This window comes from Streptomyces sp. NPDC052052, assembly GCF_040680455.1.
Classification (GTDB): Bacteria; Actinomycetota; Actinomycetes; order Streptomycetales; family Streptomycetaceae; genus Streptomyces.
The window spans coordinates 1-55,770 of record NZ_JBFAWU010000033.1 but is presented as its reverse complement, the minus strand read 5'-3'; the positions used below and the strand labels follow the sequence as shown (position 1 = coordinate 55,770).

Annotated in this window: 49 protein-coding genes, 1 other RNA gene and 1 pseudogene (1 of these 51 only partly in view); 23 read left to right on the top strand and 28 right to left on the bottom strand. The window is 70.3% G+C overall.

Going from position 1 to position 55,770, the window contains the following annotated elements; translation table 11 throughout:
* The 5 genes from AB0L71_RS30260 to AB0L71_RS30240 all read left to right on the top strand — a co-directional run.
* Window positions 1-477 carry the 3' portion of a heme ABC transporter ATP-binding protein gene (locus AB0L71_RS30260; protein WP_365249033.1) on the top strand. 363 nt of this gene lie to the left of the window's left edge, so 477 of the gene's 840 nt are visible here — the last part of the coding sequence; its start codon lies beyond the left edge, outside the window; the stop codon is at window positions 475-477.
* A gap of 178 nt (window positions 478-655) precedes the next feature.
* Window positions 656-1,792, top strand: a complete 1,137-nt coding sequence (gene efeO, locus AB0L71_RS30255; RefSeq protein ID WP_365249030.1) for an iron uptake system protein EfeO — start codon at window positions 656-658, stop codon at window positions 1,790-1,792.
* Between the two features lie 20 nt (window positions 1,793-1,812).
* On the top strand, window positions 1,813-3,099 hold the full coding sequence (gene efeB, locus AB0L71_RS30250) for an iron uptake transporter deferrochelatase/peroxidase subunit (RefSeq protein WP_365249027.1): 1,287 nt from the start codon (window positions 1,813-1,815) through the stop codon (window positions 3,097-3,099).
* Window positions 3,100-3,131: 32 nt separating this feature from the next.
* A complete protein-coding gene (efeU, locus tag AB0L71_RS30245) occupies window positions 3,132-4,115 on the top strand; it encodes an iron uptake transporter permease EfeU (RefSeq protein WP_365249024.1) in 984 nt (327 codons plus the stop codon).
* Complete coding sequence (locus tag AB0L71_RS30240) at window positions 4,048-4,980, top strand: hypothetical protein (RefSeq protein WP_365249021.1); 933 nt, start codon at window positions 4,048-4,050, stop codon at window positions 4,978-4,980. The genes efeU and AB0L71_RS30240 overlap by 68 nt, the downstream gene beginning before the upstream one ends.
* An 89-nt stretch (window positions 4,981-5,069) precedes the next feature.
* Here AB0L71_RS30240 and AB0L71_RS30235 read toward each other — a convergent pair whose 3' ends face one another.
* Window positions 5,070-5,816, bottom strand: coding sequence for a bifunctional DNA primase/polymerase (locus tag AB0L71_RS30235; protein WP_365249018.1), 747 nt, complete (start codon window positions 5,814-5,816; stop codon window positions 5,070-5,072).
* Between the two features lie 340 nt (window positions 5,817-6,156).
* Between AB0L71_RS30235 and ddaH the strand changes: the two genes are divergently transcribed.
* On the top strand, window positions 6,157-6,972 hold the full coding sequence (gene ddaH, locus AB0L71_RS30230; protein WP_365249015.1) for a dimethylargininase: 816 nt from the start codon (window positions 6,157-6,159) through the stop codon (window positions 6,970-6,972).
* 39 nt (window positions 6,973-7,011) lie between these two features.
* On the opposite strand, the gene AB0L71_RS30225 is transcribed toward ddaH, so the two are convergent.
* Window positions 7,012-8,019 (bottom strand): small ribosomal subunit Rsm22 family protein, encoded by a 1,008-nt coding sequence (locus AB0L71_RS30225; RefSeq protein WP_365249012.1) that lies wholly within the window; start codon window positions 8,017-8,019, stop codon window positions 7,012-7,014.
* Window positions 8,020-8,159: 140 nt separating this feature from the next.
* On the opposite strand from AB0L71_RS30225, the gene AB0L71_RS30220 reads away from it, so the two are divergent.
* A complete protein-coding gene (locus AB0L71_RS30220) occupies window positions 8,160-9,467 on the top strand; it encodes a hypothetical protein (protein ID WP_365249009.1) in 1,308 nt (435 codons plus the stop codon).
* Between the two features lie 22 nt (window positions 9,468-9,489).
* Here the strand turns inward: AB0L71_RS30220 and AB0L71_RS30215 are convergent, their stop codons facing one another.
* Window positions 9,490-10,812: a multidrug effflux MFS transporter gene (locus tag AB0L71_RS30215; protein WP_365249006.1), complete on the bottom strand. Its 1,323-nt coding sequence runs from the start codon at window positions 10,810-10,812 to the stop codon at window positions 9,490-9,492.
* An 87-nt stretch (window positions 10,813-10,899) separates the two neighbouring features.
* Here AB0L71_RS30215 and AB0L71_RS30210 point away from each other — a divergent pair, with 87 nt between their 5' ends.
* Window positions 10,900-11,925 (top strand): Gfo/Idh/MocA family oxidoreductase, encoded by a 1,026-nt coding sequence (locus AB0L71_RS30210; RefSeq protein WP_365249057.1) that lies wholly within the window; start codon window positions 10,900-10,902, stop codon window positions 11,923-11,925.
* On the opposite strand, the gene AB0L71_RS30205 is transcribed toward AB0L71_RS30210, so the two are convergent.
* Complete coding sequence (locus AB0L71_RS30205; protein WP_365249003.1) at window positions 11,912-13,540, bottom strand: alkaline phosphatase D family protein; 1,629 nt, start codon at window positions 13,538-13,540, stop codon at window positions 11,912-11,914. The genes AB0L71_RS30210 and AB0L71_RS30205 overlap by 14 nt on opposite strands.
* Window positions 13,541-13,869: 329 nt before the next feature.
* Here AB0L71_RS30205 and AB0L71_RS30200 point away from each other — a divergent pair, with 329 nt between their 5' ends.
* Window positions 13,870-14,751 (top strand): PhzF family phenazine biosynthesis isomerase, encoded by an 882-nt coding sequence (locus AB0L71_RS30200; RefSeq protein WP_365249000.1) that lies wholly within the window; start codon window positions 13,870-13,872, stop codon window positions 14,749-14,751.
* 16 nt (window positions 14,752-14,767) lie between these two features.
* On the opposite strand, the gene AB0L71_RS30195 is transcribed toward AB0L71_RS30200, so the two are convergent.
* Together AB0L71_RS30195 and AB0L71_RS30190 are read right to left on the bottom strand one after the other, a co-directional pair.
* Window positions 14,768-15,709, bottom strand: a complete 942-nt coding sequence (locus AB0L71_RS30195) for an NAD-dependent epimerase/dehydratase family protein (RefSeq protein ID WP_365248997.1) — start codon at window positions 15,707-15,709, stop codon at window positions 14,768-14,770.
* The gene (locus AB0L71_RS30190) at window positions 15,706-16,758 is read right to left on the bottom strand and encodes a ScbA/BarX family gamma-butyrolactone biosynthesis protein (protein ID WP_365248994.1); all 1,053 of its coding nucleotides are present in this window, start codon (window positions 16,756-16,758) and stop codon (window positions 15,706-15,708) included. Before AB0L71_RS30190 ends, AB0L71_RS30195 begins: the two co-directional genes overlap by 4 nt.
* A 134-nt stretch (window positions 16,759-16,892) precedes the next feature.
* Between AB0L71_RS30190 and AB0L71_RS30185 the strand changes: the two genes are divergently transcribed.
* Entirely contained in the window at window positions 16,893-17,555 is a 663-nt protein-coding gene (locus AB0L71_RS30185) for a ScbR family autoregulator-binding transcription factor (protein WP_365248991.1), read from the top strand.
* Between the two features lie 119 nt (window positions 17,556-17,674).
* Here the strand turns inward: AB0L71_RS30185 and AB0L71_RS30180 are convergent, their stop codons facing one another.
* Together AB0L71_RS30180 and AB0L71_RS30175 are read right to left on the bottom strand one after the other, a co-directional pair.
* Window positions 17,675-18,412 carry a hypothetical protein gene (locus tag AB0L71_RS30180; protein ID WP_365248988.1) on the bottom strand — a complete coding sequence of 246 codons (738 nt, stop codon included), beginning with the start codon at window positions 18,410-18,412 and terminating at the stop codon, window positions 17,675-17,677.
* 218 nt (window positions 18,413-18,630) lie between these two features.
* A complete protein-coding gene (locus tag AB0L71_RS30175; RefSeq protein ID WP_365248985.1) occupies window positions 18,631-19,170 on the bottom strand; it encodes a transposase in 540 nt (179 codons plus the stop codon).
* 93 nt (window positions 19,171-19,263) lie between these two features.
* On the opposite strand from AB0L71_RS30175, the gene AB0L71_RS30170 reads away from it, so the two are divergent.
* Together AB0L71_RS30170 and AB0L71_RS30165 are read left to right on the top strand one after the other, a co-directional pair.
* Window positions 19,264-20,139: a glycosyltransferase gene (locus AB0L71_RS30170; RefSeq protein WP_365248982.1), complete on the top strand. Its 876-nt coding sequence runs from the start codon at window positions 19,264-19,266 to the stop codon at window positions 20,137-20,139.
* Window positions 20,140-20,266: 127 nt separating this feature from the next.
* Window positions 20,267-21,310: an NAD-dependent epimerase/dehydratase family protein gene (locus tag AB0L71_RS30165; protein WP_365248979.1), complete on the top strand. Its 1,044-nt coding sequence runs from the start codon at window positions 20,267-20,269 to the stop codon at window positions 21,308-21,310.
* Here the strand turns inward: AB0L71_RS30165 and AB0L71_RS30160 are convergent, their stop codons facing one another.
* On the bottom strand, window positions 21,311-22,210 hold the full coding sequence (locus tag AB0L71_RS30160) for a metallophosphoesterase (RefSeq protein ID WP_365248976.1): 900 nt from the start codon (window positions 22,208-22,210) through the stop codon (window positions 21,311-21,313). It lies immediately after the preceding gene.
* Between the two features lie 459 nt (window positions 22,211-22,669).
* Here AB0L71_RS30160 and AB0L71_RS30155 point away from each other — a divergent pair, with 459 nt between their 5' ends.
* Window positions 22,670-23,125 carry a nuclear transport factor 2 family protein gene (locus AB0L71_RS30155; RefSeq protein ID WP_365248973.1) on the top strand — a complete coding sequence of 152 codons (456 nt, stop codon included), beginning with the start codon at window positions 22,670-22,672 and terminating at the stop codon, window positions 23,123-23,125.
* A gap of 122 nt (window positions 23,126-23,247) precedes the next feature.
* On the opposite strand, the gene AB0L71_RS30150 is transcribed toward AB0L71_RS30155, so the two are convergent.
* Window positions 23,248-24,183 carry an MBL fold metallo-hydrolase gene (locus AB0L71_RS30150; RefSeq protein WP_365248971.1) on the bottom strand — a complete coding sequence of 312 codons (936 nt, stop codon included), beginning with the start codon at window positions 24,181-24,183 and terminating at the stop codon, window positions 23,248-23,250.
* Between the two features lie 375 nt (window positions 24,184-24,558).
* Between AB0L71_RS30150 and AB0L71_RS30145 the strand changes: the two genes are divergently transcribed.
* A complete protein-coding gene (locus tag AB0L71_RS30145) occupies window positions 24,559-25,461 on the top strand; it encodes an aminoglycoside phosphotransferase family protein (RefSeq protein WP_365248968.1) in 903 nt (300 codons plus the stop codon).
* Window positions 25,462-25,607: 146 nt separating this feature from the next.
* Here the strand turns inward: AB0L71_RS30145 and AB0L71_RS30140 are convergent, their stop codons facing one another.
* From AB0L71_RS30140 to AB0L71_RS30125, 4 genes are all read right to left on the bottom strand, one after another.
* Window positions 25,608-26,309, bottom strand: a complete 702-nt coding sequence (locus AB0L71_RS30140) for an amino acid permease (protein ID WP_365248965.1) — start codon at window positions 26,307-26,309, stop codon at window positions 25,608-25,610.
* 130 nt (window positions 26,310-26,439) lie between these two features.
* Window positions 26,440-26,841: RNase P RNA component class A (gene rnpB / locus AB0L71_RS30135), an RNA gene on the bottom strand.
* 40 nt (window positions 26,842-26,881) lie between these two features.
* Entirely contained in the window at window positions 26,882-27,460 is a 579-nt protein-coding gene (locus tag AB0L71_RS30130; RefSeq protein WP_365248962.1) for a Uma2 family endonuclease, read from the bottom strand.
* Between the two features lie 175 nt (window positions 27,461-27,635).
* Entirely contained in the window at window positions 27,636-29,078 is a 1,443-nt protein-coding gene (locus tag AB0L71_RS30125) for an RNB domain-containing ribonuclease (protein WP_365248959.1), read from the bottom strand.
* 189 nt (window positions 29,079-29,267) lie between these two features.
* Here AB0L71_RS30125 and yaaA point away from each other — a divergent pair, with 189 nt between their 5' ends.
* Together yaaA and eda are read left to right on the top strand one after the other, a co-directional pair.
* Window positions 29,268-30,068, top strand: a complete 801-nt coding sequence (gene yaaA / locus AB0L71_RS30120) for a peroxide stress protein YaaA (RefSeq protein WP_365248956.1) — start codon at window positions 29,268-29,270, stop codon at window positions 30,066-30,068.
* A gap of 74 nt (window positions 30,069-30,142) precedes the next feature.
* On the top strand, window positions 30,143-30,766 hold the full coding sequence (gene eda, locus AB0L71_RS30115) for a bifunctional 4-hydroxy-2-oxoglutarate aldolase/2-dehydro-3-deoxy-phosphogluconate aldolase (RefSeq protein ID WP_365248953.1): 624 nt from the start codon (window positions 30,143-30,145) through the stop codon (window positions 30,764-30,766).
* A 66-nt stretch (window positions 30,767-30,832) separates the two neighbouring features.
* Here eda and AB0L71_RS30110 read toward each other — a convergent pair whose 3' ends face one another.
* The 4 genes from AB0L71_RS30110 to AB0L71_RS30095 form a co-directional block, all read right to left on the bottom strand.
* On the bottom strand, window positions 30,833-32,170 hold the full coding sequence (locus AB0L71_RS30110) for a bifunctional RNase H/acid phosphatase (protein WP_365248950.1): 1,338 nt from the start codon (window positions 32,168-32,170) through the stop codon (window positions 30,833-30,835).
* Complete coding sequence (locus tag AB0L71_RS30105; RefSeq protein ID WP_365249054.1) at window positions 32,170-32,913, bottom strand: C4-type zinc ribbon domain-containing protein; 744 nt, start codon at window positions 32,911-32,913, stop codon at window positions 32,170-32,172. The genes AB0L71_RS30110 and AB0L71_RS30105 overlap by 1 nt, the downstream gene beginning before the upstream one ends.
* A complete protein-coding gene (locus AB0L71_RS30100; protein WP_365248947.1) occupies window positions 32,910-33,752 on the bottom strand; it encodes a Nif3-like dinuclear metal center hexameric protein in 843 nt (280 codons plus the stop codon). Before AB0L71_RS30100 ends, AB0L71_RS30105 begins: the two co-directional genes overlap by 4 nt.
* Window positions 33,753-33,837: 85 nt before the next feature.
* Window positions 33,838-34,872: an iron-siderophore ABC transporter substrate-binding protein gene (locus tag AB0L71_RS30095; protein ID WP_365248944.1), complete on the bottom strand. Its 1,035-nt coding sequence runs from the start codon at window positions 34,870-34,872 to the stop codon at window positions 33,838-33,840.
* 196 nt (window positions 34,873-35,068) lie between these two features.
* Here AB0L71_RS30095 and AB0L71_RS30090 point away from each other — a divergent pair, with 196 nt between their 5' ends.
* Window positions 35,069-36,322: a hypothetical protein gene (locus AB0L71_RS30090; protein WP_365248941.1), complete on the top strand. Its 1,254-nt coding sequence runs from the start codon at window positions 35,069-35,071 to the stop codon at window positions 36,320-36,322.
* 377 nt (window positions 36,323-36,699) lie between these two features.
* Here AB0L71_RS30090 and AB0L71_RS30085 read toward each other — a convergent pair whose 3' ends face one another.
* The 5 genes from AB0L71_RS30085 to AB0L71_RS30065 form a co-directional block, all read right to left on the bottom strand.
* Window positions 36,700-37,653: a 3-oxoacyl-ACP reductase gene (locus AB0L71_RS30085; protein ID WP_365248938.1), complete on the bottom strand. Its 954-nt coding sequence runs from the start codon at window positions 37,651-37,653 to the stop codon at window positions 36,700-36,702.
* A gap of 88 nt (window positions 37,654-37,741) precedes the next feature.
* Complete coding sequence (locus tag AB0L71_RS30080) at window positions 37,742-38,818, bottom strand: Zn-dependent alcohol dehydrogenase (RefSeq protein ID WP_365248935.1); 1,077 nt, start codon at window positions 38,816-38,818, stop codon at window positions 37,742-37,744.
* 43 nt (window positions 38,819-38,861) lie between these two features.
* Window positions 38,862-39,734, bottom strand: a complete 873-nt coding sequence (locus AB0L71_RS30075; protein ID WP_365248932.1) for a MaoC/PaaZ C-terminal domain-containing protein — start codon at window positions 39,732-39,734, stop codon at window positions 38,862-38,864.
* A gap of 193 nt (window positions 39,735-39,927) precedes the next feature.
* Entirely contained in the window at window positions 39,928-41,760 is a 1,833-nt protein-coding gene (locus AB0L71_RS30070; protein ID WP_365248929.1) for a protein kinase, read from the bottom strand.
* Between the two features lie 486 nt (window positions 41,761-42,246).
* Window positions 42,247-43,161, bottom strand: a complete 915-nt coding sequence (locus AB0L71_RS30065; RefSeq protein WP_365248926.1) for a serine protease — start codon at window positions 43,159-43,161, stop codon at window positions 42,247-42,249.
* Window positions 43,162-43,328: 167 nt separating this feature from the next.
* Here AB0L71_RS30065 and AB0L71_RS30060 point away from each other — a divergent pair.
* A pseudogene (locus AB0L71_RS30060) lies at window positions 43,329-43,391 on the top strand (DNA-binding response regulator); the annotation flags it as partial.
* 2 nt (window positions 43,392-43,393) lie between these two features.
* On the opposite strand, the gene AB0L71_RS30055 reads toward AB0L71_RS30060, so the two are convergent.
* The 3 genes from AB0L71_RS30055 to AB0L71_RS30045 all read right to left on the bottom strand — a co-directional run bounded on the left by AB0L71_RS30055 (window position 43,394) and on the right by AB0L71_RS30045 (window position 47,801).
* Window positions 43,394-44,590: a lipid-transfer protein gene (locus AB0L71_RS30055; protein WP_365249051.1), complete on the bottom strand. Its 1,197-nt coding sequence runs from the start codon at window positions 44,588-44,590 to the stop codon at window positions 43,394-43,396.
* A gap of 47 nt (window positions 44,591-44,637) precedes the next feature.
* Window positions 44,638-46,818, bottom strand: coding sequence for an acyl-CoA dehydrogenase (locus AB0L71_RS30050; protein ID WP_365248922.1), 2,181 nt, complete (start codon window positions 46,816-46,818; stop codon window positions 44,638-44,640).
* Between the two features lie 392 nt (window positions 46,819-47,210).
* Window positions 47,211-47,801, bottom strand: coding sequence for a hypothetical protein (locus AB0L71_RS30045; protein ID WP_365248919.1), 591 nt, complete (start codon window positions 47,799-47,801; stop codon window positions 47,211-47,213).
* Window positions 47,802-47,913: 112 nt separating this feature from the next.
* On the opposite strand from AB0L71_RS30045, the gene AB0L71_RS30040 reads away from it, so the two are divergent.
* Entirely contained in the window at window positions 47,914-48,063 is a 150-nt protein-coding gene (locus AB0L71_RS30040) for a hypothetical protein (RefSeq protein ID WP_365248916.1), read from the top strand.
* A 316-nt stretch (window positions 48,064-48,379) separates the two neighbouring features.
* The gene (locus tag AB0L71_RS30035; protein WP_365248913.1) at window positions 48,380-50,179 is read left to right on the top strand and encodes an MFS transporter; all 1,800 of its coding nucleotides are present in this window, start codon (window positions 48,380-48,382) and stop codon (window positions 50,177-50,179) included.
* On the opposite strand, the gene pepE is transcribed toward AB0L71_RS30035, so the two are convergent.
* Together pepE and AB0L71_RS30025 are read right to left on the bottom strand one after the other, a co-directional pair.
* Window positions 50,142-50,870 carry a dipeptidase PepE gene (pepE, locus tag AB0L71_RS30030; protein ID WP_365248910.1) on the bottom strand — a complete coding sequence of 243 codons (729 nt, stop codon included), beginning with the start codon at window positions 50,868-50,870 and terminating at the stop codon, window positions 50,142-50,144. The two genes, AB0L71_RS30035 and pepE, sit on opposite strands and share 38 nt — an antisense overlap.
* Window positions 50,871-50,896: 26 nt before the next feature.
* Window positions 50,897-51,733, bottom strand: coding sequence for an IclR family transcriptional regulator (locus AB0L71_RS30025; protein ID WP_365248907.1), 837 nt, complete (start codon window positions 51,731-51,733; stop codon window positions 50,897-50,899).
* A gap of 143 nt (window positions 51,734-51,876) precedes the next feature.
* Between AB0L71_RS30025 and AB0L71_RS30020 the strand changes: the two genes are divergently transcribed.
* From AB0L71_RS30020 to AB0L71_RS30010, 3 genes are read left to right on the top strand one after another with little or no spacing between them, the layout of a single operon-like run.
* Window positions 51,877-52,830 (top strand): DUF1177 domain-containing protein, encoded by a 954-nt coding sequence (locus AB0L71_RS30020; protein WP_365248904.1) that lies wholly within the window; start codon window positions 51,877-51,879, stop codon window positions 52,828-52,830.
* Window positions 52,830-54,215, top strand: a complete 1,386-nt coding sequence (locus AB0L71_RS30015; RefSeq protein WP_365248901.1) for a cytosine permease — start codon at window positions 52,830-52,832, stop codon at window positions 54,213-54,215. Before AB0L71_RS30020 ends, AB0L71_RS30015 begins: the two co-directional genes overlap by 1 nt.
* Complete coding sequence (locus AB0L71_RS30010; RefSeq protein WP_365248898.1) at window positions 54,212-55,540, top strand: M20/M25/M40 family metallo-hydrolase; 1,329 nt, start codon at window positions 54,212-54,214, stop codon at window positions 55,538-55,540. The genes AB0L71_RS30015 and AB0L71_RS30010 overlap by 4 nt, the downstream gene beginning before the upstream one ends.
* The last annotated feature ends 230 nt before the right edge of the window (window positions 55,541-55,770 follow it).

The following is a 55,770-nucleotide window of genomic DNA, read 5'->3' as shown; positions in this document are numbered from 1 at the left end:
ATGGGCCGGGCGCCGTGGGCCGGGACGGAGCGGGCGGACGAGGACGAGGAGGCCGTCACGGCTGCGATGGCGGCCACCGAGGTGACCGCGTTCGCCGGGCGCCCCTTCTCCGCCCTGTCCGGCGGCGAGCGGGCCCGGGTGGCACTGGCCCGGGTGCTGGCTCAGCGCGCCCCGCTGCTGCTGCTGGACGAACCGACCGCGGCGCTCGACCTGCGCCACCAGGAACTGGTCCTGAGGATCTGTCGGGAGCGGGCCGCCGCCGGTGACGCGGTCGTCGTCGTGCTGCACGACCTGGGGCTGGCCGCGGCGTACGCGGACCGGGCGGCGGTGCTGCACGGGGGCCGGATCGCGGTGACGGGCCCGCCTGCCGAGGTGTTCACGGGCGAGCTGCTCGGTGAGGTCTACCGGCAGCCGGTCGAGGTCTTCCCGCATCCGCGGACCGGGGCGCCGCTGGTCGTGCCGAAAAGATCTTTTTGACCCTTTCTTGACCAAGCAGTGGGTCGTTAGGAGGTCGTCCGTAATCACCTCGTATCCGGCACGGGCGGATGAGAGCCTAATCACTGCATGCGGGGGGACGGGTGAGGTAAGCCTCGACTAAATTAGGTTCGCCTCACCTGATTCTGTCCGATCTTCACCTTCGTGTTGTGGAGCCCGCATGCAAGCCGTTCGTTTCTCCGTCGTCACCGCTGCCGCGACCGTGGCCGCCCTGACCGCCGTCACGGGCTGTGCAGAGAAGAGCGACGGCAAGGGCGAGGGCTCCGTGCAGGTCGTCGCGAAGGACGACTCCTGCGAGGTGTCGAAGAAGAAGCTGCCGGCCGGCCATGTCGAGCTGGCCGTGCAGAACAAGGGATCGAAGGTCACCGAGGTCTACGTCCTGTTCCCGGACGACCGCATCGTCGCCGAGCGCGAGAACATCGGCCCCGGCACCAAGGCCACCATCACGGCCGAGATCAAGGCGGGTTCGTACGAGATCGCCTGCAAGCCCGGTATGAAGGGCAGCGGCATCCGCCAGAAGATCCAGGTCACCGGCGCCAACGCGGCCAAGCGCAGCCCCGAGATGGACAAGGCCGTCGCCGCCTACCGCACCTACGTCCAGGCCCAGGCCGACGAGACGCTGCCGAAGGTCAAGGTGTTCACCGACGCCGTCGCCGCGGGTGACATCGAGGCCGCCAAGAAGGCCTACGCCGACTCCCGGCTCGGCTGGGAGCGCACCGAGCCGGTCGCCGAGTCCTTCGGTGACATCGACCCGAAGGTCGACATCCGCGAGGACGGCCTGGAGGACGGCCAGGAGTGGACCGGCTGGCACCGCCTGGAGAAGGCGCTGTGGCAGGACAAGAAGCTGGGCGCCGAGGAGAAGGCCCTCGCCCCGAAGCTCTACAAGGACCTGGTCGACTGGCAGAAGCGGGTCGGCACGGCGGACATCACTCCCACCTCGATGGCCAACGGCGCCAAGGAGCTCCTCGACGAGGTCGCCACCGGCAAGGTGACCGGTGAGGAGGAGCGCTACAGCCACACCGACCTCATCGACTTCAAGGGCAATGTCGAGGGCGCGCAGAAGTCCTACGAGCTGCTGAAGCCGATCGCCTCGAAGAACGACGCGGCTCTGACCGCGTCCCTGGACAAGCAGTTCGCGGCGCTGAACACGCTGCTGGACAAGTACCGCACGGACAAGAACTCCTACGAGTTCACCTCCTACGACAAGGTCGGCAAGGCGGACCGCAAGGAGCTGTCGGACGCGGTCAACGCGCTCGCCGAGCCGCTGTCCCAGCTCGCCGCCGCGGTCACGAAGTAACCGGCGGGGAGGCCTGGGTCATGTCCGACCGTACGGAGGACACCGCCGACGCCGCACCGGCGTCGGCGGGTCCCGGCAGCTCCGCGCCGTCGCGCCGGGCGCTGCTGGGCTGGGGCGGCGCCGGACTGGCGCTGGGCGCGGTTGCCGGCGGTGGCGCGGTCGCCGCGGTGCACACGCAGAGCGACGCGGTACCGGCTTCCGACAGTGGAGCGGCCGTGCCGTTCCACGGTGTCCACCAGGCCGGTATCGCCACTGCCGTACAGGACAGGCTGCACTTCGCCGCGTTCGACGTGACGACCAAGGACCGCGCCGAACTGGTCGCACTGCTCAAGGAGTGGACGCGGGCCGCCGAGCGGATGACGGCCGGTCACGCGGTCGGCGACGGCGCCTACGGCGGCCTGGCCGAGGCCCCGCCGGACGACACCGGCGAGGCCCTGGGCCTGAAGCCGTCCCGGCTCACGCTCACCATCGGCTTCGGCCCGTCGCTCTTCGCCAAGGACCGGTTCGGTCTGGCGGACCGGCGCCCCGAGGCGCTCGTCGATCTGCCGAAGTTCCCCGGCGACAACCTCGAAGCGGCCCGCAGCGGCGGCGACCTGTGCATCCAGGCATGCGCGGACGACCCGCAGGTCGCGGTGCACGCGATCCGCAACCTGGCCAGGATCGGCATGGGCCGGGTCGCGATCCGCTGGTCCCAGCTGGGCTTCGGCAAGACGTCGTCGACGACGCCGGACGCCCAGACCCCGCGCAACATGATGGGCTTCAAGGACGGCACCCGGAACATCTCCGGCACCGACACCGCCTCCCTGGACACGCATGTGTGGGTGGGTGAGAAGGACAAGGCGGGCTGGATGACCGGGGGTTCGTACCTGGTGGCCCGCCGCATCCGGATGCACATCGAGACCTGGGACCGGGCACCGCTGCAGGAGCAGGAGGACGTCTTCGGCCGCGACAAGGGCGAGGGCGCACCGGTCGGCAAGGCCAAGGAACGCGACGAGCCGTTCCTGAAGGCGATGCTGCCGACCGCGCATGTGCGGCTCGCGCATCCGGACAGCAACGACGGTGCGATGATCCTGCGCCGCGGCTACTCCTTCACCGACGGCACGGACGGTCTCGGACGGCTCGACGCGGGGCTGTTCTTCCTCGCCTACCAGCGCGACACCCGCAAGGCCTTCATTCCGTTGCAGCGGCGTCTCGCCGCGCACGACGCACTCAACGAGTACATCCAGCACGTGGGTTCGGCGCACTTCGCCGTGCCACCGGGCGTCCGCGACAAGGACGACTGGTGGGGCCGGGCGCTGTTCTCGTAACGGGGCTCGAAGCAGAAAAGGAGAACCGAGACGTGTTCAGCAACTTCCTGATCGGCCTGCGTGAGGGGCTTGAGGCCTGCCTGGTCGTCTGCATCCTCATCGCCTATCTGGTGAAGACCGGCAACCGGGACAAGCTCGTGCCGATCTGGATCGGGGTCGGCATCGCGGTCGTGGTCAGCCTGGCGTTCGGCGCCGGCCTGGAGTTCGGCTCGCAGGAGATGACGTTCAAGGCCCAGGAGGCGCTCGGCGGTTCGCTGTCGATCATCTCGGTCGGCCTGGTCACCTGGATGGTCTTCTGGATGCGGCGCACCGCACGGCATCTGAAGACGGAGCTGCACGGCAAGCTCGACGCGGCACTCGCGATGGGCACCGGCGCCCTGGTCGCCACGGCGCTCCTCGCGGTGGGCCGGGAGGGCCTGGAGACCTCGCTGTTCGTGTGGCGTGCGGTGCATGCGGCGGACGACGGCTGGCACCCGATGATCGGCGCCTTCCTCGGCATCGCGGCCGCCGTGGTGCTGGGCTGGCTGTTCTACCGCGGCGCGCTGAAGATCAACCTGGCGAAGTTCTTCACCTGGACCGGCGGCATGCTGGTGGTCGTCGCCGCGGGCGTACTCGCCTACGGCGTCCACGACTTGCAGGAGGCCGAGTTCATCGGCGGTCTGCACAACCAGGCGTTCGACATCAGCGGCGCCATCCCGCCGGACAGCTGGTACGGCACGCTGCTGAAGGGCACCTTCAACTTCCAGCCCGACCCGACCGTCCTTCAGATCACGGTGTGGGCGCTGTATCTGATCCCCACCCTCGCACTGTTCCTCGCCCCGGTAGGGTTCGGACGGTCAGCGGCCCCCTCCGTGGGGGCGACGGATCAGAAGGCGCGGAAAGCAGCGGATGAGAAGCCTGAGGCCGATTCGGCCGGCGACGGTGCTCGTGACGGCGACGGTGCTGAGCATGACGGCGACCGGGTGCATGACGGTGCACGGCGAGCTGGAAGTGGTTCCGACCGCGACAAGGTCTGAGGCCGCCGAGGCCCTGAGGACCTTCACCGCCGCGTACAACGCGGCGGACAAGGCCTATGACCCGGCTCTGGACGCGGACCGGGTCACGGGAGCGCTGGGGGCGATCAACCAGGCCGGGTTGACGGCACGGCAGAAGAACCATCCGGACGGCAACGCGAACCACACGCCGCTGGAGCTGACCGACGCCACATATGTCATCCCGAAGAAGGCCGGCTGGCCGCGGTGGTTCCTCGCGGACACCGATTCCAACCGCGACGAGGACAACGGCAAGCTGGACACCCGCTGGCTGATCGTCTTCGTCAAGTCCGGTCCCGGCGCCGGGTGGAAGGCGTCCTATCTGTCGGTCGTCGCACCGTCGGCGCTGCCGCGCATCGCGAAGGACGACGACGGACGGGCCGAGCCGGTGGCCGTGGACAGCACCGACCTGGTACTGGCCCCGAAGGACCTGAGCGACGGGTACACGGAGTACCTGCAGAAGGGCACCCCGGACGTCTTCGCACCCGGCTCCGCCACGTCCGACTGGCGGGAGGAACGCCGCACCACCCGGCGCGCGGGCTTCTCGTACCAGTACATCGACCAGCCGCTGAAGAGCGGTACGTTCGCCCCGCTCGGCCTGCGCACGGACGACGGCGGGGCGCTGATCTTCTTCAGCAGCAAGCACTTCGAGCGGCAGACCGCGGCCGAGGGGCTGCGTCCGCCGCTCAACGAGGACGTGGAGGCGCTGCTGACCGGTGAGGTGAAGTCCACCCTCACCAAGGAGCGGGTCTCCGGCCAACTGGTGTACGTCCCGAAGAAGGGCGCATCGGACGACAAGGTGGTCGTGCTGAACCGGCTGCCGGGCCTGACGTCGGCGAAGGGGTCGTGACCGGGGCGGCCGGGCGGCCGGACCGCCCGGCCGCCACACCGGCGGCTCACACGGCTCAGCGACTCACCCGGCTCAGCGACTCACCCGGCTCAGCGGCTCAGCGGCCACGTCACCGCGTCGTGGTCGAGATCGCTCTGATCCGCCGTGTCCGCATACTGCGCGCACGCGTCGGTGAGCGTCTCCAGCAGTGTCAGCGGGTCGGGCAGCGGGTTCTCCGGGCCGCGCAGCCACTGCACGTCCAGTTCCCCGGGCAGTTCGGCCGGCGGCAGCAGGACGTAGCTGCCGCGGCAGTGCCAGCGCAGTCCGGGATGCTCGTCCATGGTCTCGGGGTGGCAGTCCAGCTCGCACGGCCACCATTCGTCCTCGTCCTCGGGCGTTCCACGGGTGGCGGTGAAGAAGAGCATCCGGTCCTCGCCGGACCGGGCGACGGGGCCGACGTCGACGCCTGCGGCGAGGAGCCGCTCCAGCGCCTGGGTGCCCGCGGCCAGCGGAACGTCGAGAACGTCGTGGATCATGCCGGTGGCCGTGATGAAGTTGGCCTGCGGCTGGCTGCGGGCCCAGCGTTCGATCTGGGCGCGGTCGGTGGTGCACTGCGTCTGCCAGGCGAAGGAGATCGGGTGCCGCGCGGGGGTGGGACAGCCGATGCGTTCGCAGGAACATCGGTACCCGACGGGATGGGCGGCGGGTGCGATCGGCATTCCGGCCTGGGCGACAGCGAGCAGCAGCGCCTCCCGAGCGGTTTCGTCGCCCTCGTTCCGCTGCGGTCTGGGCCGGCGGCGAAGCCAATGGGAAAATTTGCTCTCTGAGCCGCGATAACGGCCGAAATCGACGCCCATCTATCCCCTTACCTCGGTAGTGCCCACGCCCATGGTCCCACCATCCTGCGCCTCGGGGGGCCCGAGTGCCGAAGCGGGGTACGGGTGACCATGCAGCGCTCTGGGCACTATCGCAGCCCTTGTCACGAAATGACGGGTACGTCTCCAGGATGCGGCGGGATGCCTCCCGAGGCCTCTCCGGGCCGCGCAGGACACTGCCGGGGGCCGTGCCCCGTCACCGTGCGGAACCACTCGATCGGATCACTGTGCACGGGGCCCCGGAGAGCGGACCATGAGCTCACGCACACACCCGTGCGACGTCCCCGGCAGGTGATCCCTGCTCATTCGTGAGGAGACCCCGTTGCCTCGTGAAGCCACCCCTCGCCGTTACCTGATGTGCGCTCCGACGCACTTCAGGGTGACGTACTCCATCAACCCCTGGATGGACCCGAGCAAGCCCGTGGACCTCCCCCTGGCCCAGACCCAGTGGGAGGACCTGCGCGACCGGTACCGCGCCCTCGGGCACACCGTGGACCTGCTCACGCCCCGCCCCGGACTGCCCGACATGGTCTTCGCCGCCAACGGGGCGACCGTCATCGACGGGCGGGTGCTGGGCGCCCGGTTCGCGTACCGGGAGCGGCACGCGGAGGCCGGGGCCCATCTCGCGTGGTTCCGGGCCGACGGCTTCACCGAGATCCACGAACCGGCCCACGTCAACGAGGGCGAGGGCGACTTCGCGGTCACCGCGTCGTACGTCCTGGCCGGCCGGGGTTTCCGGTCCAGTCCGCTCTCGCACGACGAGGCGCAGGAGTTCTTCGGGCGGCCGGTGATCGGGCTCGATCTGGTCGACCCGCGCTACTACCACCTGGACACCGCCCTGTCCGTGCTCGACGACGCGGGCGACGAGATCATGTACTACCCGGGCGCCTTCTCGCCGGGCAGCCGGTCCGTGCTGGCGCGGCTCTTCCCCGACGCGCTGATCGCCCAGGAGGCGGACGCGGCGGCGCTCGGTCTGAACGCGGTGAGTGACGGGCTCCATGTGCTGCTGCCGCAGGCCGCCACGGGGCTCTTCGATCCGTTGCGGGCGCGCGGCTTCGAGCCCGTGCCGATGGATCTGGGTGAGCTGCTGAAGGGCGGCGGCAGCGTGAAGTGCTGCACGCAGGAGCTCCGCGGGTAGCCGGCCGGGGGTCCGGCCGGTACCGGCCCGGGGTCGTCCTCAGTCGCCGGACGGCTCCGTGCCGGGCGGCGGCCACGCGTCGCCCCAGGCGACGTCCCGGGCGGCCCGGTAGAGCTCGCCGTGCCGCTTGGTGACCGTGGAGCGCCGGAGGGCCTCGTCGCGGGTGCACAGGTCCAGCAGCACCTGCCCCTTGCGGATCTGCGGCTTGCGGGTGACCCGCGCCGGGACCGGCTCGGTCACGAAGCGGGTCGCCACGACGTAGCTGAACTTCTCGTCCTCGTACGGCAGCGAACCACCCTTGACCTGCCGGTGCAGCGAGGAGCGGCTGACCCGGGCCGCGAAGTGGCACCAGTCCGTGCCCGGCTCGATGGGGCAGGTGTCGTCGTGCGGGCAGGGCGCGGCGACCTTCAGCCCGGCCGCGATCAGGCGGGTGCGGGCCTCGATGATCCGGGCGTAGCCGTCGGGGGTGCCCGGCTCGACGACCACGACCGCCTGCGCGGCGGCGGCCGCGGCGTCGACGAGCTGCGTCCGGGCGTCCGCCGTCAGCTCCTTGAGGACGTAGGAGACGGTGATCAGGTCCGTGGGGGCGAGGTCGAGGCCCGCGCCGATGCGGGCCCGGCGCCACTCGGCGGCGCGCAGGGCGGGGATGCCGGAGGCGGCGGCCAGCTCGCGGCCGAGGGCGAGTGCGGGCTCGGCCCAGTCCAGGACGGTGGTCCGCTGACCCTCCCAGGCACCGGCCACCGCCCAGCTCGCCGCTCCGGTGCCGCCGCCGATGTCGGTGTGGGTGGCGGGCACCCAGTCCGGGGCGGCCTCGCGGAGCGCGGCGAGGGCGGACCGTACCGCTTCGAAGGTCGCGGGCATCCGGTACGCGGCGTACGCGGCGACGTCGGAGCGGTCCCGGAGGACCGGGGCGTCCGTGGGGGTGGTGCCGCGGTAGTTGGCGATGAGCCGGTCGACGGCCTGGGCGGCCTGCTTGGGCGGCAGTCCGTCGAGCAGTCCGGCCAGCGCCGTGCGCAGGGCTTCCGCGGTGGGGAGGGTGGCGTTCACCGACGAATTGTAGGCAAGGACGCGCCGCCGGTTTCCGGCCTGCCACCTGCATCTGAAGCTCTGGTGACGAACTGCCTTGATTCCGCCGTCAGTTGCTACGCTGACCGGCGCGAGGTCGGGATCGCCCAGCGAGGGGGACCATGAGACAGAAGATCGTGCGCCTGGTTCTGGTCGGCGGAGTTCTGCTGCTTGCCATGCTTCTCCTGCTGGCCACGTGCGGCAGCGGCGAGAAGAGCTCCGACCGGCCGAAGAAGCAGGTCAGGGCGAGTGCGGCGGCGGTGACACAGCTCACCGTCCCCTCCGCGTTCGCGACCGGGCGCGGCTGGGAGCTGATCGGCACCTCGCCCGACTACGCACTCTCCCGGGCGACGGGCCTGCTCGCCTACCTCGTACGGGTCTCGGACGGCACGTACCAGCTGCGGACCATCGACTCCCGGACCGGGGAGGCCGGCTGGCACGGGGAGACCTGGCGGCCCCCGTCCCCGGAGCACTTCCCGAAGCTGGTCCCGGTCACCGCGGACGACCGCGAGTACTTCGTGACATGGGCGTACGGGAAGGTCGGCGAGAACGCGCTGACACCGGCCGACACCATCGTCTCGCTGGACGTCTACGACGCGGCGGACGGCTCCCGGCGGCGCATCGAGGTGCCGTGGGGTTCGGTGCCGACGGTCTCCGCGACCGGCCCCGGCCTCCTCATCAGCGACGGCCGGGCGAACAGTGCGGTGGTCGACCCGGTGACCGGCCGGGTGACGAAGGTCGCCGCCGCGGCGCTCAGGTACCCCAAGGGCTGCACGACGTGCAGGCAGCTCACCGAGGTGCGCGGGCTGACGGAGAAGGGGCTGCTGGTCAGCGGGGCCAAGGAGTTCTGGGTGCAGGGCGGCTGGTTCAGCCGCGATGTCGCCCCCACGGGCACGGACCGGGCCGGCGGGGTGCCGACGTCGGTGCTCCCGGGCCTGGTCCTGGCCAAGTGGCAGCTCGCGAAGGGCGCGAAGCGTGCCGCGACCCATGATCTGTGGGCGGTGCACGATCTGGAGACGGGCAAGCCGCTCGCCTCGGTGGAGTGCAGCAAGCCCGCGATCAAGCCGGGCCAGTACCCGCAGCTCGTCGCGGCCCCCTCGGGCAATTTCCTGGTGGCCGGGCCGCTCGCCTTCGACCTGTCGACGAAACAGGGGTTCTGCTTCGAGGGGGCGGACGGCACGAGGCCGCTGACGCTGGTGTCGGTGGACGACGAAGGTGTGGCGTACGGCGCGGCCAACGCACGCAACGCCGCGGACGTCCTGGCCGGTGGCGGCGCGCCCGTCGCGGTGGCCATCAGGAGCGGCACGACCGGCGCGCTGCCGTCCAACCAACTGGTCCCGGGCGCGGTGACGTCGGAGGGGGTCGGCCTGTTCCGCTGGACGGACGAGAAGGACCGGCCGCATCTGATCGGCTACCCGGGCGCGAACTGAGGCACGGTCCCGGGCCGGCCCGTCAGGACGCCTGTTGCCAGGGCCGGCACATCCCCAGGAAGCAGGCCATCGCGCCGATCGCGCACACCAGTTGGACGACTGCCATCGGTACGGCCGTTCCCTCGCCCGCGATCCCGACGAGCGGCGAGGCGACGGCACCGACCAGGAACTGCGACGTGCCGAGCAGTGCGGAGGCGGACCCGGCGGAGTGCTTCGTACGCATCAGGGCCTGGGCGTTGGTGTTCGGCATCGCGAGGCCCATCGCCGACATCAGCACGAAGAGGCCGGTGGCGACCGGAACCAGGCCCACGTCCCCGAAGACGCCGGCCGTCATCAGCAGCAGCGCCACCGCGGCCAGCACGATGACCGAGAGCCCGAAGCCGAGTGCCTTGTCCAGGCTGATCCGGCCGACCAGCAGCTTGCCGTTGATCTGGCCCACGACGGTCAGGCCGATCGAGTTGAGGCCGAAGAGCAGACTGAACGTCTGCGGCGAGGCCCCGTACAAATCCTGCACCACGAACGGTGATGCGCTGATGTAGGCGAAGAGCGCGGCGAACGCGAGGCTGCCCGCGATCATGTAGCCGGCGAAGACCCGGTCGGCGAGGAGCCCGCGCATGGTGCGTACCGCGTCACCGATGCCGCCGGTGTGCCGGTCCTGCGGCGGCAGGGTCTCGTGCAGCCCCTTCCAGACGACGAGGGTGAGCAGCACCCCGACGACGGTGAGGACGACGAAGACCCCCCGCCAGTCGGTGAAGCGCAGCACCTGTCCGCCGATCAGCGGCGCGACGACCGGTGCGACGCCGGAGATCAGCATCAGGGTGGAGAAGAACCGGGCCATCTCCACGCCGTCGTAGAGGTCGCGCACCACGGCCCGGGAGATGACGATCCCCGCCGCACCGGCCAGTCCCTGCAGGAGGCGGAAGCCGATGAGGAGCTCCGGGGTGGGGGCGAAGGCGCAGATCGCGGTGGCGACCACGTAGACGACCATGCCGAGGAGCAGGGGCCGGCGCCTCCCCCACCGGTCGCTCATCGGTCCGACCACGACCTGTCCGAGCGCCATGCCGATGAGGCAGGCGGTGAGGGTGAGCTGGACGGTCGAGGCGGAGGCGTGCAGGGAGTCGGTGACCGCGGGCAGCGCCGGAAGGTACATGTCCATCGAGAGCGGCGGCAGTGCCGTGAGGCCGGCGAGGACCAGGGTGACGAAGAGGCCGGTGCGCCGGGCCGCGGCGGTGGCGTCCCGGGGTCCGGTGGGTGTGTCGGTGGCCGGTGACTCCGGGGCCCCGGCCCCGGTGCTCGGTATGGGGCTGCTGCCCTGCTGGGCCCCGCTCGCGTCGCTCTCCGGCATGCTCCCTCTCCGTGTCGTTGAATGTGCATCTATGCTCTCAGCTCGGCGGGCTGGTCGGAACCTTGGTGGGGAGCAGGCATGACAGGCATGGACGGAACCGTGCGGTGGGGCGTACTGGCCACCGGCGGTATCGCGGCGACGTTCACCGAGGACCTGCGGTCGCTGCCGGGCGCGGAGGTGGTGGCCGTCGCGTCCCGTACCGAGGCCTCGGCCGCGGCGTTCGCGCAGCGGTTCGGGATACCCCGGGCGTACGGCAGCTGGGCCGATCTCGTCGCCGACGACGAGGTCGATGTGGTGTACGTCGCCACGCCGCACTCGGCACACCGGGAAGCCGCCGCGCTCTGCCTGGAGGCCGGCAAGCATGTGCTGTGCGAGAAGGCGTTCACGCTCAACGCGCGGGAGGCGGACGAGCTGGTGAAGCTCGCCCGGGACCGCGGCCTCTTCCTGATGGAAGCGATGTGGACGTACTGCAACCCGGTCGTCCGCCGCATGACGGAACTGGTGCGGGACGGCGCCATCGGTGAAGTCCGCACCGTGCAGGCCGACTTCGGGATCACGGGCCCGTTCGGTCCGGAACACCGGCTGCGTGACCCCGCGTTGGGCGGCGGCGCGCTGCTGGATCTCGGGGTCTACCCGGTGGCGTTCGCCCATCTGCTGCTGGGCGAGCCGGACCGGGTGCAGGCCGACGCGCTGCTCTCGCCCGAGGGCGTCGACCTGAACACCACGATGCTGCTGGGCTGGTCCGATGCGGGGGCCTCGGCGCTGCTGAGCTGTTCGATCGTCGCGGACACCCCGCGCACCGCCTCGATCACGGGCACCAAGGGGCGGATCGATCTCCCGCACGGCTTCTTCGACCCGGAGCGGTTCGTGCTGCACCGGGCGGGACACGATCCGCAGGAGTTCACCGCGCAGGCGATCGACGGGGGTCTGCGGGGCATGCAGTTCGAGCAGGCCGAGGTGGCGCGGGCGCTGCGCGCGGGCGAGACGGAGTCGCCCCTGGTGCCGCTGGACGGTTCCCTGGCCGTGATGCGGACGCTCGACGCGGTGCGTGAACGCATCGGCGTCCGCTACCCGGCCGACGGCCCCGGCCGTCAGGGGCTCACGCGGGTGTGAGGCCCTGGTTCCCCACCTCGGTGACGAACGATCCGGCCGTCGCGACGGGCGCCCCGGGCGTGGTCACGGCGGACACGGTGCGGTAGTCGGCGCGCGCCTGCTGCCGGCCCAGTGTGACGAGGGCGTAGCCGCGGCGGCCGTTGAAGAACTTCATGTGCGGGTTGGCCTGCGTCTGGTTGTTCCAGCTGCCCGGCCGGTCCGAGCCGTCCTTGCCGCTGGCGATGGACGTGGCGACGATCTCCGTGCCCAGGGTGCGGGACGACGGGTCGTCGAAGTCCTTCTTCAGGTCGAAGGCGTAGCCGACGTGGACATCGCCGGTCAGCACCATCAGGTTGTCGATCCCGGCCGCCTCGGCGCCCTTCAGGACCCGGTCGCGGGAGGCGGGGTAGCCGTCCCAGGAGTCCATGGAGAGTTTGAAGGAGTCGCCCGGCACATCGCGCCGCTGGGCGAAGGTGACCTGCTGCGGTACGACGTTCCACAGGGCCCGTGAGGTGCGCCATCCGTTCAGCAGCCAGCGCTCCTGGGTGGCGCCGGTCAGCGTGCGCGAGGGGTCCTCGGACTCCGGTCCGGGCTTCTGCCAGCCGTCGCCGTAGGCCTGGTCGCTGCGGTACTGGCGGGTGTCGAGGATGTCGAACTGGGCGAGGCTGCCGAAGTGCAGGCGCCGATAGAGCCTCATGTCCGGGCCGGTGGGCCGCTGCGGGGTGCGCAGCGGCTGGTTCTCCCAGTACGCGCGGTAGGCGGAGGCGCGGCGCAGCAGGAACTCCTCCGGCGGTACGTCGTTCTCGGGGATGCTTCCGGCGTAGTTGTTCTCGGTCTCGTGGTCGTCCCAGGTGACAACGAAGGGGTGCGCTGCGTGGGCGGCGCGCAGATCGGGGTCGGACTTGTAGAGGCCGTACCGCAGCCGGTAGTCCTCCAGCGTGATCGTCTCGGTGTTGAAGTGGGCGGGGAGCGTCCGGTCGGTGTACCGGCGGGCCCCGCCGGCCGCGTTGACGGCGTACTCGTAGAGGTAGTCGCCGAGGTGGAAGACGGCGTGGACGTCCTCCTGGGCGAGGTGCTGGTAGGCGGTGAAGTAGCCGTCGTGGTAGGCCTGGCAGGAGACGGCGGCCAGGCTCAGTGTGCTGTTGCGGGCGCCGCGGGCGGGTGCGGTGCGGGTCCGGCCGACGGGGCTGGTCCAGGTCCCGACGCGGAAGCGGTAGTAGTGGACGCGGTCCGGTTCGAGGCCCTTGACCTCGACGTGGACGCTGTGGTCGAACTCCGGGTGGGCGGTGGTGGATCCGCGCCGCACGACCCGGGAGAACCGCTCGTCGCGGGCGATCTCCCAGCGCACCTGGAACCTGGCCCGGGGAAGTCCGCTGCCGCTCTCGTAGGGGCGCGGTGCGAGTCTCGTCCACAGCAGGACCGAGTCGGGCAGCGGGTCGCCCGAGGCGACACCGAGGGTGAAGGGGTCCTCGCCGATCTTCCGGCCGTCGAGCTCCGCGGCGCTCGCGGCACCCGCGGTCGGCAGGTTGACCGAGAAGGCGAGTGCGGCGGCGGCACCGGTGACGGTGAGGAAGCGGCGGCGTCCCAGGTGCCTGGCGGCGTCGCGCATCTCCTGCTGGTGCGATGAGTGCGTCATCTGTCCCTCCCTGACTGGTGATGTATGCGCAGTGCACCGGTCCAGCACGTCGAACGGTTGTCGTGTTCGCGTCGCTCCGGCGTCGCGCGGGTGAGTAATGCGGCGGGATCGGATCCTCGGGGCAAAGCGCGCATAGGTGAGGGAAGCCGCGATCACAGGTGACGGCCTTCCCCGAGATCGGCCGAACAGACCCTCGTACGCGCTCCTTTGCTCCCGTGCGCCCCCCCAACGGGCCGTGTCCGGACCGCGGTACCGGAGCCACGCACCGCCGAGGCCTGGAGGCCGAAGCACCGGGAATGCCGCGGCGCGCGGCGAGGTTGACCTGCGGCATGAGCCAGAATTCAGGCACCGAGATCCTGCGTTACACCGCCTTCTCCGCCGACCCGGCGGGTGGCAATCCGGCCGGTGTCGTCCTTGACGCCTCCGGTCTCGATGCCGCGGCGATGCTCGCCGTCGCGGCGGAGCTGGGTTACAGCGAATCGGCCTTTCTGACCGGGCGGAACGAGCCGGGCCACGACGGTCCGCCCGCCGTCCGGGAGTACACCATCCGCTACTTCAGCCCGAAGGCCGAGGTTCCGTTCTGCGGCCACGCCACCGTGGCGGCGGCCCTCGCCCTCGCGGAGCGCGACGGCCCCGGCGATCTGGTGTTCCGCACGTCCGCCGGCCCCGTCCCGGTCACGGTCGCCCGGGAAGGCGGCGAACTCCGCGCCACGCTCACCAGTGTGGCCCCGGAGGTCATGGACATCGCCCCGGACGACCTGGCCGAGGCGCTGGCCGCCCTGGACTGGCCGGCCGGTGATCTCGACCCGGCCCTGCCGCCCCGGATCGCCTACGCGGGCGCCCGCCATCTGGTGGTGGCCGCCGCGACCCGCGAGCGACTCGCGGACCTCGACTACGACTTCGCGCGCCTCGAGGCACTCATGCACCGGCTGGACCTGACCACGCTGCAGCTGGTGTGGCGGTCGTCGTCGACCGTCTTCCATGTCCGCGACCCGTTCCCGGTCGGCGGTGTGGTCGAGGACCCCGCCACCGGCGCGGCTGCGGCCGCCTTCGGGGCCTATGCACGCGCCCTGGGACTCGTCCCGGACACCGCGACCCTCACCCTCCACCAGGGCGAGGACCTGGGGCGTCCCGGCACGCTCACGGTGGAACTGCGGTCGGACGACGTGCGGGTGCGGGTGAGCGGTACCGGTACCCGCATCGAGGGCTGACCAGTGCCGCGGCAGGTCATCCGGCGAGGTGCCGGCGGTACCACGCCGCGTGCCGGGCGAACGCGACCGGGAACGCCTCGCCGGGCTCCCAGCCGAAGTCCTCACCGACCCGGTCATCGGTGAACCAGTGGTCCACGGCGAGCATGCCGAGGTGGTGCAGCGCGTACGGGACGTCGGCGAGCCGTTCGCGGGCCGTGTCCACATCGACGCCGGGGGCCGCCCGGGGCAGCCGCAGTACGTCGACGACCGTGGCCAGCAGCTGTGAACAGCTCACCGGTTCGGGATGGTTGACGTGATAGACCCCGGCGAGGTCCTTCGGGGAGAGCGCCGCACCGAGCAGCGCCCGGCCCAGCGTTCCCACGTCAATCATCGAGTGCCGGGTGTCGCATCCGGTCAGTTGGCCCGGGAGCAGACGGAGCAGCCCGACCAGTCCGGGAACGACCCAGCGGTCCCCGGCCCCGTACACGAGGTGCGGGCGGACGACGACACCGCCGGCGGCCAGGACATGCTGTTCGGCGGCGGCACGGGTCCGGCTGGTGGCCGAGGCCGGCCGAGGCTCGGCCTCACCGGGCCGCAGCCGGGTGAACGGGCCCCGGCCGTAGACGGACGCGGTGCTCAGGTGAACAATCCGGGTGACCCCGCAACGGTCCGCCTCGTCGACCAGCGCACGGGTTCCATGAACGTTCACGGACCGCGCGGTCGGTTCGTCTCCCCCGATCCGGGATCCGCAGTGGATCACCGCATCCACGCCCTCGCAACAGCCGCGCAGCGTCGTGGGGTCGGCGAGATCCCCGTACACCGTCTCGATGCCGCTCCCGGCATCTTCCGCCGCCGGTGCACCGAGGACCGCCCGGTGGGTCATCAGACGCAGCCGGAGGCCGGGGACGGTCCGGGCCGCGGCCACCACATGGCTGCCCACGAACCCGGTCGCGCCGGTGATGAGTACGCGCGGTGTCATGACCGTTCCTGGTCCCGGTCGTCGGTCCGGCTCTCCCGATTCCCCACCACGTCAAGCCCGTTGGCCGGGGAGTCCAGCGTGCAGGTGAAGACCTGCGTGCGGTCCTGGGTCGCCGATACCTGCACCCTGACCACCGCCCGGTCACCGGAGGGGACGGACCGGGCCTCGATCCAGCAGGGGCGGTCGAGTTCCACGTACCGGAGGAAGTCGGTCCGCACCGACGCCGGGAGGAAGGCGTGGCCCGGGGTGACGGCAACAGCCGCCTGCCGGGCCGCCTCCAGCAGCAGAATGCCCGGCACATGGTCGTTGGGCCGGGCGAACAGGGTCGGATGCCCGGTGTCGAGCCGCAGCTGCCATACGCCCCGCCGCGGTCCCGGCGCCAGCACGACATCGCCTTCATCGGTTCTGCCCACCTCGGCCGGCGCGACGGCGGGCAGGAGGGGTATCGGAGCACCGATCACGCCCTGCCGGTCGCCCCGCAGCCGGTGGTACGCCTTGGCCGAGGTGCAGCTGATGCGCCCGCCGCCGCGAGCGAGGACGGTGCCGAGGCGGTGCAGGAGCAGCTCGACATGCAGGGAGCCGATGCTCCCGCCGCGCCGCCGGATCCGGGAGCAGGCCACGTCCACCGTGATGTCCCAGGGTTCCTGACCCAGGAGCAGCCGGTCGGGTTCGGAGACATACGCCAGTTCCCACATCACGAAGTGGTCCCCGACCGGGACGCCGAACGCCCCGTGCGCCAGGAGCATGGTGGTCTGCCGCATGGTCTCCGCGATCAGCAACGGATCCTGGTGACGGCCCGACACGGGGGTGAAGAAGCGGTGCGCCCGCGGCCAACGGGCCGACACCGAGAACTGGGTGTCGGTCTGCGCCATCCAGCCGGTGGGAAAGACGTCCTCCGGATCGGTCCGATGGACGAGATGTCGCGGAAATCCCGACTTCCCGTGTCCGCCTCGCGGCGCCGCGCCCTCCGCCTCGGAGGTCCCGGTGCGTACGGTGAGGCCGGCGTCCTCGACGAGCGATGAAGCGCAGTGCGAGGTGAACTGAACCATGCGTTCTTCCTCCCCGAGGATCCATGCCGGGAGGGCGGACCCGTCCTCGCAGTAAGATACTGACAGTCCGGTTTCCTATCCAGCCATATTCCGGTGGCACTGACCACGCCACGACCGAGAGAGACTCGTAGCTGATGGCACAGCAGGCGCGCGCGATCCACACTCGGCGGTCCATCCTGGTGGCCGCCGCCGCTGTATTCGACGAACGCGGCTACAGCAGCGCAACCATCAGTGAGATCCTCACGAGGGCCGGGGTGACCAAGGGAGCTCTGTACTTCCACTTCACCTCGAAGGAAGACCTGGCACTCGGGGTGATGGACGTACAGCTGGACACTGTCCCGCTTCCACCGCAGCTGACGAAGCTTCAGGAACTCGTCGACCAGGGCATGTTGCTCGCCCACCGGCTCCGCCATGAACCACTGGTGCGCGCCAGTGTCGGGCTGGCCATGGACCAGGGCGTGGAGGGGATCGACCGCGGGGCACCGTTCCGCGCCTGGATCGACCGGCTCGAACAGTTGCTGCACGCCGCGAAGGACCAGGGCGAACTCCTCCCGCACGTCCACCCTCGCGAGACCGCGGAGATGCTGGCGGGATCCTTCTCCGGCATCCAGACGATGTCCCAAGTCCTGTGCAAGCGCAAGGACTTGGGCCGACGGACATCGGTCCTGTTGCACTACGTACTGCCGAGCATCTCCACCCCGGCGGTGCTGGCCACCCTCGACATGGCCGAGGACCGGGGCGAGCGCCTCCTCGGCACCCTCGATTCGGTACCCAGCCAGTCCGGCGCAGCCGACTGACGAGCAGGGGCACGCCACACACATGCCTGCGCCCGGAGCTGGCCACGCCGCGCGGCACTAGGCCTGCTGTGAAAGCTCCGGGCAGCAAGAGTGATGGCGCCTGGGCTCCCGGGGCGTCCCTACCGAGGTCGCATGAGGTGCAAGTCCTCACCCCATGCATCCAGCACCGCATCGTGCCCGGCCCGCCGGGCCGCTGCTTCGACCTGGGCGAAGAGGCGACGTTGTGTGGATACGTCGCCCGTTACTGAGATGTGGTTCGCAGCGCCGAGCAGCAGCTCGGTATCCCAGCCAGGCAGTGGGAATCGGGCAAGTTCCCATTCCAGGTACTTGTTGTAAGGGCGGGGGCGTCGGTCCAGAGCGAAGAGCAACTCCAGCAGGAACCTGGTGCTGTCGGCGGCGTCAAGTCGGGCCGCGAGGGCATGTCCATCGCGGTCGTTCTTGACCGAGCGGTAGAGGGAGTTGGCGTAGGCGTCGAGCCATGCGTCTGCCTCGTGGAAGGCTTCGTCGGCAGCGAGCCGTGCCTTGTCGGCCTGGATCTGGGCGATGACTCCGTCGAGCCGGTCGAGCACGATCCGGGCTCGGGCGAGAGCGTACCGCTCGAAGCCGGGCATTCCGGCGGCGCGGAACTCGTCGAGAGAGAGGATGACGAGGTCGAGTTCTGGGGTGCGGTGCCCCGTGAACCGGGTGAGTTCCGTTGTCGCCCCGTCGACGAGGACGACGTACAGGTCGTGGTCGGAGTGCTCGGTGGCCATGCCTTCGTGGGCCTGGGAACCTTTGAGAACAAGGCCGAGGACAGCCGGATCAGCGGCGGCGAGTTCGACGAACGCATCGTAGGCGAGGTGTTCCTGAGCAGTCATTGCGTGATCTCCGGTGATGTGGTGACGGGTATGCCAGGCGGGCACCCCGGCTCACCTGAGGCGCCCGCACCGTCTGCAGCGGTGCTTGGCCGCCGCACGGAAGATCAACGCACGGGCGGACTCTATCGCCCGGCCTGCCGGGTGATCTCGCATTCGGATGTTTCGGCTCCACCTGGGCGCAGGTCAGCTTTGCTCCGCGAAATCCCGGTCACAGCCACTCATTGACGCTTCCAGGACAGGCTCAAACTGCGGCGAGTCACCGCGCTGCCCAGCGGTGATAACGGCCGAGAGAGGCTTTTGTCCCTGCTCCACCGCGGGTGGATCTTGGTGGTCAGTTCGCCGCTGGAGCGTCCGAGTGCATGGTCAGCCGACTCGACGGTCTCTCCGCCGGGCGGCTCCTTTCTGCAGGTTCCCCTTTTCGCCGCCCCGGTGGCGTGCTGGCGGGCCCGGCAGACGGTGGAGTCAACGCTTACGTCCCAGGTGATCAGCCAGCTGGCGTCCGCTTCAGCCTGGAGCTGGGTGACGATTCCGGCCCGGGGGCTGTCCCGCTGCCGGCGTCGGAACAGGTCGTATACCCGGTCCCACGGGCCATACCGCTCGGGCACATCCCGCCACGAGGCACCGGTCCGGGTTCGCCACCGTATGCCGCCCATCAACTGCCGCCGATTCCACACCCGCGGACGACCTGGCTTGACGCCCTGCAGCAGCAACGGTTCCAGCCGAGCCCACTGGTCGCGTGTCAGATCACCACGCCCCACGGCATGTGGTCACTGCCCTAGATCTACTTTCGCAACAGCGCTGGTGCCACGGCACTAGCATCGGTGCTCTGCCGACCACGGGAGTTTTCCGCCATGTCGATGCCGCGCATCGGAGTTGTCATCGTCACCATGGGCACTCGCCCACGGGAGCTGGAGGCTCTGCTCGCTTCGGTGGAGAAGCAGGATGTCCCTGCGACGCGAGTGGTTCTGGTGGGCAATGCGACGCCCCTCACCGAGGTCGCGACGAGCGCCACGAAGATGCCGCTCGATGAGAATCTGGGCTGTCCCGGCGGCCGCAACGTCGGCTTGAAGATGCTGCGTGACTCGGGCGAGGTCGACGTTGTCATCGAACTGGACGACGACGGCCTGCTCATCGTCGACGACGTGTTCCGCACGGTGCGGCAACTCTTCGCAAAGGACCCCGAGCTGGGGATCATCGGCTTCCGGGTCGCCGACGAACACGGCCATACGGAACGACGCTGGGTGCCCCGGCTACGCGCGGACGATCCGATGCGCCGCGGCCTGGTGACCGCCTTCCTCGGAGGAGGACACGCCTTCTCGATGCCCATGCTGCGACAGATCGACTTGTGGCCGGCGGAGTTCTTCTTCGGGCATGAGGAGTCCGATCTGGCATGGCGTGCGCTTGATGCGGGTTGGAAGATCCTTTACGAACCCGAGCTCGTCCTCCAGCATCCGAAGACGTCCCCTGCCCGGCATGCGGTCTACTACCGGTTCACCGCCCGGAACCGGGTCTGGCTGGCCCGTCGCCGACTGCCGATCCCTTTGATTCCCGTCTATCTCGGTGTGTGGATCCTTCTCACCATGGTGCGGATGCGGTCTCTGACAGGCGTGAAGGCGTGGTGGGGCGGTTTCGCCGAGGGTGCGCGGACACCGTGCGGCCCACGCGGGCCGATGAAGTGGCGGACGGTGTGGCGTATGACCCGGTTGGGTCGCCCGCCGATCCTCTGAGGAGCAACTGGGGGTGCGAGGTGCGTTTCTCCCGGCCCGGAACAAGGGCGGTTCACCCACGGAGTAACGCGTCTGCTTGCGGCGTATTCCTGTGTGATCACCAGGTTCTGAACGCAGACTCGACGGCATGAGACTTCTGGTGATCGGCGGATCAGTGTTCCTCGGACGGGCTTTCGCCCAGGAGGCGTTGCGACGCGGCTGGGAGGTGACCACGTTCAACCGAGGCAGGACCTGCGCCGACCTGAACGGCGTGGAAGTTGTGCGCGGCGACCGGGAGCGCCCTCAGGATCTGGCGCGGCTTGCCGAGGCCGGCCCCTGGGACGCGATTGTGGATGTGTGCGGCTACGTTCCCCGCGTCGTCGGGGCCTCGGTCGAAGCCCTGGCCGAGTCCGCGTCGACGTATCTGTTCATCTCCTCGATCAACGCCCGTCCCGGCTGGCCTGCGGAGCCCGTTGACGAGAGCTCGCCCCGTCACCGCGGCAGCAAGGACGCGGGTCCGGAGGACGGCGACTACGGGGTGCTGAAGGCCGGCTGCGAGATGGCGGTGGAGCAGGGTTTCCCCGGGCGCACACTGATCCTTGAACCCGGCCTCATCGTCGGACCGCATGACCTCACACGACGTCTCACCTGGTGGCTGCGCCGCGCCGCCCAGGGCGGCCGGATGGTCGCTCCAGGCGCGCCCGACCGAGAGATGCAGCTGATCGATGTCCGTGATGTCGCGATCTTTGGCCTGGACCGGATCGAGGCCGAGGACGCCGGGATGTACCTGGTCAGCGGTACGCCCGCGAACGCGACCTGGGGGAGGTTCCTGGGCGCCTGCGTCGCAGAGACCGACGGCGAGGCAGAACTGGAGTGGGTGGACGATCAGATCCTGACCGAGCACGAGGTCAAGGTCTGGACCGAGCTTCCGTTGTGGGCCCCGCGGGAAGGGGAGACGGCAGCGGTCTGGAAGCCCAGTTCAGCCAAGGCCATAGCCGCGGGCCTGCACTGCCGCCCCATCGAGGAATCCATCCACTCCACCGCCACCTGGCTGTTCGGCCCCGGCGGGCTCGACGAGGCGTTCGGCGAGAGTCGCACGGGCCGGGAGGCCCAGGGCATCACGCCCGAGCGCGAGCAGATCCTGCTGAGAGCGGCAGGTGTGCGGCCGAACGGGTCCGGACGCCTGATGTGATCACCGTGCCAGCCCGTCGCCGGCCGCCCCCGGCGCGGTGACGCCGCTGTCGTCGTACGGAAGGATCCGCCGCAGCAGCCCCTTGGGGTGGCCCCGCTTGCGCCACTCCCTGGGATAGCCGATCGACACCTCTTCGAAGCGCACCCCGTCGTACCAGGTCGTGCGGGGGATGTGCAGATGGCCGTAGACCATGGCGGCCACGTTGAAGCGCCGGTGCCAGTCGGCGGTGAGTTCGGTGCCGCACCACTGGGCGAACTCGGGGTAGGTCAGGATGTCCATCGGTTCGCGGACCAGGGGCCAGTGACTGGCGATGACCAGCGGGATCTCCGGGTCGTGGGCGGCCAGACGCCGTTCGGTCTCCGCCACCCGCTCCCGGCACCAGGCGTCTCGGCTGGGGTACGGGTCGGGGTGCAGCAGATACTCGTCGGTGCACACCACTCCCGTCTCGTGCGCGTAGGCGAGGGACTCCTCCTTGGTCGTCGTGCCCGGTGCCCGGAAGCTGTAGTCGTACAGCAGGAACACGGGCGCGACGGCCACCGGCCCCTGGGGGCCGGACCACACCGGGTACGGGTCCTGCGGAGTGGCCACCCCGAGTCCGCGGCACACCTCGACCAGATGCTCATACCGTTCGCGGCCCCGCAGTTGGACCGGGTCGTGGGTGGTCGTCCACAGTTCGTGGTTCCCCGGGGTCCAGATCACCCGGGAGAAGCGGCTCACGAGCAGCCGTAGCGCCCGCTCCACCTCCTCGACCTTCTCCGCGACGTCTCCGGCGACGATGAGCCAGTCCTCGTCCGAGTCCGGCCGCAGGGACTCGACGAGGGGACGGTTGTCCGCGATTCCGACGTGAAGGTCGCTCACCGCGAGCAGCGACCCACTGTTGCCATGGGCACGATCGGACATGGAGAACCCTTCCCGAGGAGTGACTGGACAAGATCGTGCCTCACGAACGCGCCCGGCGCAGCCCTCGACCGGCCGTCACACGGGTGTCAGGGGGGAGTTGCCCACGACTGGGCCTGATCCACTGTGAGGGGCATCCGAGATCAGGGGCTTCGGCCCCGGGAAGGCGACGGCCATGATGGAGAGCACGGCTCAGTACACCGGTCCGACCCCGCCCCCGACTCCCCCGACTCCCCCGACTCCCCCGAGGGTCATGCGTCAGTCTCAACTAGGTCTAATATCACGGGTGTTGTACGTTTTCTCGCATCCTGACTGGGCCATCTCCCTCCATGTACGCTGAGCAAAATTGCGTCCTGGCACCCCGTTTCGATACGGGGAGCCAGTGACAGTGATCTGGCGGCGCGGGCCAGAATGCTGATCGCGCCGCGTCAGCCGGACAAGGACATGAGATCGGAGTGATGAGTGCCCATAGACGCACCCGCGGCCACCCGTGCTGTCGTGGAGGAGCTGTTGCACCGGATCGGTGCGGGCTATCCCGAGAGCATCGCTCAGATGTATGCCGAGCAGGTCGACTGGAAGCTGGACTGGCCGGAGGCCGAGCACGGTCGGGCCGCTACCCCATGGATCCGTCACCGTTCAACCCGCGCCGATGCCGCCGCCCACTTCCGCGATCTCGCCGAGCACCATGCGCCTGAGCGCGCGGCGACCGAGATCGAGCGCATTTTCGTCGACGGCCGTGACGCGATCGTGCTCGGCGAGATCCGTCAGACCGCTCGCTCCACCGGACGCGCTTATCGCGCTCGGTTCGCTCTGCACCTCACCGTCGAAAACGGGCTTGTCACCCGGCATCATGTGTACGAAGACAGCCTTGCCGTCACCCAAGCGTTCGACGCGAAGGGGTCGAGTGAAGCCCGCTGAGGAATCCGTGGCACTCGGCACGCTCCCGGTCCGGGCGTCAGCGAGGCCGCCCTCGCCCGCCTCCGGGCGGGGCGGGCGAACGGCCGACGGCGGTCACACGCCACACCTACGGTGTCGGCCCGTCAGGCGAACGGGGCGAACGGTGTCCACGGTTCCGGCAGGAGCACCGTCACTCCGTCGGCCTCGCCCTTCTTGAAGACGAAGTCCATGGCCGGGACGACGTCGTCCAGCATCGTGGGCATGGCCGGCAGCGGGCCGCCGAGGAGCGGGGTGGCGAAGTCGTCCCAGTGGACAGGAAAGACCGCGCGGGCACCCGTGGCCCCGACCACTTCGTTCCAGTACGCCTCACGGAACTCCGAAGGCTGCTGCCCCAGCATGCCGACGCCCAGGTAGACGGCGTCGGCGGAGTGCGCGGAGAGCTTGCCAGGTACGAAGTTCGCGCTCGCCTGGACCAGTGTGGTTCCCGATGCGTGACGCACCAGCAGCGACCAGCACTCGCCGGTCTGCCAGGCCGAGAACGGGGCGGGCGGGACCACCGGCTGCTCGACCCGTCCCGGGGCGAGGTCTCCGGGGCAGTGCACACTCTCGATCAGGGTGACTTCGAAGTCGTCGAAGGCGAGCGACTCGCCGTCCCTGACGGTGCGCAGCAGGTCTTCGGGCAGGCCGTAGCCGCGCCCAATGTTCGCTGTCGATCCCGAACCGATCAGCGGAGCACGGTACTTGGCGCTGATGAGCGGCGCGTCGAGGGCATGGTCGTAGTGCGAGTGGACACAGACGACGGCATCGAGGGCGTGCACTCCGGCCCGTTCCAGACAGGCATCGATCACGGCCGGGTCGGGGGCGATGGGGTCGCCCAACTGCGCCCAGGAGGGCCGGGAGAAGAACCCGTCGACCATCAGCGCCGTGCTCCCGGCCCTGATCAGCATGCTGGAGGTACCGAAGAAGGACACGGTGAGGTCGTCGGGCCCGGGGGCCGAGGCGCGTCCTGCGGTCGTGGGGTAGTGGCTGAGGTCGGGGCGGTCCGTCAGACCTGTCCCGTCGGCTTCGTTCACAGACATGGCACTCCCTCGAAGATGTCCGGGTCATCAAGGGTGACCTTTTCCCGGGGCGAGTGGTACCGGAAACCGGGAAAAGGCGATGCCGGTCCCGGCATCGAACTCCACGGTCCATCAGCGAATCAACTTGCCTGCCGTGGCAGAGGGTTTGATGCCCGAAAGGGACCGCCCCCGTATCCGCTCCGGACCCATGGGACCGAAGTTTTCCCTCCAGTCCTGGCCGGGGGCGGGGGCGGGGGCGGACTGCCCCACGCCGCCGGCCTCGATCCGGCGTTCGGATGTGGCGACGACGACCGAGCTCCATGAACGAACACAGTCGTTGTACGGACCGTGCTCCTAGGATGCGCAGAACTGCATCGACCACCTGCGGGGGACGTGTTGAGAGAGTTGGCCTGCGTCGCACCAGAGGTCCGGGACCGGCTCGTCGTCCGGTTCGGGGCTGATGTGCTCGGCTGGTGCGACGAGTTGCCGGCTCTCGTCCATGAACTCGTTTCCCGATGGAATCTGGATCCCGTTGCGGCGGGTGGCGGAGGCACCTCGCGGGTGTTCCGCTGCGTGCGGCGTGGCACCGGTGCCACGGTATGGCTGAAGCTCACGCCGGAGCCCTTGATCGCCCGCGAGGAGGCCGAAGCCCTTCGGACCTGGGCAGGCACGCCGTCGGTGGTCACGCTGCTGGCAGAGGACCTGGCGGCCGGGGCCCTGCTGCTGGAGAGCGTGGAACCCGGAGTGCCGGTGCGGCAGCTCGTTTGGAACGTGTCCGAGGTCGCGGCCCTGCTGCGAGATCTGCGGGGCTCATCTGCCGCCCCAGGGGAACACTCGGTACTGCGGCCTCTCTCCCACCGGATCGACTTTCTCTTCGACCTGACTGGACGCAGGCTGGCGGCGGCCCGCGCGAACGGCCTGGTTGCCCCGTCGGTGCTCGGTCAGGCACGGGCGGCGGCCCTGGAACTCGCCGCCAGTGGGCCTGTGGGACTCGTGCATGGTGATCTCCATCCGGCCAACGTGCTGTCCGGTCCGGGCGCCCGTTTGGTGGCGATCGACCCGAGGCCAGCGTGGGGCGACCCGGACTTCGACGCTGTGGACTGGGTGCTTGAAGGAGTTACGGATCCGGCCGTGCTGGAGCAGAGGATCGAGGAGCTGGCGGCGCTGGTTCCCGACCTGTCCGCTCATCGCCTACTGGATTGGTGCCGGGCCCTGACCGCCCTCACCGCGGTTCCCCGAATGTGCGCGGGGCGGGACGACGCCGAGACCCGGTTCCTCATGGCCCTGGCCGACGGCTGACCGCCTGGTGGCTGTGATCGGATCGATCCGCCCAGTCGTCGCCTCTCGCCTGTCGGTTGCTGCGAGCGTCCGGATCACACTCTGATCCGAGCGCCCGCGTCGAGCCACAGCCTGATCACCTCATCTGCGACCAGCAGTTACGGAACTCAGCTCGCGTCCTCGGAACCCAGACGCACCGCGTCGTGCTCGACGCCACTCGTCTTGGCGGGATCAGATACCGTTGTCGCCTCGTGGACACCCGGCGAGACGCTGGAGCGTCCACGCATCGCTACCAGCCGCTGGTGGATCTCCGCTGCCTCCTCCGTGGTGTCACCGCCGGACAGAATCGCATAGTGGTCCGGACGGTTGCGGCGCAGCCAGTAGCCGAAGTACAGGCCGAAGACAGCAACCGCCGGCACGATCCAGGGCACGTAGCTCATATAGGGCTCGTCGGAGCCCGTGATGTAGGTGAACGCATGGATCTCGACCACGAATGCCGCGGCAAGCAGGACCGCGGCAAGCACGGGGGCGACAAACGTCGACCAGAAGGAACGCTCACTCTTCGGGAGCCGAAGGAAGTACCGCACGACGGCGATGGAGCACAAGCACTGGAGGCTGGTGGCGCCCAAGGCGGCGAGCCCGAAGCCGATCGGAGAGACCTCGAGGTACGGATCCACCCCCACGAAGGCACATCCGAGGATGACGATCAGCTGGACGGCGCCCAGCACCCACAAGGCGGCGCTGGGAGAGTGATGCCGGTTCCTGCGGCTCAGGACGCGCGGAAGCAGACCCTCCATCGCAAGGCTCTGGAAGTATCGGCAGGTGAGGTTGGTGCTCGCCAGTGCACACGCGAGCTGAGAGCAGGACACCCACGGACAGCGTCCACACACCCTCAGACCCCAGGTAGGGGTCCGCGACCGTGAACGGATAGGCCGCCGGGTCCTTGGTGAGGGCCTCCCCCATGGCCGGGTTTGCCTGGGGCAAAGCCGCGGATAGCGGCAGACGAGTCGGGCTGTACGCCGGGTTCTGTCACCCGGTCGCCTCGCGGCGGCCGGGGAGACGGCCATCCATCTAGGACCGGCATTGCTGCCGGCCTCGTGCGGTCTACCCGCGAACTCGGGCGGGCCGCCCTCGAACATTCGCGCAGGGTCGCCTTGCGGCGGCCCCTCTTGACCTTGCTCCGGGTGGGGTTTACCTAGCCGCCTGAGTCACCTCAGGCGCTGGTGGTCTCTTACACCACCGTTTCACCCTTACCGAGGACCGAAGTCCCCGGCGGTCTGTTTTCTGTGGCACTGTCCCGCGGGTCACCCCGGGTGGCCGTTAGCCATCACCCTGCCCTGTGGAGCCCGGACGTTCCTCGGGGAGATCCGAGGATCCCCACGCGGCCGTCCGCCCGGCTCGTCTGCCGTGTCGACCATGCTACCCGGCGGGGCGGGGTGACTCAGACGAAGTCCGCGGTGCCCAGCTCGAAGCCGAACGGCTCGGGAAGGGAGAGCTTCTTGCCGAACGGAACCGTGCAGCGCTGTCGGTAGTCGTCGCCCTCGGGGTCGCTGAACAGCGTCACCGAGGACTCCTCGCGGTCTACCAAGAGGTAGAGGGGGATGGGGCCGCGGGCGTAGCAGTGACGCTTGTCCGCGCGGTCGACCCGGAGCTTGGACGAGGTGACCTCGACGACGAGGGCCACCCCTGCGCAGGGCATCCACGGATCCGCGCCCCGGTACAGACGCAGTTCGGTGGGGGCGAAGGTGCCGTCCGGAATGACGTGGTTCTTGGGGCAGCGTCCGCCGCTGCTCAGCTTCAGCCCCTTGTTCCCGGAGAAGTCCATGTCGGTCCGGGCGTGCCTGATCACCTGGTCCAGGACCAGCCCGATGCAGTCCTCGTGATCCCCGTCCGGCGGCGGCGTCACCACGATGTCGCCCTCGATCAGCTCGGCCCGGAAGCCCTCCGGCGTATCCAGGGCCAGGAAGCCCTCCAGAAGAACTTCTGCCTGCGCGAGCGGCTCATGTGCCCTGGCGGTCATGCCACGCCCTTTCCTCGATCGCTCGCCAGCCTGGGACATCGTGGGACCAGCCGTCCGCGAGATCGGGTTTCTTCCCTCGACCGTGGCGCAGGAGGGCGCGGGCTCGTCAGAAGCGGACGGGTGACCGGTGCGCCGTGTCACCCCGAGGCCGGGGCCGCCGCGGCCCCGGCCGCGCTCACGCGGGCGTGAAGAGGATCTTCGCCGTGCCGGGATCCGCCTGGGTGAGCCGGACCCGCAGCCGCTCCCCCAGCGGGAGCCGGGCCGTGCCGCCCTCGATCCGGGCGATGACGGCCGGGGTCTCGATGTGGACGGTGCCCGTGGTGGGCTCCTGGTCCTTCACGTCGACCACGTACGCGTCGAAGACCTCGCCGACCCGGTCCATGAGCAGGGCGGCCTCGACCACGTCGACGCACTCGCGTTCCACCGTGTTGGCGCGTCTGGTGCCGTCCGCCATCTCCTTCGGCAGGCCGGGCAGCGCGGCGAGGACCCACTCGGGCGGTTCGTGTTCCGCGACCGCGGCGAGGCACAGTTCGGCCGCGTACCGGTCGACGAGGCGGCGCAGCGGGGCGGTGCAGTGCGTGTAGAGGTCGGCGACGGCGGCGTGGACGGCGGGGGTGGGGAGTTCGCCGTGCTCGAAGACGGTGTAGTCGGCGCCGCGCAGCAGGGTGGTGCAGTCCTGGAGGAACGCGGCGTGGTCCGCCCTTCGCGGGTCGAGGGAGCGGACCACCTCGGCGTACGGGACATGGTGCGGCCAGTCGATGCGCAGCGCCCCGGCCGAGCGGCGGAGCCGGGCCACGGCGCCGTCGGGGGCGACCGGCAGGGTGCGCAGAATGCCGGTGCCGGTCTCGGCCATGAGGTGGGCGGCGGCCATGCCGGTGAGGAGGGAGATCTGGGCGTTCCAGCCCTCGGCGGGCAGGGTGGCGCGGTATTCCAGGTCGTAGGCGCCGTCGCGGGCGACGATCTCCTGTTCGGGCACGTTGAGGGAGATGCCGCCGCGGGCGATCTCCTGCTCCTCGCGGAGCCGTCCGATGGTCCGGAGCAGGGCCAGGGGCTCTTCGGCGGTTTCGGTGTCGATCTGCCGTTGGACGCCCGCGTAGTCGAGTTTGGCGCGGCTGCGGACGAGGGCCCGGCGTACCGAGGTGTCGACGGCGCCGCCCTCGGGGTCGAGGTCGATCTGCCAGAGGAGTGCGGGGCGGGTCTGGCCGGGGAGGAGGCTGGCGGCGCCCTCGGAGAGCAGGGCGGGGTGGAGGGGCACTTTCCCGTCGGGGAAGTAGAGGGTCGTCACCCGGCGGTGGGCCTCGGTGTCGAGTGCGCCGCCGGGGCGTACGAAGGCCGCGACATCGGCGATGGCGTAGTGGACGCGGAAGCCCCGGTGCCGGCGTTCGAGGTGCATGGCCTGGTCGAGGTCGGTCGAGGTGGGCGGGTCGATGGTGAAGAGCGGCAGGTCGGTCAGGTCCTCGTGGTGGGCCACCGTGGGTGCGCCGGCCGCCCGCTCCGCCTCGGCGAGGACGTCGGGCGGGAAGCCGTCGGGCAGTTCGAGTGTGGTGCGCAGCGTGCGCAGGGCCGCCCTCAGGGGGGTCTCGGCGGGCCCGGTGACATGGAGATGACGGCGGGGCATGGACCGAGCGTAGGGCGGGGCGGGCCGGGCGGCATCCCGGGTGGTGGCGGGGTCCGGGCCGGGGCCAAGTCCGCAGGGTGCGGCCCGTCCCGGGTGCTCGGGAGGGCGGCGGGGCGGTGCGCGCGTCCCCGTAGGCTGGTACGAAGGCCTGCTCGGGCCGCTTGCCTGTGCGTACGAAGGAGAACCGCCGTGCTCGTGCTGTTGCCGCCCTCCGAAGGAAAGGCCGCGTCGGGGCGCGGGGCACCTCTGAAGCCGGAGTCGCTGTCGCTGCCGGGCCTGGCGGCGGCGCGGGCCGCGGTGCTCGACGAGCTGGTGGAGCTGTGCGCGGCGGACGAGGAGAAGGCGCGCACGGTGCTCGGACTGAGCGAGGGGCTGCGGGGCGAGATAGCGAAGAACGTCGAGCTGCGGACGGCGGGGACGCGTCCGGCCGGGGAGATCTACACCGGGGTGCTGTACGACGCCCTGGATCTGGCCTCCCTGGATGCGGCGGCGAAGCGGCGGGCCGGGACGTCGTTGCTGGTGTTCTCGGGGCTGTGGGGCGCGGTGCGGGTGGGCGACCGGATTCCCTCGTACCGCTGCTCGATGGGGGTGAAGCTGCCGGGGCTGGGGGCGCTCGGGGCGTACTGGCGCGGGCCGATGGCGGAGGTGATGCCGGAGGCGGCCGGGGACGGGCTCGTCCTTGATCTGCGGTCCTCCGCGTACACCGCGGCCTGGAAGCCGAAGGGTGAGGTGGCGGAGCGCACGGCGGGGGTGCGGGTGCTGCACTCCCAGTGGGTGGACGGGGTCGAGAAGCGGTCCGTGGTCAGCCACTTCAACAAGGCGACGAAGGGCCGGATGGTCCGCGATCTGCTGCTGGCGGGCGCGCGGCCGAAGGGGCCCGTGGAGTTGGTGGAGGTCCTGCGGGATCTCGGCTACACGGTGGAGGTGGAGGCCCCCGCACGGGCGGGGCGGGCGTGGTCGCTCGATGTCGTGGTGAACGAGATCCACTGACCTGACGGAGTCATGCGTTGCACCCTGCGCAACGCGCTTTGCGCAGGGTGCGTGGGACGCGGCAGGATGAGCGCGTGCTTCCCTCCTCCGTGCTGGACCTCGCCCCCGTCATGCCCGTCGTCGTCCTGGCGGACGCGGCCGATGCGGTGCCGCTGGCCCGCGCGCTGGTCGCGGGCGGCCTGCCGGCCATCGAGGTGACGCTGCGCACCGCCGCGGCGCTGGACGCGATCAGGGCGATCGCGTCCGAGGTGCCGGACGCGGTCGTCGGGGCCGGCACGGTGATCTCGGCACAGAACGTCTCCGACACGGTGGCGGCCGGGGCCCGGTTCCTGGTCGGGCCCGGCTGGACGGACACGCTGCTGGACGCGATGAAGGCGTCGGGGGTGCCGTTCCTGCCGGGCGTCTCGACGACGTCCGAGGTGGTCGCGCTGCTGGAGCGCGGGGTGAGCGAGATGAAGTTCTTCCCGGCCCAGGCAGCGGGGGGCACCGCCTATCTGAAGGCGCTCGCCTCGCCGCTGCCGCAGGCCCGGTTCTGCCCGACGGGCGGCATCTCGGCCGCCTCCGCGCCGTCCTATCTGGCACTGCCCAACGTCGGCTGCGTGGGCGGCAGTTGGATGGTCCCGGCGGACGCGGTGGCGGCGAAGGACTGGGCGCGAGTGGAGCGGCTGGCGAGCGAGGCGGCGGCCCTGCGCGGCTGATCCCGCCCACCCCGCAGCACCTGAGCCCACCGGGTCCGCTCCCCTGTCGCAGGGGAGCGTTACGACTCAGAGGCCCCGGCGTACGTCGTCGTCCGCGCGGTCGGCCGGACGGGGCTCGCGCTCCTCCCTCAGGTGCGAGGTGTCGTTCAGCAGCCTGAGGGACGCGTTCCCGTCCGCGTAGTACGCCACCGCGGACACCGAGGCCGCCGAGAGTTCCATGCGGAACATCGCTTCCGGCGGGGCGCCGAGCGCCAGCCGGACCAGGGTCTTGATCGGCGTCACATGGGTGACCAGGAGGACCGTACGTCCCGCGTAACGGGAGGTCAGGCGGTCACGGGTGGCCGCGACGCGGCGGGCGACCTCGGCGAAGCTCTCGCCGCCCCCGGTGGGTGCCGCCTTGGCGGAGGCGAGCCAGGTGTCCAGGTCGGGGCCGTAGCGCTCGCGCACCTCGGCGAAGGTCAGCCCCTCCCAGGCACCGAAGTCCGTCTCGCGCAGGCCGTCCTCGATCCGGACGTCCAGGCCGAGCCGGGCCGCCACCGCGGCCGCCGTCTCGCGGCAGCGGCGCAGCGGGGAGCTGACGATCTCCTCGATCGTGCCCCGGGCGGCCAGCGCATGGGCGATGCGTTCGGCCTGATGGCGGCCGGTCGCCGAGAGGGCGGGATCGCTACCGCCGCTGCCGGAGAACCGCTTCTCGGGGGTGAGGGCCGTCTCACCGTGCCGCAGCAGGACGAAGGTGGCGGGTGCCCCGAGATCGGGCGCCGCGCTCCAGCCCACCTGGGGTGTGGCCGGGGCTGCGGCGGCCGTCGCCGGGGACGCCGCTGCGGGACGGGCGGCCAGTGCGGCGCGGGCCCTGGCCGCGCCCGCCGCCGCGTCGCCGGGCGGGCCCGAGACCGGTGGCAGGACGGCGGTCGTCGAGGACCGGGGCACGTCGAGGGCAGCCGTCGAGGCCGACGGCTCCCACTGCCTGCCGCGTTTGCCCGCGTCCATCGCCTCGTTGGCGAGACGGTCCGCGTGCTTGTTCTTCTCCCGCGGGATCCACTCGTAGGTGATGGCGGAGGCGGGCAGGATCGCGGCGGCCCGTGCCGCGAGCGGCTTCATGTCGGGGTGCTTGATCTTCCAGCGGCCCGACATCTGTTCCACGACCAGCTTGGAGTCCATCCGGACCAGCACCTGGAGCGCGGTGTGCGCCGAGGCGTCCGGCACCAGTGCCCGCACCGCCTCCAGGCCCGCGATGAGGCCCTGGTACTCGGCGACGTTGTTCGTCGCGACGCCGATGTACTTCGCGGCCTCGGCGAGGGTCTCGCCCGTCCCCGGGTCGATGACGACCGCGCCGTAACCGGCGGGCCCCGGGTTGCCCCGGGAACCGCCGTCGGCCTCGATGACGAAACGGCGCGGCTGGGTCATTACAGGCCCGACTCCGCCGTGCGGACCAGGATGCGGCGGCAGTTCTCGCAGCGCAGGACGGTGTCCGGGGAGGCGGCCTTCACGTCGTTGACCTCGGTGATGTTCAGTTCGAGGCGGCAGCCCTCGCAGCGGCGCTGGTAGAGGCGGGCCGCGCCGATCCCGCCCTGCTGCTCGCGGAGCTTGTCGTACAGCTTCAGCAGGTCCGCGGGAACGGAACCGGCCACGAGCCCGCGCTCCTTGGTGACGGTCTGGACCTCGTCGTCGAGTTCCCGGGTCGCGGCGTCGCGGCGGGCGGTCGCGTCGTCGACCTTGGACTGGACGGCGGCGACCCGGTCGGACAGCTCGGTGACGCGTTCCTGGGCGGACTCGCGGCGCTCCATGACCTCGAGGACCACGTCCTCCAGGTCGCCCTGACGCTTGGCCAGCGAGGCGATCTCGCGCTGGAGGCTCTCCAGGTCCTTGGGCGAGGTCACCGCGCCCGAGTCCAGGCGCTGCTGGTCGCGGGTGGCGCGCTGGCGCACCTGGTCGACGTCCTGCTCCGCCTTGGTCTGCTCGCGGGTGGTGTCGCTCTCCTCGGTCTGCGCGGCGACCAGCAGGTCACGCAGTTGGGCGAGGTCGCTGGTGAGCGACTCGATCTCGGCGTGCTCGGGCAGCGACTTGCGCCGGTGTGCGAGCTGCGACAGGCGTACGTCGAGGGCCTGGACATCGAGAAGACGGATCTGGTCGGCGGGCGCGGCGTTCAGTTGGGGGCTCCAGAAGAGTGGTGGGTGGTGGTGGTCCAGGGGTCGGTGACCTGCTTCGAGACATGGACCCGCAGATCCCATCCGTGGCGGTCGGAAATCGCGTCGAGCTGCGCTGCGGCCTGTTCGCACCAGGGCCATTCGGTGGCCCAGTGCGCGGCGTCGAGCAGGCCGAGCGGGGAGTGCTGGATCGCCTCGGAGGCCGGGTGGTGGCGCAGGTCGGCGGTGAGGAAGGCGTCGACGCCTGCGGCGCGCACCGCGTCGAAGAGGCTGTCGCCGGAGCCGCCGCTGACCGCGACGGTGCGCACCGTCGCTGCGGGGTCGCCCGCAAGCCGGATGCCCTGCGCGGTGGCGGGCAGCCGGGCGGCGGCGCGGGCGGCGAGGTCGGCCAGGCTCTCGGGGTGGTCGAGCACGCAGATGCGACCGAGGCCGCGGCGGCCCGTGGGATCGGACGGATCCGGCACGAGAGGCCTCTCGACGCGCAGGTCGAGCGCACCGGCGAGGGCGTCGGAGACGCCCGGGTCGGCGGTGTCGGCGTTGGTGTGGGCGACGTGCAGCGCGATGTCGTGCTTGATGAGGGTGTGCACGACGCGGCCCTTGAAGGTGCCGGCCGCGACCGTCGTGGTGCCCCGCAGATAGAGCGGGTGGTGGGTGACGATCAGCTGGGCGCCGAGCCGGCGGGCCTCGTCGACGATGGTCTGGACGGGGTCGACGGCGAAGAGCACCCGGTCGACCTGGGCGTCGGGGTCTCCGCACACGGTGCCGACGGCGTCCCAGCCTTCGGCCCGCTCGGGCGGCCAGAGGGCGTCGAGCTCGGCGAGGACTTCAGACAGACGGGGCACAAGGAAAGGCTACCTGCCCTCCGTGCCCCGTCGTCCATGGCTTCGTCGACCCGTGATGACGGGCTGGCGGCGTGCGTGGAAGTCGTTACTTCACAAGGTCGGCACGGAGGTCGTCGAGGACCAGGTTCGCGGCCGTGACACCGAGGCCGAGGTACCAGGTCTCGTCGGAGACGTCCTTGGCCCGGCCCTCCTTGACCGCCTCGAGGTTCTTCCACAGCGGGTTGGACTGGGCGGTGTCCCGCTTGGTGGCCTTCACGTCGCCGTAGACGCCGGTGAAGATCCAGTCGGCGTCGGCCTCGTCGATCTTCTCCGGGCTGATCTCCGCGGCGAGGTCGTCGATCTGCTGGTTCTTGGGCCGCGGCAGACCGACGTCCTCGAGGATCGTGCCGATGAAGGACGCCTTGGCGTAGAGGCGGATACGGTCCGGCAGGTAGCGGACCATCGAGATGGTCGGCTTGTCCGGGCCGATGTCCTCGCCGAGCTTCTTCGCGTTCGCCTCATAGGCGCTGAGCTCGCTCTTCGCCTTGGCGGTCTTGTCCAGCGCCGCGGCGTTGAGGAGGTAGTTCTCCTTCCAGGTGAAGCCCGGGCGGATGGAGAACACGGTGGGCGCGATCTTGGAGAGCGCGTCGTACTTGTCGGCGGCGCGCAGCTGGCTACCGAGGATCAGGTCGGGCTTCAGGCCGGCGATCGCCTCGAGGTTGAGGTTGTTGATCGTGCCGACGTTCTTCGGGTCGCCCGCCGCCTTCTTCAGGTAGGAGGGGATGGCCACGTCGCCCTCGGAGGGCGCGTAGCCGACCGGCTTCACACCCAGCGAGACGACGTTGTCGAACTCGCCGACGTCCAGCACGACGACCCGCTTGGGGGCGGACTTGATCTCGGTCTTGCCCATGGCGTGGGTGAGGGTCCGGGGGAACTCTCCGGCCTGGGCGTCGGTCCCGTACTCCGCCGTCTTCTTCGCGGCGTCGCCGAAGTCCTTGCCGCCCGTCGCGACGGCAGCCTTCTTGTCGCTGCCGCTGTCCGACGCGTCCTTGCCGGAGTCGTCACTTCCGCAGGCGGAAAGGGAAAGGGCGGCGGCCACAGCCAGGCCGACTGCGGCGGTACCGCGGCGACGAAGGGACATCACTTCTCCAGTTGACGATCACACAGGTTCAGCTTAGGAATGCCTTACCTTACGCATTCGCCCCACATCGAGCACAACCACCCCCTCACTCCGAGGCGAACCCGGGCATCGTCACCCTTATGGGTGACGTTGCGGGTCTCGTGGTGTTCGGCAGGAAGCGCGAAAACTAGCTTCGTTTGCCGGAGGTGACCCAGCGATGACTGCCTGCGCCATCGAGGACGGAACCATGGAGGCGGCCAGACCCCCCGGTGACACCGGGGTCCCGGCCCCGGAGGACGCCGCGCCGCACGTCCCCGCCGGGGCGGCCCCTGCCCCGTCCCCGTTCACGATCGCCGCGGACGGTTCGTACGCGGCCCGGCTCACCCGGGGAGCCGTCGCCACGGACCACCCGGCCGACGCGGCGCAGGCCTGGTTCGTGGAGCGCTGGACGCTCGACGGGCACGAGCCGTACGCCGTACCGCTCCCCCTCGACCAGCCGGAGGAACGCGACTCCCAGGTGCTGCCGCTGGCCGACGGGCGGGTGCTGATCCAGCGCCGGGTCGCGGACCGGCACGCGTTCTCACTGCTCTATCCGACCGGACCCGGTACCGGTGAACTTCCGCTCGGCTCCGTCGGATGCGCGGAAACGTCCCTGTTGCCGCCCTCACCGGACGGAGCGAGCGCGTACGCGCTGTCGGTCGGCGCGCACTGCTCCGACGTCTGGCTGGTGGCGGGCGGGGCCCACGGTCCCGAACTGGTCGCCCGGGTGCCGGGGCGCTGCTCCGGCGGGGTCTGGCTGGACGGGACGGGCCGGTTGCTGGCCCTGGACCGGGAGATGCCGGGCGGCGGGCCGGTCAAGGCGGTGGTCGTCGATCTGGGGCGGGGCGGTGAGGTGACGCCGCTGCTGCAGATCACCCCCGAGAGCAATGACCGGCTGCTGCTCGCCGACGCGGACAGCGGCCTGCTGCTGATCCGTTCGGACGCGCCGGGAGGCGACCGGCTCGGATGGGGCGTGCTGGGCAGCTGTCTGCCGGTGCGCTTCCCCGCGTGCCTGCGTCCGGCCGGCGCGACCGTGACACCGTTCGCCGTGCAGCCGGGGCAGATGCTGATGCCGGAGAGCTGCGCGGTGGCCCTGCGCATCGATGGGGCGCCGGGCAGCAGTCTCGGGGTGTGGCGCCCGGCGGAGCGTCGTCTGCACCGGCTCGCCGCTCCCGAGGGATGGCGGGCCGGACGCGGTGTATGGACCCGGGACGGTGTGCTCAAACTCCCTTACAGCCATGAGGACGTGGCGTGCGGGGTGGCGCTGCTGGAGGCACCGGCGGAACACGGCGCGCGGCCGGTGGCGGGGAGAGCGGCGGAAGCGGCCGAGGAAAGCGGTGGGCAACCGTCCGGTGCCACGGTGAGTCTTCCGATGTGCAGGCCGATTCCACTGGGGCAGGCGCCGCTCATGGGGCGCACGGTGCCTGGTTAAGATCCTGGACCTGGGCTACGCACCCGGACCACCCGGTCGCCGTCGGTGACCGCATCGTGGTGCGGTCGCCACATCGGCCCTGGTGACCACATGTAAAACGAACAACAACGGGGTGACTTCACAGATGTCTGCAGTCTGCACCGACACGACCCGGACGCTCTCGCCGGAGGCGGACGCGGAACGGGGCGAAGCCGGCGGCTCCGGAAAGCACCGAGGAGGGGTGTCGACGGACGACGCGTCGGCGCAGCCGCACGGCCGCCACCGCCGCCCCTCGGAGGGGGACGGCAGAGCGGCCTGACCGCGCGGAAGATCAACGAGGGACGGGTGGGCCCCCGGTAGCCGATCGGCTACCGGGGGCCCACCCGTCTCCGTGGCCGTCAGCCGCGTTTCAGGCCGAGCACCTCCGCCGCGGCGAAGGTCTCCCCCGCCGGTCGGTCCTCGTAGTACGGGGTGAGGAGTTCGTCCAGCTCGTCGAAGGAGAAGGTCTCCTTCGCCGCGTCGAACTTCGCCGCCACCCGGGGGCGTTCGACGATCGCGACCATGCCGCCGTGCACGACGAGCAGCTGCCCGTTGACCTTGGCGGCGGCCGGCGAGGCGAGATAGCCGACCAGCGGCGCGACGTGCTCGGGGGCGAGCGCGTCGAGCCGGCCGCCCGTCGGTTCCTGGAAGCCCGCGAACACGTCCTCGGTCATCCGGGTACGTGCCCGCGGGCAGATCACGTTGGCGGTGACGCCGTACCTGGCCAGGGCCAGGGCCGTGGAGGTGGTCAGGCCGACGATGCCGCCCTTGGCCGCCGCGTAGTTCGGCTGTCCCGCCGAGCCGGCCAGGAACGCCTCCGACGAGGTGTTGATGATCCGGCCGTGGACCGGTCCGCCGGACTCCTTGGCGCGGGTGCGCCAGTGGGACGCGGCGAAACGCGTGGTGTTGAAGTGGCCCTTGAGGTGGACCCTGATGACGGAGTCCCACTCGCCCTCGGTCATCGAGAAGACCATCCGGTCGCGCAGGATGCCCGCGTTGTTGACCAGGATGTCGAGCTTTCCGTAGGTGCCGACGGCCAGTTCGACCAGGCCGCGGGCCTGGTCGTGGTCGGCCACGTCGCCGAGGTGGGCGATCGCCCGGCCGCCCGCCGCCCGGATCTCCTCGACGACCTCCTCGGCGGGGGTCGCGGATGCCTCGCCGGAGCCGTCGCGGCCCGGCTGCCCGTAGTCGTTGACGACGACGGACGCACCGAGCCGGGCCAGTTCCAGCGCTTCGGCGCGTCCGAGGCCGCGGCCCGCGCCCGTGACGATCGCGGACATGCCGTGAAGGGGAAGAGACAGGGAAGGTGACATCGGAGTCTCGGGCCTCTCGGAAGGGATGTGGACAGGGCGGGTGGGCGGGAACGGACAGAGCGGGTGGGCGGGAACGGACAGAGCGGGGTCAGAGTTCGATGCAGGTGCGCAGCGCCTCGCCGGTCCGCATCTGGTCGAGAGCGTCGTTGATGCCGTCGAGCGGCACCCGGTGGGTGATCATCGAGGCGAGATCGATCCGCCCGGCCCGCCAGAGCGCGATGGCCCGTTCGTAGGACCTGAGCACGTCTCCGCCGCCGTACATGGAGGGCAGGATCCGCTTCTCGTCGAAGAACAGCTCGAACATGTTGACCTGGAAGTTGTCGTCCATCGCACCCGCCCCGACGATGCAGAGGGTGCCGCCGCGCCGGGTCTGCTCGTACGCCGTGCGAGCGGTGGCCGACTTGCCGACGACCTCGAAGACGTAGTCGAAGCCCTCGCCCGCGGTGATCCGCTGCTTGGCGTCGCCGAATTCGTCCGGGGACACCGCCTCGGTGGCACCGAACCGCAGCGCCGCCTCGCGGCGGGAGGCAACCGGGTCCACGGCCACGATCTGGGCGGCGCCCTGCACCTTGGCTCCCTGGATCGTGGAGATGCCGACCCCGCCGCAGCCGATGACGGCGACCGACGAACCGGCCTCCACCTTCGCGGTGTTGATGGCCGCGCCCAGTCCCGTGGTCACCCCGCAGCCGATCAGCGCGGCGATCTCGAACGGTACGTCGTCGGGGACCGGCACCGCGCAGCCCGCGTCCAGGACGACCTCCTCGGTGAAGGTCCCGGTCCCGGCGAAGCCGAACACCTCGCCCCCGGGCCGCCTGAAGTTGGGGGTTCCCGCGTTCATGAAGCCGGCCAGGCAGAGGTGGGTCTGGCCGCGCCGGCAGGACGGGCACACCCCGCATGCGGGCAGCCAGCAGACCAGCACCCGGTCCCCCGCCTTCAGCCCGGTGACGCCGTCGCCGACCTCGACGACCTCGCCCGCGCCCTCGTGGCCGGGGATGAAGGGGGCGGGCTGCGGCAGCACGCCGCTCATCGCGGAGATGTCGGAGTGACACAGTCCGGTGGCCCGGATGCGGATTCTGACCTTGCCGGGGCCGAAGCCCACTGCCTCGATGTCGTCGAGGACTTCCAGTTTGGACTGGCCGATCTCGTGCAGTACGGCTGCGCGCATGGTGCGGCTCCCCTCATGGGCCGGTGGACCTCTTGGAGTTGGTTCAGGAGTGTTCGAGGACGGTGTCGCCGAGGACCGGGGCGTCGTCCCGCTCGACGGCCCGCACCTCGACCCGGACGTTGTCCTTGCCGGTCCACATCCGGATGCGGAGGGTCTCGCCGGGGAAGACGATCCCGGCGAAACGGGTGCGGTAGGAGCGGATACGGGTCACGTCGCCGCCGAGCACCGTGTCGGTGACGGCCTTGAGCGTCATGCCGTAGGTGCACAGTCCGTGCAGGATCGGCCGGTCGAAGCCGGCGAGCCGGGCGAACTCGGGATCGGCGTGCAGCGGGTTCCAGTCCCCGGAGAGCCGGTAGAGCAGCGCCTGGTCCGGGCGGATCGGCCGCTCCACGACGTGGTCGGGGGCGACGGCGGGGTACGCGATCCGCTCGGACGGGCCGCGTTCGCCACCGAAGCCGCCCTCGCCCCGGACGAAGATCTGGGCGTCGTTGGACCACAGCGGGCCTTCTTCGTCGGCGGCCTCGGTGCGCAGCACCAGCACGGCCGCCTTGCCCTTGTCGTAGACGGCGGCGACCCTCGATGTCTGTACGGCGCTGCCCTTCACGGGGATCGGCCGGTGCACGCGCACGCTCTGCCCGCCGTGCAGGACGGCGGCGAGGTCGATGTCGACGCCGGGCGAGGAGAGTCCGCCGACCACGCCCATGCCCGCGCCCGCGACGGTGGCGAAGGAGGGCAGCACCTGGAGCCGGGACTCCAGGGTGTAGCGCAGCTCGTCGGGGTCGGTGGCGGCGTCGGCCCGGTCGGGGTCGGCTCCGGCGCCGATGCCCAGGTGGTAGAGCTGCACGTCCTTGTGGTCCCAGCCGATCCGGGTGGACCGGGGTTCGGCGGCGACCGCCTTTTCGGCATCAATGGGCATGGGAAGGCCGCTCCTTGATGGTGGGAAGACCTCGGCACGACCGTCCGCACCGTCGGCCGCACCGAGGTCGTGCGGGACCGGCCACCACGTCCGTTCTAGAACGCGTTCTAGCCGGTGACCCCATGTATAACGCAGCACCCAGCAGTTGTGAAGACTATTGCTGACACAGCGTCAGGTTCTCGAATGATCGAGGTCAGTACGGCACCGTGTCGCACAGGGTCTCCGCCCACGCGGAAGCGCCGTACTGGTTGGCCGCACGCACCGTGACACAGATCTGGTCGCCGGAGTACGGCCCTGTGATCGTGTAGCTGGTGCTGCCGGTCGAGTGGACGGTGTCGACGTTCTTCTCGGTGAAGTTGCTGCCCTTGTTCGTGTAGTGGATGTCGTACCGGGTCGCTCGGGAGATCGGCGACCAGCTGACCTTGAGAGGCATGTCGCACGCGCCGACACAGGAGTGGGTGTACGCAGCCTTGTAGCTCGTCAAGGCGGGCGGTCGCGAGCCGGAGGACGAACTGCCGGAGGTGGACGAACTTCCACCGCCCGAGTCCGAAGTACCGGACGACCCGGTGGAGCCGGACGACCCTGTGGATCCGGACCCGTCACTGGTGCCGCTGCCGCCGGAACCGCTTCCGTCGGTGGATGAACTTCCCTTGCTCTCCCGGGCGTCCGGTGCGTCCAGCTCGTCCTCGTCGTCCTGCCTCTTCTCACCGTCCTTGCCCTTGCCGTCGTCCTCGCCCTTCCCCTCTCCACTCCTGGAGGGTGAACTCGTGGGGGAACTCGGTGCGTTGCTGCCACCCGGAGCGTCACTCGCACTGCTGCTCGGTGGCTGGGCGCGCGTCCCTTCCCCATCGCCCGAGAAGGGCTGGATCAGATAGGCCGTGCCACCGCCGACGGTGATGACGGCAGCGATGGGCAAAACGATGAGCCTGAAACGGCGAGGCCGCCGTTCGAGCTCCCGCCGTCGCGTCGTGGTGCCCTGGCCCGTCGGGACGGCTTCGGGGGGTCCGCCCTTCTGCCGCAGCCCGACGGTCGCCACGTCCACGGACTCCTCCCGCAGCGGCACCGCCTCGGCGTCGAGCAGCCGTGCGGACTGCTGCGCGAGGTGCGCGACGACGTCGGCAGGGAGCCAGGCGCCGCGCGCGGCGCGGGCACGCGGCCGCTCGGGGTCCTCCAACAGCTCGTCGACGCCGGGCCGTTGGTCCATATCCTTCGTCAGGCACCGGGCGATGAGCGACCGCAGCGCGGCGTCCTCGACCCGGGTCAGGTCGGGCTCGCCCTCCACGATCTGGAACATCACCGCGTGCTGATTACTCGCCCTCTGCCCGAACGGCAACTGCCCGGTCGCCGCGTACGTCAGCACGCACCCGAGGGTGAACACATCGCTCCCGGCCCCCGCGCGCTGCCCGCGCACCTGCTCCGGCGACATGAATCCGGGAGAGCCGATGACCATCCCCGTGCTGGTCAACAAGGACTCGACGGTCGTCTCGAGCGCCCGCGCGATCCCGAAGTCAATGACCTTCGTGCCGTCCACGGTGAGCATCACATTGGACGGCTTCAGGTCGCGGTGAACGATCCCGGCGCCGTGAATGTCCTTGAGTGCCTTCAGCAACCCTTCGGCGAGGGCGTGCACGGACGCGGCCGGCAACGGCCCGTACGACCGGACGACCTGCTCGAGCGAGAGTCCGGGAACGTACCCCGTGGCGACCCACGGCTGTTCATCGTCCGGGCCCGCGTCAAGCACCGGTGCCGTATACCGCTCACCGACCCTCCGCGCCGCCTCGATCTCCCGACGGAACCGCTCCCTGAACTGCTCGTCGGAGACGTGCTCTTCGTGCACCACCTTCACGGCCACGGTCCGCCCGCTGTCCGACCGTGCGAGGAACACCCGCCCCATGCCACCCGCACCGAGCCGCCCGAGCAGCAGATACGGCCCGATGCGCGGGGGGTCGTTCACCGCGAGCGGCTCGATACCCCCGTCGACGCCGTCGTCCAGCTCGTCGCGTCCGTCCCCGCTCGTACCGCTCATGGTGGTGCGACTCCCCGCTCTTCCCGCCTGGTCAACGGCGTAACTCACAGGAGAATAGACGCTGTTGATGTACCTGACGAAGCCGAGAGACGCGGTCCACGGGCAGGACGGTTCCCGCCTCGGGAGCTTTCACCGTGCGTGCCGTCCACCGCTTGACCGAAGCGTGAGAATCGCCTCTGACCTGCAACGACGGGACTCAGAGACCCGAGTCGCCGACCCCCCGCGACTCGATCGGGGATCGAGTGCCGACACCGGGCCGGGCTCACGCCCGGCAGCCGGTCCGCGCCCGCCGCCGGGGCGGCGCACCCACACCACGGCCCCGGCCGCGGCGAAGGCCCCGGATTGACCAACAGCATCCCTGATCGACCGGGGCCTCACCGCGACCGAGCATCTCCTGTCAGCCCGGACAGCCGGTGTCGCTACGGCCGATCGAGTCCGGACCGCGACCCGGCGCACGTGTCCGCGGAGAAGGCGCCGGGCGCCGGTTCAGCGCGCCGACACCGCTGTCGGCTTCGGAAGCGTGCAGCCCGTGGCCGACAGGTCGAGTACGTTGCCCGTCGTGAAGCAGGCAGGGATGCCGTAGGTCTCCTGGGCGTAACCGATCCCCTCGTGGACGGTGACGGTCCCCTGCTCGTCCACCTCGCAGGGGTTGTCCAGGGTGCAGCTTTCACCGCTCTCGTTGATGGTGTTGTTGATCGCCGTGACCTGCCCGGTCGTCGTGTCGATGACAGGGGAGCCGGAGGTTCCCCCGATGACGTTGCACCCCGACGTGTAGCGGACGGAGTCCTTGAAGGTCCACTGACCTTCCTTCAAGCGGTAAGCGAATCCGTCGACGGAGCAGGAGTAGACCCGCTTCCAGTAGCCGGAGACCACGTCGATCGCACGCCCCTGCACCGGATGGGTCGCGGACAGCGTCAGCGGCGCGATACCCGTGGACTGCTGTATCTGGGCGTAGGTCTTGGTCAGTTGGTAGAGCGTGACGTCCGTGTCGGTCATCGTCGCGTAGACGACCTTGTTCGCCTTGAGCGTTCCGGCGGTGCCCGCCGAGGCGTTGAGCAGCGTGAAGCTGCGCGTGGAGGACTGGTTGGTGATGACCTGCCCCGCACTCGGGAAGCCGGTTTCGAGGCAGTGGCCGTTCGTCATGACCAGCCCCGGGTCCGTCGACTGCGAGTTCGGCATGCGGACCAGGGAGCCCGAGCAGTTGCTGAGCGCCACGGTGCCGGCGAAGGAGGTGGCCGCCACCGCGACGGACGGGCTGTCGGAGTGCCCGGCGGCCGTCGCGGCAGCGGGGATCGACCCGCTCACGCGGTCGGGTGCCGCGGTTGCCGTGCCCGCAGTGCCCGCCAAGGCGGCGGAAGCGAGGGCAACGACGGCGAGGGTGGCGAGGAGAGGCTTGCGCATGGTGTTGGTCGGTCCTCTCGGTTCGGCCCGGGAGCCCGGTGACCCCCGGGCGGCGAAGGGTGACCGCATTGTCGGCGTACAGACAAGTTCTCCGCTACCCCTACCCCTCCGTCCTGGCTTCTTCTGCTCTCTTGACGGCACACCGGCGGGTTCGGCAGGGCTCCCGGCACCTGTCCGAGTCGACGGTGCGGAACCACCTGTCGTCGGCGATCGGCAAGACCGGTACGCGCCCCTACCGCCGGAGCAGCGTCACCACCGCCGCACCGCCCAGCCCGATGTTGTGCGCCAGGCCGACCCGTGCGCCCTCCACCTGCCTGCGCTGCGCCTCGCCCCTGAGCTGCCAGGTGAGTTCGGCGACCTGGGCGATGCCGGTGGCGCCGAGCGGGTGCCCCTTGGAGATCAGCCCGCCGGACGGGTTGACCACCCACCGGCCGCCGTACGTGGTGGCCCCGGACTCGACGAGCTTCCCGGACTCGCCCTCGCCGCACAGCCCGAGCGCCTCGTAGGTGAGGAGTTCGTTGATGGAGAAGCAGTCGTGCAGTTCGATGACGTCGAGGTCGGCTGCCGAGAGCCCGGAGGTCTCGTACACCTGCCGGGCGGCCTCCCGCGACATCGGCTGCCCCACGGCGTCGATGCAGGTGCCGGAGGCGAAGGAGTCGTCGGTGTCGGTGGTCATGGCCTGGGCGACGATCTCGACGGCCCGGTCGCCCAGGCCATGGCGCTCGACGAAGCGTTCCGACACGACGACGGCGGCCGCCGACCCGTCGGAGGTGGGCGAGCACTGGAGCTTGGTCAGCGGGCGGTGGATGGTCTTCGCGGCGAGGATCTCCTCGACCGTGTACGGGTCCTGGAACTGGGCGTACGGGTTGTTCACCGAGTGCCGGTGGTTCTTGGCGCCGACCGCGGCAAGCTGTGCCTCGGTCGTCCCGTACCGCTCCATGTGCTCGCGGGCCGCGTTGCCGAAGATCTGGGCGGTGGGCGGGCTCATCTCGAAGCCGTGGGCGGCGGCCATGACCCCGTAGTGCCGGGCGACGGGTGAGGTCTTGAAGTCGGCGGCGCCGCCGTCGGCACCGCCGCCGCCGAGTGCTCCGCGCGCCATCTTCTCGAAGCCGAGCGCCAGGACGCAGTCGCTGCCGCCGCCCTCGACGAACTGTCTGGCCATCATCAGCGCGGTGGAGCCGGTGGCGCAGTTGTTGTTGACGTTGTAGACGGGCACTCCGGTCAGCCCGAGTCCGTAGACGGCACGCTGCCCGGCGGTCGAGGGCTGGAAGCAGTAGCCGACGACGGCCTGCTGCACCTGGTCGTAGGTGAGCGAGGCATCGGCGAGCGCCGCCGTCCCGGCCTCCTTCACCATGTCCCAGTACTGCCAGTCGCGGGTCTCGGGCTTCTCGAACTTCGTCATGCCGACACCGATGACGTACGCCTTCATGAGTTTCATGGGCTTCAGGGTCTTCACGGGCGTCATGGGTAGTCCCTTCAGTCACGCGGGAGGCCGAGGATGCGCTCGGCAACGACATTGAGCTGGACCTGGGTGGTGCCGCCCGCGATGGTCAGGCAGCGGGACATCAGGAAGCCGTGCACGACCCGCTCGCCGGCCCCTTCGGCGACCGCACCGCCGGGGCCGAGGAGTTCGAGGGCCAGTTCGGCGGTCTTCTGCTGGTGGACGGTCTGGACGAGTTTGCGGACGGAGGCTCCGGCACCGGGTTCGAGTCCGGACACCTGTTGCAGGGTGGTCCGCAGTCCGATGCAGGCCAGTGCGTGGGCCTCGGCGGCGAGTGCTCCGATACGGGCCCGGTACGCGCCGTCGAGTTCGCCGGAGCGGGCGATCAGTGCTTCGAGTCCGGTGTCGAAGCTCATCTGGTCGGCCATGTGGACGCGTTCGTTGCCCAGCGTGTTGCGGGCGACCCGCCAGCCGTCGTCCGGTTTGCCGACGACGGCGTCGGCGGGCAGCAGGACGTCGTCGAAGTACACCTCGTTGAAGAGGCAGTCGCCGGTGATCTCCTTCAGCGGGCGGATGTCGATGCCCTCGGTGTTCTTCATGTCGACGATGAAGTAGCCGATGCCCTGGTGCTTGGGGGCGTCCGGGTCGGTCCTGGCCAGCAGGATGCCGTGGTCGGCCCCTTGGGCGGCGCTCGTCCAGACCTTCTGGCCGTTGATCCGCCAGCCCTCCTCGGTCCGCTCCGCCTTCGTCCGCAGCGAGGCGAGGTCGGAGCCCGCACCGGGTTCGGAGAACAGCTGGCACCACAGGAGTTCGCCGCTCAGGGTGGGCAGCAGGTAGCGGTCCTGCTGCTCGGCCGTCCCGTGGGCGAGCAGCGAGGGGATCACCCAAGTGGCGATGGACAGGTCGCTGAGGCGCACGCCCTGTTCCCTCAACTCTCGCTGTATGGCGAGTTGTTGGACGGGACCCGCGCCCAGTCCGTAGGGGGCGGGGAGGTGCGGGGCGGCGTATCCGGTCGGTGCGAGGGCGCGGCGGGCGGCCCTGGGGTCGAGGCCTCGCGCCACGGCGACGGCCTCGCGCGCCTCGGCGCGGTGGGTGGCGGCCTCGGCGGGGAGTTCGAGCGTGAGTCCCCGACGGGCGCCGCCCGCGGCCAGCCGTACGGCCCGCTGCCGGTGGCTGTCACCAGCCCCCAGCAACTGCCGGGCCACCAGGGCCCGGCGCAGATACAGATGGGCGTCGTGCTCCCAGGTGAAGCCGATGCCGCCGAGGATCTGGATGCAGTCCTTGGCACAGTCGTACGCGGCGTCGAGGGCATCCGCCGCGGCGAGGGCGGCGACCATGGACCGCACGTCCGGATCCTGCTCCTCGTCGGCGGCGCGGGCCGCGTCCCACACCAGTGCGCGGGCCCGTTCGACCCGGACGAGCATCTCGGCACAGAGGTGCTTGATCCCCTGGAACTGCCCGATGGGCCGGCCGAACTGTTCGCGGACCTTGGCGTAGTCGGTGGCGGTCTCCAGTGCGCGGGCCGCGGTCCCGCACGCTTCGGCGGAGAAGAGGACGGCGGCGAGATCGCGCACCTGCGCACGGTCGGTCCGCAGGACACGCGTGATGGGGACGAGTACGCCCTCGGCGTGGACCTCGGCCGTGGGGCGGGTCGGGTCGGCGCCGCGGTGCGGGCGGACGGTGAGTCCTTCGGCGGCGGTGTCGACGGCGAACCAGAGGGTGCCGGTGGCCGATTCGGCGGGGAGCAGGAGGAGGTCGGCGTCGGTGCCGGAGAGGACGGGCGGGGCCGTACCGTCGAGCAGATGGCCGTCCGCGTGCTGCACGGAGGTGAGTGTGCCGGGGCCGAGGACGACGGCGCCGATGCGGGCGCCGACCGCGAGGTCGCGTACCAGGTCGTCCGCTCCCGAGGTGTGCAGGACGGCGGAGGCGAGGGCGTTCGCGAGATACGGGCCGGGGTGCACGGCCCGGCCCGCCTCCTCCAGGACCACGGCGAGGTCGAGGAGTCCGCCGCCCCCGCCCCCGTACTCCTCGGGCAGATGGAGGGCGATCAGGCCCTGTTCGGCGAGCATGTCCCAGTGCCCGGGGCGCACGCCGGGGGCATCGGGAGCGTTCGCGTCGAGAAGTTTGCGCAGGTGCTCCGGTGGCACGGCACGGGACAGTCCCCCGCGCGCGGCCCGCGCCAACTCCTGGTGTTCTTCGGTGATTCCGATGCCCATGCGGATCCTCGCCGGTCGAAGCCACTGGAACGGCGCAAGAGTAGAACACGTTCCAATCTGACGGAAGGTCAGGGAAGCATTGGATGACGGCGACGGCAGGGGCTGTATAGGGCACGGTGGTTGGACACATGCGCTACGGGCTCAGAGTCCGCGTTCCGTCCGGCGAGATCGGAGTGATCGACCGCTTCTTCATCTCCGAGAACATCGAGCCGACGGACTGGTCGGCTGTCGACTCGGCCGTAACCGTCGTTGGCGCCTGTCGGCGTGCACCTGAACGTCCCGCCCCGCGTACGGACGGACGCGGACAACGGACAGCCCAAAGGCACCGCCGCCGGCTACGTGAAAGCGATCTGTGCTCCTCCCGACAGGTGAACGCTCCGAGAGTCGGCGCTTCACCACCCGAGCTGGGCCTCCCCCAGCACGGTGCTGCCGAGATACGCGGCCAGGCCCTTGGCTCGTGGGAGATCGCCCCACTTGTCGACGTGCACGAACACGGTGTGGTGATCGGTCCGCTGCAACCAGTTCACGTCGTCGCAGTTGAAGAGGACTTCCACGCCGTCGTACTTCGAGATGCCGTACGATTCCGTCTCCGGATCGTCTGGCCACCTGCCGGTCAAGTCGATCGAGGCGATACCCCGGCCCACCGCCTCCACGAACCGGTGCTCCACGGTGCCCGGTGCGACGTAGTGCATGACGGACAGAGGGAGTTCCGCCTCCAGCACGGAGTGCTCCGCGGTGCCGATGTCCAAGCCGAAGTCCAGGAAGTCACCCGTCGCTGGGTCCACCCGGGTATCCGCGTAGTGGAATCCTGCGCCGGGCAGCGCCGCGGCCATACGCCGCGTGTCCTCCACGGTCAGCAGATTTGCCATCAAGGTCACCTCGTCGCCCCGCTCCTCCAGCAGAGCGTTCAGGCGCAGTGCCTGCGTCCATGCCTCTTCGGCGTTGGTGGTACGGAAGACCGGATATGCCTGCGAGTTACCCATGCGCGGCACCTTCGCACACCGCAGCCAGACCCTGCCACCGAGATGTTTCGTCGAGATCGTCCAGGACTTATCCGGCCGATCAAGGCCGTGGGCAGTCAGGCATGATGCCCGGGTGAGCATCATCGTCAAGTTCTTCGTTGCGCCTGTCGACGCGTCAGCGGCAATGGCTCTTCAGAGCGGGCCGGGACGGACATTCGAGTCACTCTCCTTCGGCAACTTCGATCCCGAAGACCCGCCGCGCGAGCGGCTCAGGCTGATCTGACACACCCCATCCGAGAGTCCTCCCTCAGCGCCTTGGCGCCCAACATATCGCCGATTACGCAACCCACAGGGAGACGTTCTGGGCCTCACCTGTCCCAGTGGAGGTTGCGAATTACAGGTCACCAGGATCAGTTTTCGCAACGTTCAGTCGGACAGGACACCGGGCGCGCGGTTGCGCCCCTTTTCTGTCGCGTTCACCGGAATACCCCGGGGCATGCTGAAGGTTCACGGTGCACGGACCTGGCGGGCGGAGCTGCCCGCAACAGGCGTCCACGCCTCGTCAGAAACCCTCGATCTGCCGCCCGGAGGCCGTACGCATGCCACAGACGACGAACGGACAGCACGCCGGAGAACACCTCGATCCGCGCACCCGCACGGCGGGCGGCGGGGTCGTCCCCGTACTCGCCTTCGCCGGCATCACCGTCGCGGTGATGCAGACCCTGCTCGTCCCCGTCATCAAGGATCTGCCCGCCCTGCTGCACACCCAACCGGCCGACGCGACCTGGGTGATGACCGCGACCCTGCTCACGGGCGCCGTGGCCACCCCGATCATGGGGCGCCTCGGCGACCTCCACGGCAAGCGGAAGATGCTGCTCGCCTGTCTCGCGGTGATGGTGTTCGGTTCACTGATATGCGCCTTCACGGATGACCTCGTGGTGATGATCGTGGGGCGCGCCCTCCAGGGGTTCGCCATGGGGGTCATTCCGCTGGGTATCGGGATCATGCGCGACCAGCTGCCGGGTGAGAAGCTCGGCTCGGCGATGGCGCTGATGAGTTCCTCGATCGGGGTGGGCGGCGGTCTCGCGATGCCCGCCGCCGCGCTCGTCGCCCAGCACGCCGACTGGCACGCCCTGTTCTTCGGAGCGGCCGGGCTCGGTGTGCTGTCGATGGCGCTCACCGTCCTCCTCGTCCCGGAGACCACGCTGCGGGCCCCGGGACGGTTCGACCTGGTCGGCGCACTCGGGCTGTCGCTGGGTCTGGTCTGCCTGCTCCTGCCGGTCACCAAGGGCGGTGACTGGGGCTGGACTTCGGGCAGCACGCTCGGGCTGATCGCCGCGGCCCTGGTGATTCTCTTCCTCTGGGGCCTCTTCGAGCTGCGCAGCCCGGCGCCACTGGTCGATCTGCGGACCACGGCCCGCCGCGAGGTGCTGCTCACCAACCTCGCCTCGATCATGGTCGGGGTCGCCTTCTACGCCGTCTCGCTGGTCCTGCCTCAGTTGCTCCAGCTGCCGGCGTCGACCGGATACGGCCTCGGGCAGTCGATGGTGGTCGCCGGGCTGTGCGTGGCGCCGCTCGGTCTGACGATGATGCTGGTCGCCCCGCTCTACGCCCGACTGTCCGCCCGTCGCGGCCCCAAGGTGTCGCTGATGCTCGGCATGCTGGTCATCGCGATCGGCTATGGGGCCGGGCTCGGACTGATGAGTGCGGCCTGGCAGGCCGTGGTGATCACGGTGGTGCTGGGGGCCGGTATCGGACTTGCGTACTCCTCGCTGCCCACTCTGATCATCGGGGCCGTCGACCCGTCCGAGACGGGTGCGGCCACCGGGCTGAACACCCTGATGCGGTCGATCGGCACCTCGGTCTCCAGTGCCGTGATCGGCATGGTTCTTGCGAACACCGCGGTACGGACGGGCGGTGTGCCGATGCCCTCGATGACCGGCTTCCGCCTGTCGTTCCTGATCGCCACCGGCGCGGTGGCGATCGGGCTGGTGCTGGCCGCGTTCCTGCCGTCGCAGCGCGCTGCGACGCACCCGAAGCCGCCGGTGGGCGGCAACGACGACGCGTCGGTCCCCGCGCTCTCGGCGACCCGGCCGGTCACCGGCTCGGGCGGCTTCCGCGGCCGGGTACTGGACGCGGACGGCGCGGCGGTGTCCCGCGCCAACGTCACACTGATCGACCACCGGGGCCGTCAGGCCGGTCTCACCGTGGCGGACGAGGACGGCCACTACCTGCTGGCCGCCCCGGCCCGCGGCACCTATGTGCTGGCCGGTTCGGCCACCGGGTACGCGCCGTGCGCCCACCCGGCGGCCTACCCGGGCGACGGGCGGCCGGTTGAAACGGATCTGGTGCTGGCGGCGGTCAGCGCACCGGAGCGTCGAACCGCGGTGTCGTGGTGAGCAGATGAGAGACGTCCGACCCTGCCGGGAGTTCCTGCGGCTCGGCGCCGCGGATGAACAGCCGGGCGGGGTGAGCGCCCTGCACCCGGGCCCGGCGCCCCTCGACCCGCAGCCACGACCCTTCGCGCAGGCCGAGCACCGGCACGTCGTTCTCCTCCAGGAACTCGGTGAGCCGCTCCTCACGGGTCTCGCCCTTGTGCGTGCTCTCCGGGTCCGGGTCCAGGTAGTGCGGGTTGATCTGGAAGGGGACGAGGCCCAGCGTCTCGAAGGACGGCGGCTGCACGATCGGCATGTCGTTGGTGGTCCGGAGGGTGGGCGCCGCCATGTTCGTCCCCGCACTGGCCCCCATGTACGGCATACCGCCGCGCACCGCCTCGATCACGGCGTCCCGCAGACCGGTCCGGTACAGCGCGCTCAGCAGCCGGAAGGAGTTGCCGCCCCCGATGAACACGGCGTCGGACGCGGCGAGTTCGGCAACCGGGTCGGCGTTCTCATGGACTCCGTGTACGTCGATGCCGGACGGCGCGAGGGCGTCACGGACGCGGGCGGTGTACGCGGCGTAGTCGGCGAGCGCGTAGGGGACGAAGGCCAGCCGGGCGCCGGAGGGCAGGAACGCGGTGACGGTGTCCAGAGCGTGCTCCAGATAACCGCGGCCGTACTGGGTGGAGTTGGAGAGCAGCAGCAGATTCACGGGGTTCCTCTTGGTTCTGGTCCGGTTCATCGGTCGGTACGGGGGCGGCGGGTGCGGGGTTTCGGGCGCTGCGGGGGCTGGGTGAGCCGACGCTCCAGCAACTGGGCGGCGTGGCGCAGGGGTTCGAGCCGGTCCTCGGGGGCCCCGTCGAAGAGTTCCGCGGCGCCGCCGAGGCTGAGGCTCCCGTAGGGTTCGCGACCGAGGAAGACCGGTACGGCGACAGTGGCGATTCCGGTGTCGTACTCGCCGACCGTCCAGGCGTACCCCTGGGCGCGGATCCTGAGGAACTCCTCCTCCAGCCGGTCCGGGTCGGTGACCGTCCGGTCGGTGAACCGGGCCATCGGGCGGCCCCGGAAGAGCCGGTGGCGCTGCTCGTCGGGCAGATACGCGTAGTACGACTTGCTGGTCGCCCCGGCGTGCGCCGGGTAGAGCTCGCCGACCAGCGGGTAGTAGCGCAGCGGCCCGGCCTGCCCTTCCTCCGCGGCGACGCACCGCATGTGGAAGCTGTCCGGCAAGCAGAACAGGACGGTGTCGCCGGTGACCCGGCGCAGCTCCTCCAGGACCGGTCCGGCCAGCAGCTCCAGGGAACCGGAGCGTTCCCAGAGCCGGCCCAGGCGCAGCACGGCGGGGCCGATGCGGTAGCGGCGGGTGGCCGGGTCGGAGACCAGGAAGCCACGTCCGGCGAGGGTGGCGAGCAGCCGCTGGGCCACCGAGGTGTCCCAGCCGAACTCCTCGGCGACCTCGGTGACCCCCCAGTCGGGCCGGGTCCGCTCGAAGGCGAGCAGCACCAGGAGGGCCCGGTCGACGGTTTGCAGCGCCCCGGCGGGGGTGCGCCGGTCCAGATCGAAATCCGCCATCGTCATCTCACCATTCAGACCTGAATTGCAAATAACGGGAAACAGTTGCGCTCAACGCTACTCGATCTCGAATGTTGCCTCAGCACCCCGCCCCGCGCTTCCTCGTCGAGTGCCGGCCCGGGTGCCTGGATGAGCGAGAAAGGCCCCCCATGTTGAAGTACGTACTGGACGTCGTCGATCTTCTGGACGATCCCCAGGTCAAGGGCAGGACGGTCGCCGAGTACCTCGGCTCCGTGAGCGGGGCCGAGAGAGCGTCGGTGCAGGTCACCACGGTCACCGGCGAGCGGGGCTCGACGGACTTCGTGCAGGTCCGCATCCCGGGCGCCCGAGGGCGTGCGTCCGGGGGCGATGCCCGCACGCTGGGCGTGGTCGGCCGGCTCGGCGGCGTCGGCGCCCGGCCCGAGGTGACCGGCATGGTCTCCGACGCCGACGGCGCGGTCGCCGCGATCGCCACCGCCGCCAAGCTGCTCGACATGCGCCGCCGCGGCGATGTGCTGCCCGGTGACGTGATCGTCGCCACCCACATCTGCCCGAACGCGCCGACCGAGCCGCACGAGCCGGTGCCGTTCATGGGCTCGCCCGTGGACATCGCCACCATGAACCGCCACGAGGTGACCGACGAGATGGAGGCCGTGCTCTCCATCGACACCACCAAGGGCAACCGGATCATCAACCACAAGGGCCTCGCCCTCTCGCCCACCGTCAAGGAGGGCTGGGTGCTCCGGGTCTGCGAGCAGCTCGGCGAGCTGCTGGCCGTGGTGACGGGTGAGCCGTTGGTCACGTATCCGGTGACCACCCAGGACATCACCCCGTACGGTAACGGTGCACACCACATCAATTCGATCCTGCAGCCCTCCACCGCGACGGCCGCCCCGGTCGTCGGTCTGGCCATCACCTCGGCCGCCGCGGTGCCGGGCTGCGGCACGGGTGCGAGTCACGAGAGCGACATCGCGTCCGCCGCCCGTTACGCCGTCGAGGTCGCCAAGGCCTTCGGCAGCGGCCACCTGGACTTCCACGACGCGGTGGAGTTCGACAACCTCGTCAACCGCTACGGGTCGCTGGCTCACCTGCAGACCTTCGGCCGTACCCCCCAGGAGTCCTGATGGCAGCCGCCCCGCAGACCGAGGCCGTGGCCCCTGAGGCCAAGAGCATCGGCAGTGACGACTACGCGCTCTCCCGTGTCCCGCGCGACAAGCGGTTCGGCTTCTGGTCGATGCTGCTCCAGTGGCTGGCCCAGTCCGGCTCGATCTCGCAGTTCACCCTCGGCGCCACCATCGGCGTCGGCATGACCTTCGGGGATGCCTTCCTCGCCTTCACGCTCGGCGCGGTGATCCTGGAAGTCGTGATCTTCGCCATCGGTCTGGCCGGAATGCGCGAGGGACTGGCGACCCCGATGCTGACCCGCTGGATCGGTTTCGGCCGCAACGGCTCGGCGCTGGTCAGCTTTGTCATCGCGGTCAGCCTGGTCGGCTGGTTCGGCGTCCAGAACACGATCTTCGGCAACAGCGTCTCGGCGCTGGTCGGCGGCCCGTCCTGGATGTGGTGCATCCTGGCCGGCATAGCCATCACCGTGCTGGTGATCTTCGGCTTCCGCTACATGGCCGTCTTCGCCAAGATCGTCACACCGCTCTTCTTCGCGATGGTCGCCTGGTCGATCGTCTCCACGTTGAAGGACCACTCCCTCAGCGACCTGATCCACTCGCCGGCCCCCGGCCAGACGATTCCGCTCGCCGTCGCGGCCACCGCCATCGCGGGCGGCTACATGACCGGCGCGATCGTGTCCCCCGAGATGACCCGGTACAACCGGAAGGGCTCGCACGTCTTCCTGCAGAGCGCCTCGTCGATGATCCTCTCCGAGTACCTCGTCGGCCTGACCGGTGTGCTCCTGGGCCACCTGGTGAAGAGCAACGAGGTGTCGCACATCGTGCTGTCCACCTCCGGCGCCTTCGGTGTCATCGTGGTCCTGATGTCCACCGCCAAGATCAACGACTGGAACCTGTACGGCTCCTCGCTCGGCGTCGTCAACTTCTTCCAGGTCGTCTTCGGCAAGCGACTGCACCGCGGCGCGGTCACGATCGTCCTCGGCATCGCCGGCACGGCCCTGTCCGCGGTCGGGATCATGACCCACTTCACCGAGTTCCTCTCCGTCCTCGGCGTCGCCATTCCCCCGATCGGCGGCATCATCGTGGCCGAGTACTGGGTCGTGAAGAAGATGCGCAAGCCGCTGGACGACACCCGCGAGTCCGAGACCCTGCCGGCCTCCTCGCCGACCTGGGTGCCGATGTCCATCCTGATCTGGATCGCCGCGTTCTGTGTCGGTAAGTTCTACGACGGCGGCATCCCGGCCCTGAACTCGCTGGCCACCGCCTTCCTGCTGTACAGCGTCCTCGGCCTGCTGGGCTGGGTGAAGGCGTACGGCACCTCCACCCTGGACGACGAGGACGCCGCCCCCGCCGCCCGCACGTCGAACCCCGTGGGAGCAGCATGACCACCCCCGGTCCCACCACCCCGTTCGTCCCGGCCTCCGACCTGGCCCAGGACGAGGTCATCGACCTCTGTGCCGAACTGATCAGGTTCGACACCTCCAACCCCACCAGCAACGAGCGCGCCGCCGCCGACTGGGTGGTGGGCCGCCTCGCCGAGGTGGGCATCGACTCCGAACTGGTCGAATCCGCCCCGGGCCGCGCCAATGTCATCGCCCGCATCGCGGGCAGCGACCCCGCGCGCGGTGCCCTCCTGGTCCACGGCCACCTGGACGTGGTCCCCGCCGACGCCTCCGAGTGGCAGGTCCCGCCGTTCTCCGGCGAGATCCGCGACGGCTACCTGTGGGGCCGGGGCGCGATCGACATGAAGGACACGGTGGCCGTCATGCTGGCCACCGCCCGCCACTTCGCCCGCACCGGCACCAGGCCCTCACGCGACCTGGTCCTCGCCTTCCTCGCCGACGAGGAGGCGGGCGGGAAGTTCGGCGCCCACTGGCTGGTCGAGCACCGGCCGGAGCTCTTCGCCGGGGTCACCGAGGCGATCGGCGAGGGCGGCGGCTTCTCCTTCGCCCTCGACGACACCCGTCGCCTCTACCCGATCGAGAACGCCCAGCGCGGCATGGCCTGGATGGAGCTCACCGCCACCGGCCGGGCCGGCCACGGCTCGTCCCCCAACGACGAGAACGCCGTCACCGACCTCGCCGAGTCGCTGGCCCGCATCGGCCGCGAGACCTTCCCGATCCGACTGATCGAACCGGTACGCGCCCTGCTCGTGGAGGCCGCCCGCCTCTACGGTGTCGAGTTCGACGAGGACGACATCGAGGGCAGCCTCGCCCGGCTGGGACCGGTCGCCGACTTCATGCAGGTGGTGCTCCGCAACTCCGCGAACCCCACCATGTTCAACGCCGGCTACCAGACCAACGTCATCCCCGGAAAGGCGACCGCCCGGGTGGACGGCCGCTTCCTGCCCGGCCACGAGCAGGAGCTGATCGACACCATCGACCGGCTCCTCCTCCCCTCGGTCACTCGTGCGTGGGTCAACCACGACATCGCCATGGAGACGACGTTCGACGGCCCGCTGGTCGACGCCATGTGCGCAGCCGTACGCGCCGAGGACCCGGACGGCCACCCCGTCCCGTACTGCAACCCCGGCGGCACGGACGCCAAGGCCTTCACCCACCTGGGCATCCGCTGCTTCGGCTTCAAGGGCCTCAAGCTCCCGCACGACCTGGACTACGGCCGGCTCTTCCACGGCGTGGACGAACGCGTCCCGCTGGAGGGCCTGCGCTTCGGCGTCCGCGTCATGACCCGACTCTGGCAGGGCTGCTGACGCCCCGGTCGCAGCGCTGCCGGGCACACCCCGACCCGGGCCCACCCCTCGTACGCCCCCGCCGACACCGTGACACTGTTGGTGACATCCACGGCCTGAACATGACGTCGGCCTTCACGACCCGTTGTGGTCGTGAAGGGGCCGCGGGGGTGTGGGGGGGGGGGGGGTTGGGGGTGTTTGGGGGAGGGGGGGGGGGGGGGAGATTGGTTTTGTAAGGGGGTTTTTTGGGG

What these genes read in the sequence shown, in the direction of transcription:
- efeO (WP_365249030.1), top strand. Translation starts at nt 656, where the DNA reads ATGCAAGCCGTTCGTTTCTCCGTCGTCACCGCTGCCGCGACCGTGGCC.
- efeB (WP_365249027.1), top strand. Translation starts at nt 1,813, where the DNA reads ATGTCCGACCGTACGGAGGACACCGCCGACGCCGCACCGGCGTCGGCG.
- AB0L71_RS30240 (WP_365249021.1), top strand. Translation starts at nt 4,048, where the DNA reads ATGACGGCGACCGGGTGCATGACGGTGCACGGCGAGCTGGAAGTGGTT.
- AB0L71_RS30235 (WP_365249018.1), bottom strand. Translation starts at nt 5,816, where the DNA reads ATGGGCGTCGATTTCGGCCGTTATCGCGGCTCAGAGAGCAAATTTTCC.
- AB0L71_RS30220 (WP_365249009.1), top strand. Translation starts at nt 8,160, where the DNA reads ATGAGACAGAAGATCGTGCGCCTGGTTCTGGTCGGCGGAGTTCTGCTG.
- AB0L71_RS30215 (WP_365249006.1), bottom strand. Translation starts at nt 10,812, where the DNA reads ATGCCGGAGAGCGACGCGAGCGGGGCCCAGCAGGGCAGCAGCCCCATA.
- AB0L71_RS30210 (WP_365249057.1), top strand. Translation starts at nt 10,900, where the DNA reads ATGGACGGAACCGTGCGGTGGGGCGTACTGGCCACCGGCGGTATCGCG.
- AB0L71_RS30205 (WP_365249003.1), bottom strand. Translation starts at nt 13,540, where the DNA reads ATGACGCACTCATCGCACCAGCAGGAGATGCGCGACGCCGCCAGGCAC.
- AB0L71_RS30200 (WP_365249000.1), top strand. Translation starts at nt 13,870, where the DNA reads ATGAGCCAGAATTCAGGCACCGAGATCCTGCGTTACACCGCCTTCTCC.
- AB0L71_RS30195 (WP_365248997.1), bottom strand. Translation starts at nt 15,709, where the DNA reads ATGACACCGCGCGTACTCATCACCGGCGCGACCGGGTTCGTGGGCAGC.
- AB0L71_RS30190 (WP_365248994.1), bottom strand. Translation starts at nt 16,758, where the DNA reads ATGGTTCAGTTCACCTCGCACTGCGCTTCATCGCTCGTCGAGGACGCC.
- AB0L71_RS30185 (WP_365248991.1), top strand. Translation starts at nt 16,893, where the DNA reads ATGGCACAGCAGGCGCGCGCGATCCACACTCGGCGGTCCATCCTGGTG.
- AB0L71_RS30180 (WP_365248988.1), bottom strand. Translation starts at nt 18,412, where the DNA reads ATGACTGCTCAGGAACACCTCGCCTACGATGCGTTCGTCGAACTCGCC.
- AB0L71_RS30170 (WP_365248982.1), top strand. Translation starts at nt 19,264, where the DNA reads ATGTCGATGCCGCGCATCGGAGTTGTCATCGTCACCATGGGCACTCGC.
- AB0L71_RS30165 (WP_365248979.1), top strand. Translation starts at nt 20,267, where the DNA reads ATGAGACTTCTGGTGATCGGCGGATCAGTGTTCCTCGGACGGGCTTTC.
- AB0L71_RS30160 (WP_365248976.1), bottom strand. Translation starts at nt 22,210, where the DNA reads ATGTCCGATCGTGCCCATGGCAACAGTGGGTCGCTGCTCGCGGTGAGC.
- AB0L71_RS30150 (WP_365248971.1), bottom strand. Translation starts at nt 24,183, where the DNA reads ATGTCTGTGAACGAAGCCGACGGGACAGGTCTGACGGACCGCCCCGAC.
- AB0L71_RS30130 (WP_365248962.1), bottom strand. Translation starts at nt 27,460, where the DNA reads ATGACCGCCAGGGCACATGAGCCGCTCGCGCAGGCAGAAGTTCTTCTG.
- AB0L71_RS30125 (WP_365248959.1), bottom strand. Translation starts at nt 29,078, where the DNA reads ATGCCCCGCCGTCATCTCCATGTCACCGGGCCCGCCGAGACCCCCCTG.
- AB0L71_RS30110 (WP_365248950.1), bottom strand. Translation starts at nt 32,170, where the DNA reads ATGACCCAGCCGCGCCGTTTCGTCATCGAGGCCGACGGCGGTTCCCGG.
- AB0L71_RS30095 (WP_365248944.1), bottom strand. Translation starts at nt 34,872, where the DNA reads ATGTCCCTTCGTCGCCGCGGTACCGCCGCAGTCGGCCTGGCTGTGGCC.
- AB0L71_RS30090 (WP_365248941.1), top strand. Translation starts at nt 35,069, where the DNA reads ATGACTGCCTGCGCCATCGAGGACGGAACCATGGAGGCGGCCAGACCC.
- AB0L71_RS30085 (WP_365248938.1), bottom strand. Translation starts at nt 37,653, where the DNA reads ATGTCACCTTCCCTGTCTCTTCCCCTTCACGGCATGTCCGCGATCGTC.
- AB0L71_RS30080 (WP_365248935.1), bottom strand. Translation starts at nt 38,818, where the DNA reads ATGCGCGCAGCCGTACTGCACGAGATCGGCCAGTCCAAACTGGAAGTC.
- AB0L71_RS30075 (WP_365248932.1), bottom strand. Translation starts at nt 39,734, where the DNA reads ATGCCCATTGATGCCGAAAAGGCGGTCGCCGCCGAACCCCGGTCCACC.
- AB0L71_RS30070 (WP_365248929.1), bottom strand. Translation starts at nt 41,760, where the DNA reads ATGAGCGGTACGAGCGGGGACGGACGCGACGAGCTGGACGACGGCGTC.
- AB0L71_RS30065 (WP_365248926.1), bottom strand. Translation starts at nt 43,161, where the DNA reads ATGCGCAAGCCTCTCCTCGCCACCCTCGCCGTCGTTGCCCTCGCTTCC.
- AB0L71_RS30055 (WP_365249051.1), bottom strand. Translation starts at nt 44,590, where the DNA reads ATGAAGGCGTACGTCATCGGTGTCGGCATGACGAAGTTCGAGAAGCCC.
- AB0L71_RS30050 (WP_365248922.1), bottom strand. Translation starts at nt 46,818, where the DNA reads ATGGGCATCGGAATCACCGAAGAACACCAGGAGTTGGCGCGGGCCGCG.
- AB0L71_RS30045 (WP_365248919.1), bottom strand. Translation starts at nt 47,801, where the DNA reads ATGGGTAACTCGCAGGCATATCCGGTCTTCCGTACCACCAACGCCGAA.
- AB0L71_RS30035 (WP_365248913.1), top strand. Translation starts at nt 48,380, where the DNA reads ATGCCACAGACGACGAACGGACAGCACGCCGGAGAACACCTCGATCCG.
- AB0L71_RS30025 (WP_365248907.1), bottom strand. Translation starts at nt 51,733, where the DNA reads ATGACGATGGCGGATTTCGATCTGGACCGGCGCACCCCCGCCGGGGCG.
- AB0L71_RS30020 (WP_365248904.1), top strand. Translation starts at nt 51,877, where the DNA reads ATGTTGAAGTACGTACTGGACGTCGTCGATCTTCTGGACGATCCCCAG.
- AB0L71_RS30015 (WP_365248901.1), top strand. Translation starts at nt 52,830, where the DNA reads ATGGCAGCCGCCCCGCAGACCGAGGCCGTGGCCCCTGAGGCCAAGAGC.
- AB0L71_RS30010 (WP_365248898.1), top strand. Translation starts at nt 54,212, where the DNA reads ATGACCACCCCCGGTCCCACCACCCCGTTCGTCCCGGCCTCCGACCTG.